The 57,460-nt window shown below is 70.8% G+C and carries 48 protein-coding genes, 1 tRNA gene and 2 pseudogenes (1 of these 51 running past the window's edge); 22 read left to right on the forward strand and 29 right to left on the reverse strand.

Going from position 1 to position 57,460, the window contains the following annotated elements; all coding sequences use genetic code 11:
* Window positions 1-1,399: SUKH-4 family immunity protein (locus tag ABTX78_RS13440; RefSeq protein ID WP_502993867.1), on the reverse strand; the 1,399-nt coding region annotated here is incomplete at its 3' end.
* Between the two features lie 7 nt (window positions 1,400-1,406).
* Entirely contained in the window at window positions 1,407-2,420 is a 1,014-nt protein-coding gene (locus tag ABTX78_RS13445; RefSeq protein ID WP_352206934.1) for an SMI1/KNR4 family protein, read from the reverse strand.
* A gap of 218 nt (window positions 2,421-2,638) precedes the next feature.
* Here ABTX78_RS13445 and ABTX78_RS13450 point away from each other — a divergent pair, with 218 nt between their 5' ends.
* Window positions 2,639-3,163, forward strand: a complete 525-nt coding sequence (locus ABTX78_RS13450; protein WP_352206935.1) for a YwqJ-related putative deaminase — start codon at window positions 2,639-2,641, stop codon at window positions 3,161-3,163.
* Between the two features lie 10 nt (window positions 3,164-3,173).
* Window positions 3,174-3,665 (forward strand): SUKH-3 domain-containing protein, encoded by a 492-nt coding sequence (locus ABTX78_RS13455; protein ID WP_352206936.1) that lies wholly within the window; start codon window positions 3,174-3,176, stop codon window positions 3,663-3,665.
* Window positions 3,666-3,769: 104 nt separating this feature from the next.
* Here ABTX78_RS13455 and ABTX78_RS13460 read toward each other — a convergent pair whose 3' ends face one another.
* On the reverse strand, window positions 3,770-5,125 hold the full coding sequence (locus ABTX78_RS13460) for a sensor histidine kinase (RefSeq protein ID WP_352206937.1): 1,356 nt from the start codon (window positions 5,123-5,125) through the stop codon (window positions 3,770-3,772).
* 154 nt (window positions 5,126-5,279) lie between these two features.
* On the opposite strand from ABTX78_RS13460, the pseudogene ABTX78_RS13465 reads away from it, so the two are divergent.
* The 7 genes and pseudogenes from ABTX78_RS13465 (at window position 5,280) to ABTX78_RS13495 (ending at window position 10,959) form a co-directional block, all read left to right on the forward strand.
* Window positions 5,280-6,153: pseudogene (locus tag ABTX78_RS13465) on the forward strand (hypothetical protein).
* Window positions 6,154-6,164: 11 nt separating this feature from the next.
* Window positions 6,165-6,235 (forward strand) — tRNA-Gln (locus ABTX78_RS13470).
* A gap of 108 nt (window positions 6,236-6,343) precedes the next feature.
* Complete coding sequence (gene glmU / locus ABTX78_RS13475; RefSeq protein ID WP_352206938.1) at window positions 6,344-7,789, forward strand: bifunctional UDP-N-acetylglucosamine diphosphorylase/glucosamine-1-phosphate N-acetyltransferase GlmU; 1,446 nt, start codon at window positions 6,344-6,346, stop codon at window positions 7,787-7,789.
* A gap of 109 nt (window positions 7,790-7,898) precedes the next feature.
* On the forward strand, window positions 7,899-8,876 hold the full coding sequence (locus tag ABTX78_RS13480; RefSeq protein WP_352206939.1) for a ribose-phosphate diphosphokinase: 978 nt from the start codon (window positions 7,899-7,901) through the stop codon (window positions 8,874-8,876).
* A gap of 239 nt (window positions 8,877-9,115) precedes the next feature.
* On the forward strand, window positions 9,116-9,712 hold the full coding sequence (locus tag ABTX78_RS13485) for a 50S ribosomal protein L25/general stress protein Ctc (protein ID WP_352206940.1): 597 nt from the start codon (window positions 9,116-9,118) through the stop codon (window positions 9,710-9,712).
* A 136-nt stretch (window positions 9,713-9,848) separates the two neighbouring features.
* Window positions 9,849-10,442 carry an aminoacyl-tRNA hydrolase gene (pth, locus tag ABTX78_RS13490; protein ID WP_352206941.1) on the forward strand — a complete coding sequence of 198 codons (594 nt, stop codon included), beginning with the start codon at window positions 9,849-9,851 and terminating at the stop codon, window positions 10,440-10,442.
* A 55-nt stretch (window positions 10,443-10,497) separates the two neighbouring features.
* Window positions 10,498-10,959, forward strand: coding sequence for a hypothetical protein (locus ABTX78_RS13495; protein WP_352206942.1), 462 nt, complete (start codon window positions 10,498-10,500; stop codon window positions 10,957-10,959).
* A gap of 54 nt (window positions 10,960-11,013) precedes the next feature.
* On the opposite strand, the gene ppc is transcribed toward ABTX78_RS13495, so the two are convergent.
* On the reverse strand, window positions 11,014-13,743 hold the full coding sequence (gene ppc, locus ABTX78_RS13500; RefSeq protein ID WP_352206943.1) for a phosphoenolpyruvate carboxylase: 2,730 nt from the start codon (window positions 13,741-13,743) through the stop codon (window positions 11,014-11,016).
* 216 nt (window positions 13,744-13,959) lie between these two features.
* Between ppc and ABTX78_RS13505 the strand changes: the two genes are divergently transcribed.
* Both ABTX78_RS13505 and ABTX78_RS13510 read left to right on the forward strand, forming a co-directional pair.
* Complete coding sequence (locus ABTX78_RS13505) at window positions 13,960-14,940, forward strand: acyl-CoA desaturase (protein WP_352206944.1); 981 nt, start codon at window positions 13,960-13,962, stop codon at window positions 14,938-14,940.
* Complete coding sequence (locus tag ABTX78_RS13510) at window positions 14,937-15,620, forward strand: TetR family transcriptional regulator (RefSeq protein WP_352206945.1); 684 nt, start codon at window positions 14,937-14,939, stop codon at window positions 15,618-15,620. The genes ABTX78_RS13505 and ABTX78_RS13510 overlap by 4 nt, the downstream gene beginning before the upstream one ends.
* Before the next feature lie 163 nt (window positions 15,621-15,783).
* On the opposite strand, the gene ABTX78_RS13515 is transcribed toward ABTX78_RS13510, so the two are convergent.
* Window positions 15,784-16,248, reverse strand: coding sequence for a VOC family protein (locus tag ABTX78_RS13515; protein WP_502993864.1), 465 nt, complete (start codon window positions 16,246-16,248; stop codon window positions 15,784-15,786).
* Window positions 16,145-16,969, reverse strand: a complete 825-nt coding sequence (locus tag ABTX78_RS13520; RefSeq protein WP_352206946.1) for a trans-aconitate 2-methyltransferase — start codon at window positions 16,967-16,969, stop codon at window positions 16,145-16,147. Before ABTX78_RS13520 ends, ABTX78_RS13515 begins: the two co-directional genes overlap by 104 nt.
* 131 nt (window positions 16,970-17,100) lie before the next feature.
* Here ABTX78_RS13520 and tamR point away from each other — a divergent pair, with 131 nt between their 5' ends.
* Entirely contained in the window at window positions 17,101-17,598 is a 498-nt protein-coding gene (gene tamR / locus ABTX78_RS13525; RefSeq protein WP_313945848.1) for a MarR family transcriptional regulator TamR, read from the forward strand.
* Here tamR and ABTX78_RS13530 read toward each other — a convergent pair.
* From ABTX78_RS13530 to galT, 4 genes are all read right to left on the reverse strand, one after another.
* A complete protein-coding gene (locus tag ABTX78_RS13530) occupies window positions 17,557-18,345 on the reverse strand; it encodes a LuxR C-terminal-related transcriptional regulator (RefSeq protein ID WP_352207066.1) in 789 nt (262 codons plus the stop codon). The genes tamR and ABTX78_RS13530 overlap by 42 nt on opposite strands.
* A gap of 852 nt (window positions 18,346-19,197) precedes the next feature.
* Entirely contained in the window at window positions 19,198-20,304 is a 1,107-nt protein-coding gene (gene galK / locus ABTX78_RS13535) for a galactokinase (RefSeq protein WP_352206947.1), read from the reverse strand.
* Complete coding sequence (gene galE, locus ABTX78_RS13540; RefSeq protein ID WP_352206948.1) at window positions 20,301-21,266, reverse strand: UDP-glucose 4-epimerase GalE; 966 nt, start codon at window positions 21,264-21,266, stop codon at window positions 20,301-20,303. The genes galK and galE overlap by 4 nt, the downstream gene beginning before the upstream one ends.
* Window positions 21,263-22,306 (reverse strand): galactose-1-phosphate uridylyltransferase, encoded by a 1,044-nt coding sequence (galT, locus tag ABTX78_RS13545; RefSeq protein WP_352206949.1) that lies wholly within the window; start codon window positions 22,304-22,306, stop codon window positions 21,263-21,265. The genes galE and galT overlap by 4 nt, the downstream gene beginning before the upstream one ends.
* 211 nt (window positions 22,307-22,517) lie before the next feature.
* Between galT and ABTX78_RS13550 the strand changes: the two genes are divergently transcribed.
* Together ABTX78_RS13550 and ABTX78_RS13555 are read left to right on the forward strand one after the other, a co-directional pair.
* Window positions 22,518-24,188, forward strand: coding sequence for a sodium:solute symporter family protein (locus tag ABTX78_RS13550; RefSeq protein ID WP_352206950.1), 1,671 nt, complete (start codon window positions 22,518-22,520; stop codon window positions 24,186-24,188).
* Window positions 24,189-24,209: 21 nt separating this feature from the next.
* On the forward strand, window positions 24,210-24,485 hold the full coding sequence (locus tag ABTX78_RS13555; protein WP_352206951.1) for a hypothetical protein: 276 nt from the start codon (window positions 24,210-24,212) through the stop codon (window positions 24,483-24,485).
* Window positions 24,486-24,555: 70 nt separating this feature from the next.
* Here ABTX78_RS13555 and ABTX78_RS13560 read toward each other — a convergent pair whose 3' ends face one another.
* The 11 genes from ABTX78_RS13560 to rsmI form a co-directional block, all read right to left on the reverse strand.
* Window positions 24,556-25,302 (reverse strand): helix-turn-helix transcriptional regulator, encoded by a 747-nt coding sequence (locus ABTX78_RS13560; protein WP_352206952.1) that lies wholly within the window; start codon window positions 25,300-25,302, stop codon window positions 24,556-24,558.
* A gap of 226 nt (window positions 25,303-25,528) precedes the next feature.
* The gene (locus ABTX78_RS13565) at window positions 25,529-27,328 is read right to left on the reverse strand and encodes an outer membrane protein assembly factor BamB family protein (RefSeq protein WP_352206953.1); all 1,800 of its coding nucleotides are present in this window, start codon (window positions 27,326-27,328) and stop codon (window positions 25,529-25,531) included.
* Between the two features lie 58 nt (window positions 27,329-27,386).
* Complete coding sequence (locus ABTX78_RS13570) at window positions 27,387-29,156, reverse strand: outer membrane protein assembly factor BamB family protein (protein WP_352206954.1); 1,770 nt, start codon at window positions 29,154-29,156, stop codon at window positions 27,387-27,389.
* A 563-nt stretch (window positions 29,157-29,719) separates the two neighbouring features.
* On the reverse strand, window positions 29,720-31,519 hold the full coding sequence (locus ABTX78_RS13575) for an ABC-F family ATP-binding cassette domain-containing protein (protein ID WP_352206955.1): 1,800 nt from the start codon (window positions 31,517-31,519) through the stop codon (window positions 29,720-29,722).
* A gap of 47 nt (window positions 31,520-31,566) precedes the next feature.
* Window positions 31,567-32,901, reverse strand: coding sequence for an acyltransferase family protein (locus tag ABTX78_RS13580; protein ID WP_352206956.1), 1,335 nt, complete (start codon window positions 32,899-32,901; stop codon window positions 31,567-31,569).
* A gap of 155 nt (window positions 32,902-33,056) precedes the next feature.
* Window positions 33,057-33,968 (reverse strand): 4-(cytidine 5'-diphospho)-2-C-methyl-D-erythritol kinase, encoded by a 912-nt coding sequence (locus ABTX78_RS13585; RefSeq protein WP_352206957.1) that lies wholly within the window; start codon window positions 33,966-33,968, stop codon window positions 33,057-33,059.
* Window positions 33,965-34,822, reverse strand: coding sequence for a 16S rRNA (adenine(1518)-N(6)/adenine(1519)-N(6))-dimethyltransferase RsmA (rsmA, locus tag ABTX78_RS13590; protein WP_352206958.1), 858 nt, complete (start codon window positions 34,820-34,822; stop codon window positions 33,965-33,967). Before rsmA ends, ABTX78_RS13585 begins: the two co-directional genes overlap by 4 nt.
* Window positions 34,819-36,387, reverse strand: a complete 1,569-nt coding sequence (locus ABTX78_RS13595; protein ID WP_502993865.1) for a resuscitation-promoting factor — start codon at window positions 36,385-36,387, stop codon at window positions 34,819-34,821. The genes rsmA and ABTX78_RS13595 overlap by 4 nt, the downstream gene beginning before the upstream one ends.
* A 150-nt stretch (window positions 36,388-36,537) precedes the next feature.
* Entirely contained in the window at window positions 36,538-37,407 is an 870-nt protein-coding gene (locus ABTX78_RS13600; RefSeq protein WP_352206959.1) for a TatD family hydrolase, read from the reverse strand.
* Window positions 37,408-37,440: 33 nt separating this feature from the next.
* Window positions 37,441-37,869 (reverse strand): hypothetical protein, encoded by a 429-nt coding sequence (locus ABTX78_RS13605; RefSeq protein WP_352206960.1) that lies wholly within the window; start codon window positions 37,867-37,869, stop codon window positions 37,441-37,443.
* A gap of 128 nt (window positions 37,870-37,997) precedes the next feature.
* A complete protein-coding gene (gene rsmI, locus ABTX78_RS13610) occupies window positions 37,998-38,885 on the reverse strand; it encodes a 16S rRNA (cytidine(1402)-2'-O)-methyltransferase (protein WP_352206961.1) in 888 nt (295 codons plus the stop codon).
* Window positions 38,886-38,938: 53 nt separating this feature from the next.
* Here rsmI and ABTX78_RS13615 point away from each other — a divergent pair, with 53 nt between their 5' ends.
* The 6 genes from ABTX78_RS13615 (at window position 38,939) to ABTX78_RS13640 (ending at window position 45,880) form a co-directional block, all read left to right on the forward strand.
* A complete protein-coding gene (locus tag ABTX78_RS13615) occupies window positions 38,939-40,660 on the forward strand; it encodes a dolichyl-phosphate-mannose--protein mannosyltransferase (protein ID WP_352206962.1) in 1,722 nt (573 codons plus the stop codon).
* Window positions 40,661-41,069: 409 nt separating this feature from the next.
* Window positions 41,070-42,086, forward strand: a complete 1,017-nt coding sequence (locus ABTX78_RS13620; protein WP_352206963.1) for a helix-turn-helix domain-containing protein — start codon at window positions 41,070-41,072, stop codon at window positions 42,084-42,086.
* A 135-nt stretch (window positions 42,087-42,221) separates the two neighbouring features.
* The gene (locus ABTX78_RS13625) at window positions 42,222-43,865 is read left to right on the forward strand and encodes a penicillin-binding transpeptidase domain-containing protein (RefSeq protein ID WP_352206964.1); all 1,644 of its coding nucleotides are present in this window, start codon (window positions 42,222-42,224) and stop codon (window positions 43,863-43,865) included.
* A gap of 115 nt (window positions 43,866-43,980) precedes the next feature.
* Window positions 43,981-44,469: a YbaK/EbsC family protein gene (locus ABTX78_RS13630; protein ID WP_352206965.1), complete on the forward strand. Its 489-nt coding sequence runs from the start codon at window positions 43,981-43,983 to the stop codon at window positions 44,467-44,469.
* Window positions 44,466-45,317 carry an EamA family transporter gene (locus ABTX78_RS13635; RefSeq protein ID WP_352206966.1) on the forward strand — a complete coding sequence of 284 codons (852 nt, stop codon included), beginning with the start codon at window positions 44,466-44,468 and terminating at the stop codon, window positions 45,315-45,317. Before ABTX78_RS13630 ends, ABTX78_RS13635 begins: the two co-directional genes overlap by 4 nt.
* A 122-nt stretch (window positions 45,318-45,439) precedes the next feature.
* Entirely contained in the window at window positions 45,440-45,880 is a 441-nt protein-coding gene (locus ABTX78_RS13640) for a VOC family protein (RefSeq protein ID WP_352206967.1), read from the forward strand.
* A 64-nt stretch (window positions 45,881-45,944) separates the two neighbouring features.
* On the opposite strand, the pseudogene ABTX78_RS13645 reads toward ABTX78_RS13640, so the two are convergent.
* The 6 genes and pseudogenes from ABTX78_RS13645 to ABTX78_RS13670 all read right to left on the reverse strand — a co-directional run.
* Window positions 45,945-46,181: pseudogene (locus tag ABTX78_RS13645) on the reverse strand (GNAT family N-acetyltransferase); the annotation flags it as partial.
* A gap of 283 nt (window positions 46,182-46,464) precedes the next feature.
* A complete protein-coding gene (locus ABTX78_RS13650) occupies window positions 46,465-47,283 on the reverse strand; it encodes an SDR family NAD(P)-dependent oxidoreductase (protein ID WP_352206968.1) in 819 nt (272 codons plus the stop codon).
* Window positions 47,280-48,443, reverse strand: a complete 1,164-nt coding sequence (locus ABTX78_RS13655) for a serine hydrolase domain-containing protein (RefSeq protein ID WP_352207068.1) — start codon at window positions 48,441-48,443, stop codon at window positions 47,280-47,282. Before ABTX78_RS13655 ends, ABTX78_RS13650 begins: the two co-directional genes overlap by 4 nt.
* Window positions 48,444-48,601: 158 nt before the next feature.
* On the reverse strand, window positions 48,602-49,417 hold the full coding sequence (locus ABTX78_RS13660) for an energy-coupling factor ABC transporter ATP-binding protein (protein WP_352206969.1): 816 nt from the start codon (window positions 49,415-49,417) through the stop codon (window positions 48,602-48,604).
* Entirely contained in the window at window positions 49,414-50,175 is a 762-nt protein-coding gene (gene cbiQ / locus ABTX78_RS13665) for a cobalt ECF transporter T component CbiQ (protein ID WP_352206970.1), read from the reverse strand. The genes ABTX78_RS13660 and cbiQ overlap by 4 nt, the downstream gene beginning before the upstream one ends.
* A gap of 1 nt (window position 50,176) precedes the next feature.
* Window positions 50,177-51,256 (reverse strand): energy-coupling factor ABC transporter permease, encoded by a 1,080-nt coding sequence (locus ABTX78_RS13670; RefSeq protein ID WP_352206971.1) that lies wholly within the window; start codon window positions 51,254-51,256, stop codon window positions 50,177-50,179.
* A 158-nt stretch (window positions 51,257-51,414) separates the two neighbouring features.
* On the opposite strand from ABTX78_RS13670, the gene ABTX78_RS13675 reads away from it, so the two are divergent.
* Window positions 51,415-51,762 carry an SsgA family sporulation/cell division regulator gene (locus tag ABTX78_RS13675; RefSeq protein ID WP_352206972.1) on the forward strand — a complete coding sequence of 116 codons (348 nt, stop codon included), beginning with the start codon at window positions 51,415-51,417 and terminating at the stop codon, window positions 51,760-51,762.
* 108 nt (window positions 51,763-51,870) lie between these two features.
* Here ABTX78_RS13675 and ABTX78_RS13680 read toward each other — a convergent pair whose 3' ends face one another.
* Together ABTX78_RS13680 and ABTX78_RS13685 are read right to left on the reverse strand one after the other, a co-directional pair.
* A complete protein-coding gene (locus tag ABTX78_RS13680) occupies window positions 51,871-54,051 on the reverse strand; it encodes an MMPL family transporter (RefSeq protein WP_352206973.1) in 2,181 nt (726 codons plus the stop codon).
* 143 nt (window positions 54,052-54,194) lie between these two features.
* Window positions 54,195-54,770 carry a TetR/AcrR family transcriptional regulator gene (locus tag ABTX78_RS13685; RefSeq protein WP_352206974.1) on the reverse strand — a complete coding sequence of 192 codons (576 nt, stop codon included), beginning with the start codon at window positions 54,768-54,770 and terminating at the stop codon, window positions 54,195-54,197.
* 184 nt (window positions 54,771-54,954) lie between these two features.
* Here ABTX78_RS13685 and ABTX78_RS13690 point away from each other — a divergent pair, with 184 nt between their 5' ends.
* Window positions 54,955-57,460, forward strand: the 5' portion of a protein-coding gene (locus ABTX78_RS13690) for a S41 family peptidase (protein ID WP_352206975.1). It continues 761 nt past the right edge of the window; 2,506 of the gene's 3,267 nt are visible here — the first part of the coding sequence; the start codon lies at window positions 54,955-54,957; its stop codon lies beyond the right edge, outside the window.

Genomic DNA, 57,460 nt, shown 5'->3' on the forward strand with positions numbered 1-57,460 from the left:
GGTGAACACCGCCACCAGGAGGCGGCGTCGAACCAGGAGGACCAGGCGGACCAGGAGGCAGCGGCACACCAGGAGCACCCGGCACACCAGGAGGCCCCGGAGGCTGCGGAGCCCCAGGACCCGCCTGACCCGGATCCGCGAACATCGTCGCGGCATGGTGAACACCGCCACCAGGAGGCGGCGTCGAACCAGGAGGACCAGGCGGACCAGGAGGCAGCGGCACACCAGGAGCACCCGGCACACCAGGAGGCTGCGGACCCTCCGGGCCCGTCTGCGGGACGAGCTGCGTCGGCAGATATCCACCCGCCGGCGCGCCCGGAGCACCCGGCCCCGACGGCGGCGGCGTCGCACCCGGCCGCGCGCCCGGAGTACCGGGCGCACCGGGCGGCGGCGGAGTCGTCGACCCGCCCCCGCGCGGAGCACGCACCCCCCGCGGCGGAGCCTGCGCCTTGCTCGTCGCAGCGTCCGCTATGTCGGCGGCACCCGGCTGCGGCTCACCCACCGCCGGCGCCACCGCCGTCCGCGGCAGCTGACTGCCCCCGGACATCAACGCGGTCGGCGCATCCGCACCCACGACCGGTGGCGGAGTGTCGTCGTCGTCCCGTCCGGAGATCGGCGGCGCGAACACCGTCGCCGGCAGCGGCACGGACGCCTCGTCACCGCCCGCGGCACTCGTGTCCGTCCACGGCGTACCACCCGTCCGCGACGACGGCGCACCGTCCGCAGCGGCCGAATCGTCGCTGTCCGAACCGGCACTCGGCCACACCGACCCGCCCCGTGAGGCATCCGCCCCCGAGGACCCGGCCTCCGGCCACGACGAACCACCCACCGACGAACTCCCGCCCGCCTGCGACGCGTTGGCCGCACCCGGACCGGAAGAGGAGCCCGCCGCAGACCAGTCGGACCCGGCCGACGGCGTACCGGCAGCCGCCGGAGCCGAAGGAGCGGCCGGTGCCGCCGGAGCCGCCGGGACCGCGTCCGAAGCCGCGGGCGCCGCAGGCTCGTCCGCCGACGGCCGCCGCTCCGGAATCCCCAGCTTGTCCGCCGCGTCCTGCAACCACTCCGGCGGGCTCAGCAGGAACGACGTCTGATGCAGATCGATCCGCTGCGGCTGTTCCGGCACCACCGCCGGCGCGTCCTGGATCCCGTACTCCTCCTCGTACCGGCGGATCACCTCACCCACCGGCAGCCCGGGCCACAGCGTCGCCTCACCGCTGTCCCGCGCGATCACCAGCCGCTGCCGGCCGCCGTCCGAACGCGCACCGCCCTCGCGGTCCTCCGCCCACACCACGAACCCGAGCTCGAACTCCCGCACCCGCACCTCACGGTGCTGGTAGCCGGGCACATCGCCGTTGACCCACTGTTCCGCGCGCTCCTGCGCCTGCGCAAAGGTCACCATCGGAGCGTCACCTCTCGTCCGCGACGGGGACGGCACGCGCGAAGCCGCCGTCCACCATCAGATTGGCCACGGTCTCCAGCTCCGGCGGATTGCCCGCCAGCCGCTGCAGGAAGGCGTCGAAATCCTCACCGCACGGCAACAGCAGCCGGTCCACGCGCTCCTGGACATTCCACCCGTCCCGGTCACGCGCGTCGTCATAGGCACAGAACCACACCGAACCGACACCCGAGCCCCTGACCTTCACGGCCAGAATCCCGCCCTGGACGAACGCCACACCCAGGAAGTCCTTCGTCAGATGGTCCCGCAGGCACTTGTTGACGTAGACCAGATCATTGACCGCCGCCTCGTCGCGCACCGTGAAGAACGGCTGGTCCACCAGCAGCCCCAGCTCCGCGTCGAGCGCCGCACCCACCGGCGCACAACCGCCCGCCGCCTTCAGAAAGGAGCGGTACGCGCCCGGCAACCGATAGCCCAGATCCTCTTCCACGCCGAGCAACTGCTGCTCGGACACCGACACCGAACCCTTCGGCAGCCCGAAGTGCGCCGGCCGGGTCTCCTGCAACGGGCGCGTGCCCCGCTTGTCCCCGTCGACCGCCGTCGTCGCCAGCCCGCCGTGATGCCGCAACAGCGCCTTCACCTCGACCGGCACCAGCTCCAGCCGACGCGTCCCCGCCACGTGGTGCCACGTCCAGCCGTGCGGAGTCGCCACCGCGGGAACCGTGTCCCACAGCTCATGGCCGTCCGCGTGCAGCGCCGCGTTCGCCGACACATAGTCGGTCAGCCGCAGCTCATCGACACCGAAGCCCTCCGGCGGCTCCGCGATCTCCGCTGCGGCACGCGCATACGGCGAGAACACCGGAAACCCGTTCTCGTCCACCCGCACACCCCGCGGATGGCGCGAAGCCCGAACCGGGTCCGGGAAGTTCACGACCTGACCGGCGTAGGCCGCATTCGGTGGCGCGACGTGTCCCCCGGCCCGGGGGCCGGGAGGCGCCCCCAGCCCTTGCCGACCTGTCGTCATGGCGATCTGCCCCCTGCTGCTTCTGACTCGTTCAGGACAGCCTATGCGGTGCCGCAACAGGCAGTACCGGCCCTCCGGTTCCGTCACCAACTGTCACAACCGAGTGACCGAACGACGACGGACCGACACGTTTCAGTGCCCCCGCTTCCCCACCCAAGCGCCCATTTGGCAGGCTGTCCCGCAACTCGGGGGAGTGCACGGGAGGGGACTGCAGCACCATGCACACAGCGCAACCACGTACGTCAGGCACGACAGGTGATCCTCGTCTCAGCTGGAGCAGCACGGAAACAGCCCGCCCGCCCGCACTGAACCACCGGCGCGACGGCATCCTGCCCGCCGTCGCGGCAGCACTCTGGGTACGCGGCGAAACCCTCACCAGCACCGCCGGAAAGGGTGACCAGCCACCCGTACTCCACCCCCTCGTACAGGACTTCCTCGACACCCTCACGAGTGGCCAGCGCGAACGCTTCACCGGCCGCTGCCCCGAAGCCATCCTGCTCTCCCGGCACCTCACCGCCGCCGAGAACCAGCGCTCCAAGCGGGCCCAGCGCAGACCCCTCACCCACAGCGAGGCCAAACGTTCCCTGAAACAGGCGAAGTTGACGGCGCGTAGGATCCGCGAGGACGGCGACCCGCTGCACGGCAGCTACGCGCCGCCCTGCCGTTCCTGTACGGCGATGCTCGACCACTTCGGTGTCCGGGCAGTGGACCCCACCGCCCCCGGCGCCTCCGAGAACGGCTGAACCAGCACCAATGCCCGACCACCTCAGCACCACCCGGTTCCCGGTCGCCGTCGACGCCGCCCTGCGCGACGCCGGCTGGCAGCCCGGCCGCTGGGACATCAAGCTCGCCGAACACTGGGCCGACACCCTGCGCTCCCACGCCTCACCCGCAGGACACCGGCACACCGTCTTCCCCGCGGCCGTCGAAGCCTGGGCGGAATTCGGCGGACTGCACATCACCGCACCCGGCCCCGGCCGGCAGACCGCACCGACGGCCCTGCACATCGACCCGCTCGCCGGTCTCCACCTCGCCCGCACCTTCGCCGACCTGGGACGCGCCCTCGACACCGAAGTCTCACCGCTCGGCATGGAAGGGGACCACCAGGCCGTCCTCGCCATCGACAGCGAAGGCCGTGTCTACAGCCTCGACCACACCGGCGACTGGTACCTCGGACCCGACGTCGACCAGGCACTCGCCACACTCGTCAACGGCGTCCAGCCCACACGGCTCACCCTCGGCTGACACGCACCCCGCCCGCATGTCGCTCAGCCGCGCCGGACACGTCGCCGCGTGCCGGCCGGGCGCCGGGCGCCGGGCGTCGGGCGTCGGGCGTCGGGCGTCGGGCGTCAGAGACTCACGGACGCCGGAAGCTCCTGCTCGGCCGAAGGATCCCGGTCGGGCAACACCGCCGACACCCGGAAACCCCCCGAGTCCGTCGGCCCCGACACGAACACCCCGCCCAACGCCAGCACCCGCTCCCGCATCCCCACCAGACCGTTCCCCCCGCTCGGCAGCCGCGCGACCCCCGCCTCACCCGCCGCGTCCGGCGCACCGTTCTCCACCTGCATGGCCACCTCGGCGTCACGGTGCGCCAGCCGCACCATCACCTTCGACCCCGCCGCGTGCTTGTGCACATTCGTCAGCGCCTCCTGGACCACGCGATAGGCGGTCTGCTCGACCTCCGGCGCATACACCCGCACCTCGCCCTGCACCGCGAGCTCCACCACCATCCCCGCCTGCCGCGACTGACCCACCAGATCCTCGACATCGGCGATGCACGGCCCGTCCTCCGCAGCCGCCTCGGCCGCCGCCGCGGCAGCCGCGGCCACCGCCGCCAACGGCACCGGAGCCACCCGCCGCTGCTCGTCGCCCCCCGCCCGCAGCACACCCAGCATCTCGCGCAGCTCCGTCAGCGCCTGCCGGCCCATGTCCCCCACCAGCGCCGCGTTCTTCACCGCCTTCTGCGGATCCTTCAACGCCACCGCCTGCAAGGCCGCGGAATGCACCACCATCAGACTCACCCGGTGCGCCACCACATCGTGCATCTCCCGCGCGATCCGGGTCCGCTCCTCCGTCCGCGCCCACTGCGCCCGCTGCTCCGCCCGGTCCGCCAGCAGCGACAGCTCCTGCTCCAGACTGTCGGCGCGCTCCCGCAGGCTCTCCATCAGCCGGCGCCGCGCACCTATGTAGAGGCCGAAGAGCACCGGCGGGGCGGTCAGACCCAGCGACATGAAGCCCGCCATCGTCGGCACGTACCACGCCCCCGGCTCCGGATCGAAGCCCGCTGACCGCACGTCCTGATGGACCCGCACGAACGTCACGATGAGCGTCGCCGTCAGCGACATGCCCGCCAGCAGCGCGGTGATACGACGCGGAACCTCGGACGCGGCGAGCGTGTACAGGCCGACGACGGCCATGAGATAGCCCATCTCGGCCGGCGTGATCGCGATCGAGACCAGCACGACGGCGATCGGCCAGCGCCGCCGCAGCACCAGCACGGATCCGACGACCAGCCCGAACAGCACCCCGATCGGCACGGGGATGGCGGCCTGCTCCGCGAACCCCACGCCCTCCAGAGCGCATTCCAAGGCGGAGAACAGCCCGAGCCCCACGTCCAGCGCGACACTGCGCCGCCGTCCCCACCACAGCCGGCTACGGGAGGTCGTGCCCGTGCCGTCCTGGTGTGCCCCCGTTGTGGTCATGTCTTCCAGCCTACGGGCGGGTGTACGTCATTTTCTCGGGAGTATCGGAGCGCGGGCGAGTCGCCCCTGGCACGGAATGCACCAGAACCGCTCGAACTGGTGAATCGGCCAGAGTTTCGACCCGGACGTCCGTATTCCGGACGACGCTCGCCGCATGACGGAATCACCCGGCAGGTACGCCGACTTCGAAACCCTCCGCGAACAGGCCCTCTCCCTGCGCCGGGAGGGCCTCAGCCTCCGCCAGATCCGCGACCGCCTGAAGGTCCACAACAACGACATCCTCAACCGCCTGGTCAAGGGCGAACCCCCACCGGAGTGGACGAAGCGCCCGAACACGAAGGACGACCTGAGGGCACGGGCGAGAGAGCTGCGCGCGGCAGGCATGACGTACGACCAGATCCAGGTGGAGCTGGGCTGCTCAAAGAGCTCGATCTCGCTGTGGGTACGGGATCTGCCGAAGCCTGAGCGCAAGCGCACACGCGAGGAGGCTTCGGCCATTGCCAGGCGCGGCTGGGAGACAACACTCCAGCGACGCGACACGGAGCGCCGAGAGACCGAACAGGCCGCGGCGAACGAGATCGGCATCATGACCGATCACGAGCTCTTCCTCGTGGGCGTCGGGGCTCTATTGGTCGGAGGGCACCAAGAGGAAACCCCACCGCCCGCAGGAGCGGGTCACTTTCATCAACAGCGATCCGCGGATGATCGAGGTCTATCTGGCCTGGCTCCGACTCCTCGGCGTCTCGGAAGACCGCCTGCGCTTTCACGTCCACATCCACGAATCCGCCGATGTCGGCGCGGCCGAGCACTTCTGGGCAGAACTCGTCGGAGGCGACATGGGCCGGTTCGGCAAGGCCACACTCAAGCGGCACAACCCGACCACCAACCGTAAGAACGCCCACGAGGCCTACCGCGGGTGCCTGATGGTGCGCGTGCTGCAAAGCGCGGATCTCTACCGTCGCGTCGAGGGCTGGTGGTGCGGCATAGTAGGGGCTGCTCTCGTCCGCGATCGAGAAAAACGGACATAGGGCGCGATCCATCCCGGGTCGTCTAATGGCAGGACAAATGGTTTTGGTCCATTGAATGAGGGTTCGATTCCTTCCCCGGGAGCCGTGAGGGCGGGTCCTGACGTTCAGCGTCGGGACCCGCCCTTATTTCACCCCCGAAACCCCCCGGTATCCTTCGGATGTCCACCACCCGAAGCCGAAGGGCATTCCCGTGAGCGCCAACCGCCCGGCAGCCGTCGTCGTCCTCGCAGCGGGTGAGGGCACCCGCATGAAGTCGAAGACCCCCAAGGTCCTGCACGAAATCTGCGGGCGTTCGCTCGTCGGTCACGTCGTCTCCGCCGCCCGCGAGCTGGACCCCGAGCACCTCGTCGTGGTGGTCGGCCATGCGAGTGAGCAGGTCAAGGGCCATCTCACCGAGACGTACGCCGGCACCCGCACCGCCTTCCAGGCCGAGCAGAACGGCACCGGGCACGCCGTCCGGATGGCGCTCGAGGAGCTCGGGCAGGGCGTCGACGGGACCGTGGTCGTCGTCTGCGGCGACACTCCCCTTCTCTCCGGCGAGACGCTGACCGCCCTCGCCTCCACGCACGCCGCCGACGGCAACGCCGTGACCGTGCTGACCGCCGAGGTCCCGGACTCGACCGGCTACGGCCGGATCGTCCGCGACGACACCGGCGCCGTGACCGGGATCGTCGAGCACAAGGACGCCACCGACGAGCAGCGCGCGATCCGGGAGATCAATTCCGGTGTGTTCGCCTTCGACGGGCAGCTGCTCGCGGATGCTCTGGGCAAGGTGCGTACGGACAACAGCCAGGGCGAGGAGTACCTCACCGATGTGCTCGGCATCCTGCGCGAGGCGGGTCACCGGGTGGGGGCGTCGGTCGCCGGTGATCATCGCGAGATCCTCGGGATCAACAACCGGGTGCAGCTGGCCGAGGCGCGCCGGCTGCTGAACGAGCGCCTGCTGGAGCGGGCGATGATGGCGGGTGTGACGGTCGTCGATCCGGGGTCGGTGCTGATCGATGTGACCGCCACGTTCGAGCCGGACGCGGTGGTTCATCCCGGTACGCAGCTGCTGGGGGCCACGCATCTGGCGGAGGGCGCGGAGGTGGGCCCGAATTCGCGTCTGCGGGACACGGTCGTCGGCAGGGGGGCGCGTGTGGACAACACGGTCGCGGACTCGGCGGAGATCGGCGAGAGCGCTTCGGTGGGTCCGTACGCGTATCTGCGTCCCGGTACCCGGCTCGGTACGAAGGCCAAGGCGGGTACGTACGTGGAGATGAAGAACGCGACGATCGGTGAGGGGACGAAGGTTCCGCATCTGTCGTATGTGGGCGACGCGACGATCGGTGAGTTCACGAACATCGGTGCGGCGAGCGTGTTCGTGAACTACGACGGCGAGGCGAAGCACCACACGACGATCGGTTCGCACTGCAAGACGGGTTCGGACAACATGTTTGTGGCTCCCGTCACGGTCGGGGACGGCGCGTACACCGCCGCGGGGTCGGTCATCACGAAGGACGTGCCGGCGGGTTCGCTGGCCGTCGCTCGCGGCCAGCAGCGGAATATCGAGGGCTGGGTGGCTCGAAAGCGTCCCGGGAGTGCTGCCGCGCAGGCGGCCGCGACGGCAACGGAGCAGGTCGCCGACGGGAACTGACCGGAAACAGGTGCGTCGGACTCGGCGTACGGTGATACGTGCACACAAATTCGGCTGGCTCGCGCTTCGTGTCTTCGCGGCCAGACAACACGTCTGAGGAGACAGTGCTGTGACCGGGATCAAGACGACCGGCGAGAAGAAGCTGATGCTCTTCTCCGGCCGCGCCCACCCCGAGCTGGCCGAGGAGGTTGCGCACCAGTTGGGTGTGGGCCTCGTGCCGACGAAGGCTTTCGACTTCGCGAACGGCGAGATCTATGTCCGTTTCCAGGAGTCGGCCCGTGGAGCGGACTGCTTCCTGATGCAGAGCCACACGGCTCCCATCAACAAGTGGATCATGGAACAGCTGATCATGATCGATGCGCTGAAGCGGGCTTCGGCCCGGAGCATCACCGTGATCATTCCGTCGTACGGCTATGCCCGTCAGGACAAGAAGCACCGCGGGCGTGAGCCGATCTCGGCCCGTCTGGTCGCGGACCTTCTGAAGACCGCGGGTGCGCACCGCATCCTCACGGTGGACCTGCACACCGACCAGATCCAGGGCTTCTTCGACGGCCCGGTGGATCATCTGTCGGCGCTGCCGGTGCTGGCGGACTACGTGGGTGCGAAGGTCGACCGGAACAAGCTGACGGTCGTCTCTCCGGACGCGGGCCGTGTGCGGGTGGCCGACCGCTGGTGCGACCGTCTGGACGCGCCGCTGGCGATCGTGCACAAGCGTCGCGACAAGGACGTGGCGAACCAGGTGACGGTGCACGAGGTCGTCGGTGAGGTCGAGGGCCGGGTCTGTGTGCTGGTGGACGACATGATCGACACGGGTGGCACGATCTGCGCGGCGGCGGACGCGCTGTTCGCGCACGGTGCGGAGGATGTCATCGTCACGGCGACGCACGGCATCCTGTCCGGTCCTGCGGCCGACCGGCTGAAGAACTCGAAGGTGAGTGAGTTCGTTCTGACGAACACGCTGCCGACTCCGGGTGAGTTGGAGCTCGACAAGATCAAGGTGCTGTCGATCGCGCCGACGATCGCGCGTGCGGTACGTGAGGTGTTCGAGGACGGTTCGGTGACGAGCCTCTTCGAGGAGCAGGGCTGAGGGTCTTTTGGTAGTCGCTTAAAGGGCCGCATCCCGTGGGGGTGCGGCCCTTTCGCGTGCCCGCGTACCGGTCGCCGGTGATCGATTGGGTGGGAGGGGCGGTGTTGCGTAGACTGTCGAAGTTGCTCGGCGAGGGAGGCCGCACTTCTGGTGCGGCTGTCCGTTATCGACGCGCTCTTCGTAGCAGGCCTGTCGTGGCCGGGTGACCACCACAATGTCTGCCTTGACGAGGAGTGCACATGTCCGAGGTGAAGCTCGCCGCCGCGACCCGTACGGAGTTCGGCAAGGGTGCCGCCCGCCGCGTCCGCCGTGACAGCCGGGTTCCGGGTGTCCTGTACGGCCACGGCACCGACCCGGTCCACATCACGCTTCCGGGCCACGAGCTGCTGCTGGCCCTGCGTACGCCGAACGTCCTGATCGCCCTGGACATCGAGGGCAAGAACGAGCTCGCGATCCCGAAGGCCGTCCAGCGTGACCCGCTGAAGGGCTTCATCGAGCACGTCGACCTGCTGCTCGTGAAGCGCGGCGAGAAGGTCACCGTCGAGATCCCCGTGCACACCGAGGGCGAGCTGGCTCCGGGCAACTTCCTCCTCGAGCACGTGCTGAACGCGCTGCCCGTCGAGGCCGAGGCCACGCACATCCCCGAGTCGGTCACGGTGTCCATCGAGGGCCTGGAGGCCGGTGCCTCCATCCTCGCGAAGGACATCCCGCTGCCGAAGGGCACGACGCTGGCTGTCGAGGACGACACCGTCGTGCTGCAGATCCTGTCCGCGCAGGCCGAGGAGCCGTCGGGCGAGGAAGAGACCGCCGTGGGCGACGAGTCGGCCGAGGTCTGAGCCGTAGGCTCTGTGTGACGGGGCGGCGGGCCTGGCCCGCCGCCCCGTTTCCCTGTCGGTAGGTCGTGCCGGCGGCGGCGTGTGCCGCGGTTGCATGTGGTGCGAGCTGTTGGTCATGCGAGGAGACGCAGCGCAGATGTCGGACGCGAACGCCCCGTGGCTCGTGGTGGGCCTCGGCAACCCGGGCCCCGGGTATGCCGCCAATCGTCACAATGTCGGTTTCATGGTGGCCGATCTGCTCGCGGAGCGTGTCGGCGGGAGTTTCAAGCGGGCGCAGAAGGCGCAGGCGCAGGTCCTGGAGGGCCGGGTGGGCCCGCCGGGTCCGATGGGCCGGCGGGTGGTGCTGGCGAAGCCGTTGTCGTACATGAATCTGTCGGGTGGTCCGGTGACGGCGCTGCGGGATTTCTACAAGGTGCCGACGGCGAACATCGTGGCGATCCATGACGAGCTGGACATCGACTACGGGCTGCTGCGGCTGAAGCTGGGTGGCGGGGACAACGGCCACAACGGTCTGAAGTCGATGACGAAGGCGATGGGTCCGGACTATCACCGGGTGCGTTTCGGGATCGGCCGTCCGCCGGGTCGTATGCAGGTGGCGGATTTCGTGCTGAAGGACTTCTCGTCGGTGGAGCGCAAGGAGCTGGGCTACTTCGTGGACCGGGCGGCGGACTCGGTGGAGTGTCTGGTGACGGAGGGCCTGGAGCGGGCCCAAAGTACGTACAACTCCTGACAAGTTCAGGCCTCAGGTTGACCGAGCGCGGTCGTATGGCCAAGGATCGCGCCCTATGAAGCGGACTGACCTGCTCCTCTACGCCCGCCGTGCCGCGATGGGATGTGTCGCTGTCCTGCTGCTGGTGGCCGGATTCTGGTCGTCATGGGGCACGGCGCAGCACGTTCTGCTGGCCAAGGGCCGCGAACACGGCACGTTCAGGGTCGACCGCTGTGGCGAGGAGACCTGTACCGGACGCTATGAGCCCGAGGGTTCACTGCCTGCCCGCGGTGGGATGACGATCGAGAAGTCGGTCGCGGTGGAGAAGGGCGCCCGGCTGCCCGTGGTGGTGAAGCCGGGTTCCTCCGAACTGGTCCGTACCGGCGCGGGCGGGGTGCTGCACGCGTGGCTGCCGCTCGGCGGGGCGCTGGTTCTGGCGGCGCCGGTCATCGGGGGCGGTCTGCGGATGACGCGTCTGGCCTGGTCGGCGGCGGCGCTGGGCGGCGCGCTGCTGGTGGGGGCCTTCGTCACGTTGTAGTGGAGGTTGGTGCCGGGCCCCGCGCGTCGTCGCGCGGGGCCCGGTCCCGTGTGGTCAGCCGGTGTTGCGCAGACCTGCCGCCACGCCGTTCACCGTGAGCAGCAGCGCCCTCGCCAGCAGCGGGTCGGGCTCCTCGCCCTTCTCGGCGGCCTGGCGCTGGCGTGCCAGCAGCGAGACCTGAAGGTAGGAGATCGGGTCGAGGTAGGCGTCGCGGATGCCGAACGTCTGCCGCAGCACCGGGTTGGAGCCGAGCAGTTCGGTCCCGCCGGTGACCTTGAGGACCTCGCTGACCGTCAGGGCGTGCTCGGCCTCGATGGTGTCGAAGACGTGCTTGAGGTCATCGGGGACGAGGGTGTCGACGTAGTGCCGGGCGATCCGCAGGTCGGTCTTCGCGAGGGTCATCTCGACGTTCGCGATGAAGTTGCGGAAGAAGTGCCACTGTTCGTGCATCTCGTCGAGGACCGTGTCGAGCCCTGCTTCGCGCAGGGCCTTGAGGCCGGAGCCGACGCCGAACCAGCCGGGCACGATCTGCCGGGACTGGGTCCAGCCGAAGACCCACGGGATGGCGCGCAGTCCGTCGAGGCCGGCGCCGCTGTCGGGGCGGCGGGAGGGCCGGGAGCCGAGGTGGAGGTCGGCGAGCTGGTCGACGGGGGTGGCCGCGAAGAAGTACGCGGGCAGGTCCGGGTCCTCGACGAGCCGCCGGTAGGCGTCGTGCGCGGCGTCCGAGACGGTGTCCATCGCCGCGTCCCAGCGCGACAGTGCTTCGTCGGACTGCCGCGGGGCGGTGTGCAGGGCGGACGCCTGGAGGGTGGCGGCGACGGTGAGTTCCAGGTTCTCCCTGGCAAGTGACGGGATCAGATACTTGTCGGAGATGACCTCGCCCTGTTCGGTCACCTTGATCTCGCCCTCGAGCGTGCCCCAGGGCTGGGCCAGGATGGCGTCGTGCGAGGGGCCTCCGCCGCGGCCGACGGTGCCGCCGCGGCCGTGGAAGAGCCGCAGCCGGACGCCGTAGCGGTGGGCGACGTCGCGCAGCCGGCGCTGGGCGCGGTGGATCTCCCACTGGGAGGTGGTGATGCCGCCGAACTTGGAGGAGTCGGAGTAGCCGAGCATGACCTCCTGGACGTCGCCGCGCAGGGAGACGAGGCGCCGGTAGGAGGGGTCGGCGAGCATGCCGTCGAGGATGACGTCGGCGGCCTTCAGTTCGTCGGTGGTCTCCAGCAGCGGCACGATGCCGATCTTGGCCCAGCCTGCGTGGAGGTCGATGAGGCCGGCCTCGCGGGCCAGGACGGCCGCGGCGAAGACGTCGTCGGCGCCCTGGCACATCGAGATGATGTACGACTCGATGACCTCGGGGCCGAAGCGCTCGAAGGCTTCCTTGACGGTGTCGAATACGCCGAGGGTCTTCTGCCCGGCCGCGTCCAGCGGGGCGGGCGTGGGAGCGAGCGGCCTGCGGGAGCGCAGCTCCTTGGCGAGCAGCTTCTGCCGGTAGTCGCGGGGCATGTCGGCGTAGCGCCAGGACTCCTCGCCGAGCCGGTCGAAGAGCTGACCGAGGGCGTGGTGGTGGGCGTCGGCGTGCTCGCGTACGTCCATGGTGGCGAGCTGGAGGCCGAAGGCCGCGAGGGTGCGGATGGTGCGGTCCAGGCGCCCGTCGGCGAAGAGGCCGCCGCGGTGTTCGCGCAGTGACGTCTGGATCAGGGTGAGGTCGGCGATGAGTTCGGTGGTGCCGAGGTAGTCGCGGCCGCTCTGGTGACGGGTGCCCTTGGCGAGGCGCTCGCGGGTGTTGACGAGCTTCTGCCGGATGCAGGTGGCCTTGAGCCGGTAGGGCTCCTCGGCGTTGAGGCGCTTGTAGCGGGGGCTGATCTCCGGCAGCAGTTCGAGGTCGGTCTGCAGGGAGGTGAGGAGTTCCTCGGTGGCGCCGGCGTAGCGGATGGAGTTGGAGAGCAGTCCGCGCAGTTGGTCGATGACCTCGATGGCGTCGGTGATGCCGTGCTCGTGCTGGAGGATCAGGACGTCCCAGGTCACGGACGGGGTGACGTTGGGGTTGCCGTCGCGGTCGCCGCCGATCCAGGTGCCGAAGGTCAGCGGGCGGGTGCCGGCTGGCAGCTCGACGCCGACGCGTTCGAGCTCGGCGGCGAGGTCCTCCAGGACGTCGCCGACGGCGCCGGCGTGCAGTTCGTCGAGGTAGTAGATGGCGTTGCGGGCCTCGTCGGCGGGTTCGGGCCGTACGACGCGCAGCTCGTCGGTCTGCCAGATGAGGTCGATGTTCTCGGCGAGCCGCAGGTCGTGCCGGCGCCGGTCGGATGCGGCCACGGGGCTTTCGAGCAGTTCGGCGATGCGCCGCAGCTTGTTCAGGACGGAGCGCCGGGCAGCCTCGGTGGGGTGCGCGGTGAACACGGGGCGGACGTTGAGGTTCTTGACCGTCTCGCGCAGGTGCTGGGGGTCGGCGTCCTTGAGCCGGTCCGCGGTGCGGGCCAGCAGGCCGCCCTCGGCGGCGCGGCGCTCGCGCATCTCGTGGCCGCGGTGCACCTGCTCGGTGACGTTGGCCAGGTGGAAGTAGGTGGAGAAGGCGCGGACGAGCTTGGCCGCGGTCTCCAGGTCGGTGTCGCCCAGCAGCTCTGCTGCGGCCTCACCGTCGCTGCGCGTGAGCGCGCGGACCTTCTCCACGAGCTCGAGCAGGTCAGGGCCTTCCTGGCGGACGATGGTCTCGCCCAGGAGGTCGCCCAGTCGGCGGATGTCGGCTCGCAGTTCGGCGTTGGCCGTGGGGTTCTGGTCGGCACTGCTCACAGGTGCGGCTCCTTGCAGTGTTTGAGCACGTCTGGAGGGGTACTGGAGGCTGCGGACCGCGCTGTCCGACGAGACCCAGGATAGGTGTCCATTTCCCTGGCGTTGTCCCCAGGTCTCTTGCCGCGAGGCTCCTCACTGTCATACTTACGATGCCGTAGGTTACGCATCCGTAGCCCGGCCCTCACCGTGCATCTCTGACCCCCCAGGGGACCCACCATGACGACAAGCCCCGACCTGCTCGACGACACCCCGAAGCCGCCCGCCGCCGACGCTCCCTCCGCGACACTCGGCGGCGACAGCAAGAGGTCCATCGAACAGATCACCCTGCTGCTCTTCATCACGGTTCCCTTCATCGCCCTGCTGGCCGCGGTACCGCTGGCCTGGGGCTGGGGCGTGAGCTGGCTGGATCTGGGTCTGCTGGTGGCGATGTACTACATCGGCTGCCACGGCATCACGATCGGCTTCCACCGCTACTTCACACACGGCGCCTTCAAGGCCAAGCGTCCCCTGCGGATCGCGCTGGCGATCATGGGCTCGCTGGCGGTTGAGGGGCCGCTGGTGCGCTGGGTGGCCGACCACCGCAAGCACCACAAGTTCTCGGACGCCGAGGGCGACCCGCACTCGCCGTGGCGGTTCGGCGAGACGCTGCCGGCGCTGATGAAGGGCCTGTGGTGGGCCCACATCGCGTGGATGTTCGACGAGGAGCGCACGCCGCAGGCCAAGTACGCCCCGGACCTGATCAAGGACAAGGCCCTGGTGCGGATCTCCCGCGACTTCATCTTCTGGACCATGCTCTCGCTGGCCATCCCGCCGATCGTGGGCGGTCTGGTGACGATGTCGTGGTGGGGCGCGTTCACCGCCTTCTTCTGGGGCTCCCTGGTCCGCGTGGCGCTGCTGCACCACGTGACCTGGTCGATCAACTCGATCTGCCACGCGGTCGGCAAGCGCCCCTTCAAGTCGCGTGACCGCTCGGGCAACGTGTGGTGGCTCGCGGTGCTGTCGTGCGGCGAGTCCTGGCACAACCTGCACCACGCGGACCCGACCTGTGCACGTCACGGCGTGCTGCGCGGCCAGCTCGACTCCAGCGCGCGCCTGATCCGCTGGTTCGAGAAGCTCGGCTGGGCCTACGACGTCCGGTGGCCCAGTGCGTCCCGTATCGACGCCCGGCGCAAGGGCGAGCCCGTAGACGCGGCATGATTGACGACGTGGCGATCGACGGCGGCAGCAGCGGTACGGAGAAGAACCGGTCCTCCCGGCGGGCGCGCCGGGTGCGGATGACCGGCGCGCAGCGTCGCGAGCAGCTGCTCGACATCGGTCGCACCCTGTTCGCCGAGAAGGGCTTCGAGGGCACGTCGGTCGAGGAGATCGCGGCGAAGGCCGGCGTCTCCAAGCCGGTGGTCTACGAGCACTTCGGCGGCAAAGAGGGGCTGTACGCGGTGGTGGTCGACCGCGAGATGCGTCAGCTGCTCGACATGGTGACCGGCGCGCTGACCGCCGGTCACCCCCGTGAGCTGCTGGAACAGGCGGCGTTCGCCCTTCTCGACTACATCGAGTCCTACACGGACGGGTTCCGCATCCTGGTACGGGACTCCCCCGTGGCCCAGTCGACGGGCACGTTCGCCTCGCTCATCAGCGACATCGCCACCCAGGTCGAGGACATCCTGGGGATGGAGTTCAAGAACCGGGGGTTCGACCCGAAGCTGGCTCCGCTCTACGCCCAGGCGCTGGTGGGCATGGTGGCGCTCACGGGTCAGTGGTGGCTGGACGCGCGCCGCCCCAAGAAGGCCGAGGTCGCCGCGCATCTGGTGAATCTTGCTTGGCATGGACTTGACGGCCTGGAGCCGAAGCCGCGGCTGATAGGGCACCGGAAGAGCTGACCGGTTCGCCTGATCCGCACGCCCCGCCGCCCCGTCACCGGACAGGGCGACGGGGCGTGCGTTTTGATCGGATGACCGGTTTCTCGGATGACCGGTTTCTCGGGTGAGGGGTTCCTCGGGTGATGGGTTTCTCAGGTGATGGGTTTCTCAGGTGATGGGTTTCTCAGGTGATCGGTTGAAGGAATTCCAGCCGGTTGCCGACAGGGTCCTCGGAGTAGAAGCGCCGATGGCCGGGGAGCGCGTCGTCCCAGACCACCGCCGCGCCGTGCTCCGCGAGGCGCGCGGCGTACGCCTCGATGTCCGACACCCGCAGACCGGGATGGGCCTTGCGGGCGGGGCGGAAGTCCGCCTCGATGCCCAGGTGCAGCTGGACGGCGCCCGTGCGAACCAGCAGCCGCCGCGGGCGGCGAGCACCGGCGGCTTGGGAATCTCCGTCATGCCGAGGACGTCCCCGTAATAGCTGCGCAGCGCGTCCTCGGAGCCGGGCGGCGCGGCCAGTTGGACATGGTCGACGGCGGTGAGCATCAGAGCGCCTTGCGGGCGATGGCGAAGATGCGGCGGAAGGGGAACACCGTGCCGTGCGGGCCCGGCGGGTAGGCCTTGCGGAGCAGGTCGCGGTACTGGGCAAGGAATTCGTGAGTGGCGTTCGCGTCATCGGCGAGCTCGGTGAGGACCGGCCGCAGGGCGGTGCCCTTGACCCAGTCCAGGACCGGGTCCTCCCCGGCGAGGAGCTGGAAGTAGGTCGTCTCCCAGGTGTCGGTCTCACAGCCGAGGTCGGTCAGTCGCGCGAGATAGTCGGCCGGCTCCAGGATGTGGACGAAGCGCCGTCCGTGGTCGCCGAGCCGGCTTCGCCACTGCGGGGTGTCGCAGAGTTCGCCGAGGAGGGCGTGGCTGGGTGAGGTGAAGTTGCCGGGGACCTGGAAGGCGAGGGTGCCGCCGGGGTTCAGGCCGTCGATCCAGCGCGGAAACGACTCGGGATGGTTGGGCACCCATTGCAGTGCGGCATTGGAGACGATCAGGTCGTACGGTTCCTCCGGGATCCAGTGCGCCGCGTCCGCGGGCCGGAAGTCCAGCCAGCCGCCGCCGGAGGTGGTGCCGGCGTGGTCCTTCTCCGCCAGGGCGAGCATCTCGGGCGACAGGTCGAAGCCGGTGATGTGGGCGTCGGGCCATCGGTCGGCGAGCAGGGTGGTGACATTGCCGGGTCCGCATCCGACGTCCGCGATGCGGGCGGGCCTGCCGTCGCCACGGGGCAGGTCGGGTATACGGGCGAGGAGATCCAGGAACGGGCGGGTACGGTGCCCGGAGTGGCGAAGGTACTGCTGCGGATCCCACGTTGGTGCGGAATGCATGATCGAGCCCCCTTGCTGGAACGGTGTGCCGAACCGGAACTGAAGTCCGGCCCGACCATGCCCAATCGTCCAGCAGATTATATCTTGACGTCAAGAGACTTCACATCGACAGACCATCTACACTGATCGACATGGAGGACGAGGTCGATCGACTGGTCGCAGCATGGCGCCGTGAGCGCCCGGACCTCGACGTGGAACCGCTCGAGGTCCTCAGTCGCGTCTCCAGACTCGCCCGTCATCTCGACCGCGCCCGCCGGCTCGCCTTCTCCGAGCACCAGTTGGAACCCTGGGAGTTCGACGTCCTCACCTCGCTGCGGCGCGCGGGCGCCCCGTACCAGCTCTCGCCCGGTCAGCTGCTGACCCAGACGCTGGTCACCTCGGGGACGATGACCAACCGCATCGACAGGCTGGCCAAGAAAGACCTGGTGGAACGGCTTCCGGACCCCAGCGACCGGCGTGGGGTGCTGGTCCGGCTGACCCCCGAGGGACGGGACCGGGCGGACCAGGCGCTCGCCGGACTGCTCGCCCAGGAACGGGCGATCCTCGCCGAACTCTCCCGCGCCCAGCGCGGGGAACTGGCCGCTCTGCTACGCCAGTTGACCGCCCCGTTCGACAACATCCCCGGCTAGCTCGGCCGGGCCGACCCCGGCCCGGCGGGCGAGGGCGACCGCGGCGAGCGTCGAGTGCACCCCGAGCTTCCCGAGGACGTTTTGCATATGCGTCCGGACGGTGTGCGGGGACAGAAACAGGCGCTCGGCGACGGCTTTGCGCCCCAGGCCCGCGACCATGCACCGCAGCACTTCCCGCTCGCGCGGGGTGAGGGACTCCACGAGCCGCTCGCTCTCGGTGCGGTGCTTGCGCGCCGCGGTCAGCTCGCGCAGCACGCCGGTGAGCAGCGCGGGCGGCAGATGCGTCTCGTCCCGCAGGACGCCCCGGATCACCGCGAGCAGCCGCTGGAGCGAACAGTCCTTGGCCACCCAGCCCGAGGCGCCGGCCTGCAGCGCGAGTGCGGCCCGGCGCGGGTCGTCCTTCTCGGCGAGTACGACACTGCGGACGGACGACTGCCCCGAACGGACACCCGCGACCAGGGAGATGCCGTCGACGAGGCCGTCCTCGGCGTCGTCCGGCACGGCACGCGGCGCGACGACGGCGTGGGTGCCGGGGCTGTTCGGGACCGCGGACGTGCCGAGGTCGGCGTCGACGAGCATGACGTCGAACCGGCGGCCCTCGGATGCCGCGCGCTCCAGACATCGCAGCGCCGCGGGGCCGCTGCCGGCCGCGGAGACGTCGACGTCGGGCTCGGCCGCGAGTGCGGCAGCGAGCGACTCGGCGAAGATGCGGTGGTCGTCCACCACTAGGACCCGGATACGAACCACAGACACCCCCAGGTTCGAAAGGACGGACCGGCGCGGGTACGGCGCCCGGAAAGGAGGGGTGCTACAGCGGTTGCTCGGCCGCCGCCGTGCTGTGGCTGTTACCCCGCCCCGGACGTCGTACCCGACTGTCTCGCCCCCTGATCAACACCGGCCCCCACCGGTGCTGAGCATCAGCGTACGGGCGGGGGGCCGGAGGGGAAGGTTATTTGCAGAACTGATGGCTCACCCTGTGCAGCGTGAGCCGGATGTTTCGTCGTGAGACAGAAGTCGACGCAGTTCGGCGCGGACTGCCCGGTTCACGGCCCCGGACGGCAGAGATCCTGCTGGCGCGGGACTTGGGGGGCGTGCGGAGGCACTCGCCGGAATGGCGACGGAGCATGCGCGCGGATGCGCGCCGTGGCGCGGGCGCTGACGCGGGGCCTTCCGGACGCAAAGGGCGGACGCATGGTCGTGTGGCACATGCGCGACCCGGCCACCGACACCCGCCCGACCCGGACCCCCCGCCCCGCGACCCCGGCCCGCCGGCACCCGCCCGGCCCCGTCCACCGACGCCTGCGCGACCCGGACCGCCGGCACCTGCCCGACTTCATGCACCGGCACCCGCCCGCGTGGACCCCCGGCACCCCGCGACCCCGGCCCACCCGCACCCGCCCGGCCCCGTCCACCGACGCCTGCGCGACCCGGACCGCCCGCACCCGCCCGACTTCATGCACCGGCACCCGCCCGACCCGGACCCGCGGGACCCGCGACCCCGGCCCACCCGCACCCGCCCGGCGCCGTCCGCCGACGCCTGCGCGGCCCGGACCGCCCGCACCCGCCCGGCCCCGTCCGCGCGATGTCTCCGGGCAGGTGTCAGGACAGTCGCCGCGCGCCGCCCGACGGTGTCGTCGAGAAGATCCGCGGCTGCTCGAACGACGCCGAAGTGAACGCCTCTTGGAGCGACTTCGTCAGCGCCGGCGTCAGCGCGACCTCCGTGAGGACGATCGCCGAGCCGCCGAAGCCGCCGCCCGTCATCCTCGCGCCGAGCGCGCCCGCCGCCAGCGCCGTGTCGACCACCAGGTCCAGTTCAGGGCAGGAGATGCGGAAGTCGTCGCGCAGGGAGGCGTGGCCCTCGGTCAGGACGGGGCCCGTGGCGCGGATGTCGCCGGCCTCCAGGTGGGCGATCACCCGTTCCACCCGGTGGTTCTCCGTGACGATGTGCCTGGCCAGAGCCCGGATCTCGGGGTCGGGCAGCCGGTCGAGTGCCTCCGGGAGCGCGTCGTGGGCGATGTCGCGGAGCGCGGGTACGCCCAGGGTCGCCGCCGCCGACTCGCAGCCCGCCCGGCGCTTGCCGTACTCCCCGTCGCTGTGCGCGTGCTTGACGCGCGTGTCGACCACCAGGAGTTCGAGGCCCTGTCCTGCCAGGTCGAGCGGTATCTGGCGCTGGGACAGGTCGCGGGTGTCCAGGTGCAGCGCGTGCCCCTCGGTGCAGCACGCCGAGGCCGTCTGGTCCATGATCCCGGTCGGCGCCCCGACGTAGATGTTCTCGGCGCGCTGGCACAGGCGCGCCATCCGGCCGCGTTCCAGGCCCAGTTCGTACAGGTCGTTCAGGGCGAGCGCGGTGACGACCTCCAGTGCGGCGGAGGACGACAGGCCCGCCCCCGTCGGCACGGTCGACTCGTAGTGGATGTCGGCACCGCCCACCGCGTACCCCGCTTCGCGCAGGGCCCACACGACGCCGGCGGGGTAGTCGGTCCAGCCCCCCGGCCCGTGTCCGGGCGCGAGTTCGGTGACGCGCAGTTCGGCGGCGGCGCCCGGGGCGCCGGCCGAGCGCAGCCGCAGAACGCCGTCGTCGCGCCGGGACACCGTCGCGACCGTGGTGTGCGGGAGCGCGAAGGGCATCACGAAACCGTCGTTGTAGTCGGTGTGTTCACCGATCAGGTTGACCCGCCCGGGCGCCGCCCACACACCGTCGCTCATGAATGGTTCTCCCTCTGGCGGGCAAAGGCCCACGCGTCCGAGACGATGCCCGCGAGGTCCGCGCGGGACGGCTGCCAGCCGAGGCGCTCTTGTGCGGTGCGCGCCGATGCGACCAGCACCGCCGGGTCGCCGCCGCGCCGCGGGGCCACGACCTCCGGCACCGGGTGTCCGGTGACGCGGCGCACGGTCTCGACGACCTCGCGCACCGAGAAGCCGTTGCCGTTGCCGAGGTTGCAGATCAGGTGTTCGCCGGGTGCCGCGGCGTCCAGCGCCAGCAGATGGGCGTCGGCGAGGTCCGCGACATGGATGTAGTCGCGTACGCAGGTGCCGTCGGGGGTCGGGTAGTCGTCGCCGAACACGGAGATCGACTCCCGCTTGCCGAGCGCCACCTGGAGGACCAGCGGGATGAGGTGCGACTCGGGGTCGTGGCGCTCGCCGCAGGAGCCGTACGCCCCTGCCACGTTGAAGTAGCGCAGCGAGACCGCGGCGAGTCCGTGGGCCGCCGCCTCGCCGGTGATCATGTGGTCGACGGCGAGCTTGGAGGCGCCGTACGGACTGGTCGGCGCGGTCGGGTCGGTCTCCGTGATCGGCGTGGAGACCGGCTCGCCGTAGGTGGCCGCGGTGGAGGAGAAGACGAGCGTGCGCACCCCGGCCGACCGCATCGCCGCGAGCAGTGCCATCGTGCCGCCGACGTTGTTGTCCCAGTACTTCTCGGGCTTCAGCACCGACTCGCCGACCTGCGAGGACGCCGCGAAGTGCAGGACCGCGTCGAAGGAGTCGTCCAGCCACTTGGCGGCGTCGCGGATGTCGCCCTCGACGAAGGCGGCGCCCGCCGGGACGCCCTCCCGGAAGCCGGTCGACAGGTTGTCGAGGACGGTGACCTCGTGCCCCGCCTCCAGCAGGTGCTGCGCCACCACGCTGCCGACGTATCCGGCCCCACCCGTCACCAGGTACTTGCTCACTCGCTCGCTACCTCTCGCAGTCGCTCGGCCGCGGTTTCCGGCGGCACATCGTTGATGAACACGCTCATACCGGACTCGGAACCGGCGAGGAACTTCAGCTTGCCGGAAGTGCGTCGAATGGTGAAAAGCTCGAGATGGAGCCCGAAGTCCTCCCGTCCGGGCTCGCTGAACGGCGCCTGGTGCCAGGCCGCGATGTACGGCGTCGGCGGCTCGCCCTCCCCGAAGATCCGGTCGAAGCGCCTCAACAGTTCCAGATACATCTGTGGGAACTCTGTGCGCGCCGCGTCGTCCAGGGCCCGCAGGTCCGGTACGCGCCGGCGGGGGTAGAGGTGCACCTCGTACGGCCAGTGCGCGGCGTACGGCACGAGGGCGACCCAGTGCTCACCGGTGAGGACCACTCGCGAGCCGTCGGCCAGTTCATCCTTCACGATGTCGTCGAAGAGGTTGCGGCCCGTCGTCTCCCGGTGCTCGGCGGCCGAGCGCAGCATGAGCTCCGTGCGCGGGGTGACGAAGGGGTAGCCGTAGATCTGGCCGTGCGGATGCCCGAGGGTGACGCCGATCTCGGCGCCCCGGTTCTCGAAGCAGAAGACCTGTTCCACCTGCGGGAGTTCGGCGAGTTCGGCGGTGCGGTCGGTCCATGCCTCCAGCACGAGCGCGACCTGGTCCTCGTCGAGGTCGGCGAAGGACGCGTCGTGGTCGGAGGTGAAGCAGACGACCTCGCAGCGGCCGGAACCGCCGGCGAGCGAGGGGAAGCGGTTCTCGAAGACGACGACGTCGTAGTCGGACGCCGGGATCTCGCTGAGGCGGCCGTCGCGTGAGGGGCACAGCGGGCACTCGTCGGCGGGCGGGTGGTAGGTGCGGCCCTGGCGGTGCGAGGCGACTGCGACCGAGTCGCCGAGCAAGGGGTCCCGGCGGATCTCGGAGCTGGTGGCGACGGGGTCGAGCGGGCGTCGGTCGACGGCGTCGCGGACGGTGTCGTCCCGGGAGTCGAAGTAGAGCAGTTCACGACCGTCGGCGAGCCGGGTCGACGTCTTCTTCACCTTGGCACTCCCTCACCCTCCCAAACAGAACCGCACATAACAAATCACAAGCCAACAGGCGCCGTCAATGGGCGTGCGGCATGCACCCACCTCGGACATTTCCACCACCTCGATCACGATCAAACAAAGAACCCCAACAGAACTGTTCAGTTATTGAACATCGACGCGTAGGTTCCGCAGAGATCAGTTCGCGCGACGAAGCGAGTACTTCATGCAATACCTGGCCGAAGGGCTTCGGCTCCCCACCAACGGGCTCGACTACGCAATCCTGGCGATCTACTTCGCCGTCGTCCTGGGCATCGGCTTCGCCGCGCGGGCGAGCGTCAGGACCAGTCTCGACTTCTTCCTCTCCGGGCGCTCGCTGCCCGCCTGGGTCACCGGGCTGGCCTTCGTCGCCGCCAACCTGGGCGCCACCGAGATCCTCGGCATGGCCGCCACCGGCGCGCAGTACGGCGTCGCCGTCGTGCACTGGTACTGGATCGGCGCCATCCCGGCCATGGTCTTCCTGGGCCTGGTGATGATGCCGTTCTACTACGGCTCCAAGGTCCGGTCGGTCCCCGAGTTCCTGCTCCAGCGGTTCGACAAATCCGCACACCTGCTGAGCTCGGTCCTCTTCGCCTTCGCCGCCGTCCTCATCGCCGGCGTCAACCTCTACGCCCTGTCGATCGTGGTCGAGGCCCTGCTGGGCTGGCCGCAGTGGGTCTCGATCGTCGTCGCCGGGTTCTTCGTCCTCGCGTACATCACCATCGGCGGGCTCTCCTCGGCGATCTACAACGAGGTCCTCCAGTTCTTCGTCATCCTCGCCGCGCTCATACCCCTGACCTTCCTCGGTCTGAAGCGCGTCGGCGGCTGGGACGGCCTGAGCGACTCGCTCACCGCGAGCCACGGCGACACCTTCCTCACCGCCTGGGGCGGCACCGGCATCGGCGACCCCAATCCGCTCGGCGCCAACTGGCTGACCATCGTCCTCGGCCTCGGCTTCGTGCTCTCCTTCGGCTACTGGACCACCAACTTCGCCGAGGTGCAGCGGGCCCTGTCCGCGAAGAACCTGTCCGCCGCCAAGCGCACCCCGCTGATCGCCGCCTTCCCGAAGATCTTCATCGTCTTCCTGGTGATGATCCCGGGCCTGGTCGCCGCCGTCCTCGTGCCGAAGATCGGCACGGCGGGCTCCGACCTCACCTACAACGACGCCATCCCGCTGCTGATGCAGGAGTTGCTGCCCAACGGCGTGCTCGGCATCGCGGTGACCGGACTGCTCGCCGCCTTCATGGCCGGCATGGCGGCGAACGTCTCGTCGTTCAACACCGTGTTCACGTACGACATCTGGGCGAAGTATGTGAAGCAGGGCCGCGAGGACCGCTACTACCTGCGGTTCGGCCGGCTGATCACGGCGATCGGCGTGCTGTGCTCCATCGGCACCGCCTTCCTCGCCTCCAGCTTCAGCAACATCATGGGCTACCTCCAGACGCTGTTCTCGTTCTTCAACGTCCCGATGTTCGTGGTCTTCATCATCGGCATGTTCTGGAAGCGGGCCTCGATGAAGTCCGGCGCCTGGGGGCTCTTCGCGGGCACGTCGGCCGCGATGGTCAACTACTTCTGGATCTACAAGCAGGGTGTCATCGACATCCCCAGCGACCAGGGCGCCAACTTCGTCTCCGCGATCGTCGCCTTCGTCGCCGGCGCGCTCGTGATGGTGGTCGTCACGCTGTTCACCGCTCCGAAGCCCGAGGCCGAACTGGCAGGTCTGGTCTACGGAACCACCTCACCGGGCATGGAGGAAGCGCCGGAGGAGGGCGACAGCGCCTGGTACCGCAGGCCCGCCCTGCTGGGCTGGGGCGCGATCGTCCTCGCCGCCGCCTGCTACATCCCTTTCTCCTTCTGACCCGATCGGAGGCACCCCGACATGTCCGAACTGCAGCGTGAAGTCTCCGAACTGGAGCGCAGGTCCGCCACCGCCGCCCGGCTCTTCGACATCCGGCTCATCATCGGCGGCCTGTTCACCCTCTACGGGATCATCGTCACGATCGCCGGGATCCTCGCGTCCGACGCGGATCTGAAGAAGGCCGAGGGCGTCAACATCAATCTCTGGACCGGCCTCGGCATGCTGGCCCTGGGGCTGTTCTTCCTCATCTGGCTGAAGCTGCGCCCCACCGCGCCGCCGCCGGCCGAGGACGCCTGAGCCGGGCGCCGAGCCCGCGCGGCGCCGAGCCGAGGCCGAGCCCGCGCGGCGCCGGGGCGAGGACCCCGGGCTACTGCTCCGGCGTCGGGGGAGGCGGCGGGTCGGACAGGCCGGCCGACCCCGGGAAACCGGGCAGCGGGCCGGGTGGCGAGGCGATCGCCGCCCGGTCCAGCAGTCCGGTACGGGCCGCGAGCGCGGCCGCCTCCAGCCGGGAGCCCACCCCCAGCTTCATCAGTACCCGCTGCACATGGGTGCGGGCGGTGCTCGGCGCGATGCCCATACCGGCCGCGATCAGCCGGGTGTCCTCGCCCTCCGCGACCCTGACCAGCACCTCGACCTCGCGCGGGGTGAGCAGTTGCAGCAGCCGCTGCCCCTCGTCGTCCGGCTGGACCGCGGGGTTGAGCAGGTCGGCGAACGCGCCCTGGAGCAGTTGTGGCGCGACCACCGCCTCGCCCGCCCGCGCCTTGACCATGGCGCGCTCCACGCCTTCGATGCGCTCGTCGTGCCGCACGTAGCCCGAGGCGCCGGCCGCGAAGGCCGCGGCGATTCCGCGCGGGCTCGGCACCGGGCCGAGCACCACCACCGCCACCTGGGGCCGCTCCCTTTTGATCTTCACGATCGGGTCGAACGCGCCGGGCTCGGCCGGTGTCGCGGTGCCCAGCAGACAGACCTCGGGCGCTCTGCTGACGACGAGGTCGGCGGCGCCCGCCGCGGGAGCCGCGGCGGCGAGCACCCGGTGTCCCCGCAGCTTCAGGGCCGAGGCGAGCGCCTCCGCGAGCAGTCGGTGATCGTCCAGCACCATGAGCCGCACGCCCATCGAGCAACCCCCATCCCCCGCCGCGGATGACCCCCCGGCCTTCTGACCCGGCAAGCTACACGCTTGTTCGACTTTGCGCGCCCCTAACTCGGCAGAAGCCCCCCAAGGTGCCGAATTCTTCGCCAAACGGGGCTACTTGTGACCAAGGCCCGGCACATCGGTTCTCCGATGTGCCGGGCCCTTGATCATGTGCGGTCGCCGGACGGCCGGCGACGCAGTGGCGCGATCAGTCCGCCGTGCTGAAGGCGACCGCGAGGTACTTCTTGCCGAACGACGACGAGCTGGACGTCGGCTTGCTCATCAGGGTGGCGCCGATGTAGAACCGCCCGTTCGCGTACCGGTAGTCGGCGCTGTCGGCGACGAAGCTCGTCTCCGCCTCGCGCACCGACTTGTCGGACGGGTTCTCCATCAGCACGGTCTGCTTGAAGGTGGCACCGTCGATGCTGACGACCTGGCCGCCCTTGTCGTACGGAGGCCACTTGTACGCGATCAGGTTTCCGCCGTCCATGCGCAGCGGGAACATCGTGTACCGGTCGCCCGCGTCCGCACGGTCACTGGTCGGCTTTCCGGTGGTGAGGTCGAAGGAGACGATCTCGTTGGTGTCGCCGTACTCCCCCGTGCCCTCGTGGTCGGCGGTCGGCAGGTAGATCCGCCCGTTGCCCACCGTGACCTTCGTGCAGGACTCGACCTCCGTGGAGCGGCAGCGCGCCTGGAACTTGTCGCCGGTCGCCGAGATCTTGGTCTTGAGGACGCCCTTCTCGTCGACCGAGAAGAAGTCCGAGATGCCGAACGAGCCGGTGTCGCCGACGTCGGCCGCGACCACCAGCGGCTTGGAGTTGACGATGCTCGCCCACTCCACACCGGCGGGCAGCTTGTACGAGAACAGCGGGGTGCCGTTGTCCGGGTTGACGCCCTGGATGACGACCTGACGCTTGTCGTACGAGCCGCACTTGCGGACCGCGACGATCGCCGCGCCGCCGCCGTAGCCCATGTCGTAGCAGCCGTCGGCGCCGATGTCGGGCGACCAGCGCAGCGCGCCGGTGTTGAGGTCGAAGGCCGCGCCGCCGTCGGTGCCGCCCACGGCGACCGTGGTCCCGCTCTGGGTGACCTCGGTGAACTTGGCCTTGTCGTCACCGCTCTGAGTGCCGGTGACGGACTTGCTCCACTTCAGCGTGCCGGTGTTGAGGTCGACGACGCCGACCTCGGTGCACGGCTCGTAGTTCTTCGGCGGCTTGCGCTTGGCGGCCTCGAAGACGATGCCGACCTTGTTGTCCGCGGACTGGTGGCGGGAGGTGGCACAGACCTGGCCGGCCAGCGGCAGGGTCCACAGCGGGGTGCCCTTGGCCGCGTCGTAGCCGACGATCGAGTTCACACCGGGCTTGACGAACGCCTTGTCGGTGACCCAGGCGCCCTTGACGTTGGTGAGGTCGGTGCGGGCCGGCTCCGGCAGCTGGAAGGCGACCTTGGAGTTGACGTTCGCCGGCGCCTTCTCCTTGCCGGGTCCGTCGGCCGCCTTGCCGCCGGTGGCCCCGGTTGCGCCCTCCGACGAGCCGCCGGAACTGTTCTTCGCCTCGTCCTTCTTGCTCTCGCCGTCGTCCTTGGTGGAGGCGAACCAGACACCCCCGCCGACGATCAGCAGCACCGCGACGGCCGCCGCGATGATGATCTGCATCTGCGTGCTCAGCTTCTTGCCGCCACCACCACCCGGCGGCGGCATGTACTGCGGCTGCACGGGCTGCGTCGGATAGCCGTAGCCGGGCTGGGTGGGCGGCTGCTGTCCCGGCGGGGTCTGCGGATAGCCGTAGCCCGGCGCCTGGCCGGGAGCCTGCGGATAGCCGTAGCCGGGCTGCCCCGGCGGCGGCGCCTGCGGCGGGCCACCGGCCGGCGGGCTCTGCGGATAGCCGTACGAGGGGTCCTGCGGCGGCGGGGTCGGAGCCCCGAAGCCTCCGGCCGGAGGCTCCTGGGGCGCGCCGAACCCTCCCCCCTGCGGGGGCTGGTTCGGCGGCGGCGGTGGCGGCTGCGTCATGGCGTGCGTACCTCGGATGAAGTGGGATGCGGGGCGGCGGTCGGGTGCTCGGACGCGGTCACTTGCCGAAGGCCATCATGGTCTTCGTCTCCTTCTCCTCGGCGTCGTTGCTCGCGCTGACCCGGCCCGCGGCGAGGAAGAACCTGCCGTCGGCGTAGACCATGTGCGGGGAGTAGAAGGTGTTCTCGATCTCCGCGGTCGACTCCGGGTGCTGGAGCAGCACCTTCGGGGCGCCGCCGGTCGGAGCGATCGAGGCAACGGCACCGCCGGCGTCGTAGGACGCCTCGCGGTAGACGATGACGTTGCCGCCCTCCATCTTCAGCGGCGTCATCTGGCTGTCACCGCCCGAGGGCGAGCGCCACTTGGCCTTGCCGGTGTCCAGGTTGAACGCGACGACCTCGTTGGCCTTGCCGGCCTGTGCGGGCTCGGTGGCCATGTAGAAGGTGTTGGCGTCGGCGGCGACACCGGTGCAGCCCTCGAGGTTCTGGCCGAAGATCACGAACGAACCGCCGCAGCGGGGCTGGAACTTGTCCTTGCCGCCGTCGATCTGCGAGCGCGGCGTGCCGTTGTCCTTGAGCGCGACGATGGACCACTTCTTCGGCTCGCGCTGGGTGAGCGAGATGACGAGCGGGCTGGTGGAGTAGACCTTGTCGATCTCCCAGCCGACCGGCGCGTTGTACGTCCACTTCGGCTTGCCGGTGGCCGGGTCGACCTCCGACAGCTGGTGCTTGGGCTTGTTGTAGTCCGAGGTGGGGCAGCTGGCCGCGGCGATCAGCTTGGGTCCGCCGGCGAAGGCGAACGGCTTGCAGCCGCTGCTCGGGCCCTGGAAGATCTGCTTCCCGTCGGCCATGGAGAAGCCGTAGGAGTTGCCGGAGCCGCCCGCGGCGAGGGTGTTGCCGCTGATCGACAGGGTGAAGTCGGACAGGCCACCGAAACCGCTGACCTTCGGGATCGGCTTCTTCCAGCCCGCCTTGCCGGTCTTGAGGTCGATCATCTGCAGGTTGAGGCACTTGGCCTTCTCGGTGAGGCCGTCCTTGACGCCGATGACGATCCGGCCGTCGGTGGTGGTCTGCGCGGGCGCCGAGCACACCTCGGCCGGCAGCTGCAGGGTCCACTTCTTCTTGCCGTCGGCCACCGAGTAGCCGACGACCTCCTTGTACATGGCCTTGACGACGGTGTCGCCTGCCACCCACGGGCCGAACGTCTCCGAGCCGTTGCGCGGCAGGTCGACGTCGTTCTTCGTGAGGAACAGGACCTTCGCCTCGCCCGGCTTGCGCCCGGCGTTGAGGTCGTCGTTGCCTTCCTCGCCGGTGCCGTTGCCGTCGCCCTGGTCGACGGACTCGGAGGTGGACGGCTTCGGGTCGTCGCTCTTGCTGACGTTCTTCTGCTTGTCGTCCTTGTCGCCGCCGCTGAGGGCGAACCAGGTACCGCCGCCGATCACCAGGAGCCCGGCGACCGCCGCGCCGATGATGACACCCGGCTTGCCCTTGAAGAAGCCGCCGCCGCCGTTGCCGGGCGGGGTGGGCATGCCCGGGTACTGCGGCTGGGTCGGGTAGCCGCCGTAGGGACCGGGCTGCTGGTTGTAGGGCCCCGGCTGCTGGTTGTACGGACCCGGCTGCCCCGGAGGCTGCTGCGGGTAGCCGTAACCGGGCTGGGCCGGCGGCTGCTGGGGATAGCCGTATCCGGGCGCACCGGCGGGCGGGCCACCGGCGGGCGGGCCCTGCGGCGGCTGCGCCGGGGGCTGCGGGGCACCGTACGGAGGCTGGTTCGGCGGCTGGTTCGGCGGCTGGTTCGGCGGCTGGTTGGGCGGCTTTGGCGGCTGGGTCATGGGTTACCTCTGGAGTGGGGAGATGGGAGAAGGAGTAGGGATGTCCGAAGGATCCGAATGACTCAGAACGCGGTCACTTGCCAAAGGCCATCATCGTTTTCGTCTCCCTCTCTTCCGCGCCGTCGAGGCTGAGCGGAAGCCGGCGCATACCGGGCCGAACGTGCGCACCGGCGTGCTGCGGCGGCGGCGCGGGAGGCCCGCCGTACGGAGCGGGCGGCCGGGCCGGCTGAGGAGGAACCGCTTGCTGCGTGCCCCGAAAAACGACGGAGCCCCCGTGCGGCTGTTGCTGCCCGGGCGGCTGAGTCATCTGCACTTCCCCCTTGTGCGGTCCTGCTGCCCGAGCCGCTCGCCTCGGTGAGCCGACGAGCGTCCACCTCCGCGAGGAAGCGTTTCGGACATGAAATCCGCTGTCCTGTACCAGTCGAGCGGTGCTTCTTTCTATCACTCGGGGGGCGTCGAACAAGGGGCCGGTCCGCCCCTGTTCCCAAGGGAGGACCGGCCCGTGATGCCGTTGTTACGAGACCTGCACGCGCTCTCTACGCGAGGTGGGAAAGGCGTTCGGACTACGCGTCGTCGGCCAGCTCCAGCCAGCGCATCTCCAACTCCTCGCGCTCACCGACCAGTTCTCTGAGCTCCGCGTCCAGTTTGGCCACCTTCTCGAAGTCCGTGGCGTTGTCGGCGATTTGGGAGTGCAGCCGCGTCTCCTTGTCGGAGAGCTTGTCGAGCTGACGCTCGATCTTCTGGAGCTCCTTCTTCGCGACGCGGGCGTCCCCCGACGTCTTCTCCCTGGCCGCCGGGGCGGGTGCGGGCGCCGGTGCCGCGGTCTCGATCATCCTGCGGCGGCGCTCCAGGTACTCCTCGATACCGCGCGGCAGCATCCGCAGCGTGGAGTCGCCGAGCAGCGCGAACGTGCGGTCGGTCGTCCGCTCGATGAAGAACCGGTCGTGGGAGATCACGACCATGGTGCCCGGCCAGCCGTCGAGCAGGTCCTCGAGCTGGGTGAGGGTCTCGATGTCGAGGTCGTTGGTGGGCTCGTCGAGGAAGAGGACGTTCGGCTCGGCCATCAGCAGCCGCAGCAGCTGGAGCCGGCGGCGCTCACCGCCGGACAGGTCCCCGACGGGGGTCCACTGCTTCTCCTTGCCGAAACCGAACTGCTCGCACAGCTGGCCCGCGGTCATCTCCCGGCCCTTGCCGAGGTCGACCCGGTCGCGGATCTGCTGGACGGCCTCAAGCACCCGCAGCGCCGGCGGGAGCTCGGTGACATCCTGCGACAGATACGCCAGCCGGACCGTCTTGCCGACGACGACCCGCCCGGCCGCGGGCTGCTGCTCGCCGTCGCTCACGGCGGCGTCGGCCAGCGCGCGCAGCAGCGAGGTCTTGCCCGCGCCGTTGACCCCGACCAGACCGATGCGGTCGCCCGGGCCGAGCTGCCAGGTCAGGTGCTTGAGCAGCACCTTCGCGCCGGCCTGGACGGTCACGTCCTCCAGGTCGAAGACCGTCTTGCCGAGCCGGGCACTGGCGAACTTCATCAGCTCACTGGTGTCCCGCGGCGGCGGCACGTCGGCGATCAGTTCGTTCGCCGCCTCGATGCGGTACCGCGGCTTGGACGTACGCGCGGGGGCGCCGCGCCGCAGCCAGGCCAGCTCCTTGCGCATCAGGTTCTGCCGCTTGGACTCCTCGGTCGCGGCGATGCGCTCGCGCTCCGCGCGGGCGAAGACGTAGTCGCTGTAGCCGCCCTCGTACTCGAAGACCGAGCCGCGCTGGACGTCCCACATCCGGGTGCAGACCTGGTCGAGGAACCAGCGGTCGTGGGTGACGCAGACGAGGGCCGAGCGCCGGGCCTGGAGGTGCTTCGCCAGCCAGGCGATGCCCTCCACGTCGAGATGGTTGGTCGGCTCGTCGAGGACGATCAGGTCCTGCTCGGCGATGAGCAGCTTGGCCAGCGCGACCCGGCGGCGCTCACCGCCGGACAGCGGGGCGATGACGGTGTCCAGGCCCTGCGGGAAGCCGGGCATGTCCAGCCCGCCGAACAGCCCGGTGAGCACGTCACGGATCTTGGCGTTCCCCGCCCACTCGTGGTCGGCGAGGTCCCCGATCACCTCGTGCCGCACGGTGGCCTCGGGGTCGAGCGAGTCGTGCTGCGTGAGCACGCCGAGGCGCAGGCCGCTGTTCTGGGTGACCCGCCCGGTGTCGGGCTCCTCCAGCTTGGCGAGCATGCGGATCAGCGTCGTCTTGCCGTCGCCGTTGCGGCCGACGACACCGATGCGATCGCCCTCGGAGACGCCGAGGGAGACTCCGTCGAGCAGGGCACGGGTTCCGTACACCTTGCTGACTGCCTCGACATTGACCAGATTGACGGCCATTTTTCTCCTGTACGGGGGGACGGATCGACGTCCCAGCGTAGTCGCCGTCAGCGGCTCGGGTTCCGGCGTCCCGCCCGCTCGACCAGGAACCAGCCGGCGAGCGCCGTCGCGACGGCGGCCGGCGCCGTGACGCGTACGGCGATCAGCACCGCCGACCTGCCCTCCAGCATGCCGCCGAAGCCGACCATGGACAGCCCGAGGACCCCGAAGAGGCACAGCGTGATCCCGAGGGCGGCGACCGGGCCGGACCCGCCACCCGTGGCCGTGGCGGGTGCGGTCACGGGGGCGCTCGCGGCGGGGCGCTCGAAGGCGCGGAAGGCGGCCACGAGGACCGCGGTCAGGGCTGCGGCCGCCGCCAGGCGGAAGGGGACCTGCGCCCACCAGGCGCCGGAGGCCGGTTCCGGCAGGGGCACGTCGAGCGCGAGGAAGGCGCCGTAGACGCCGAGCATGGCGGTCAGGTGCCACAGGAACGCCGTCATCGCGATGCCGTTCGCGGCGACGACTCCCCGCCACACACGGGCACGCTGGGCGAAGCGGGTGCCCGGGCCGCGCAGCAGCTCGACGGCGCCGACGAGCCAGACCCCGTGACACAGGAGCGCCAGCGTGGGCGGGGCCATGTTGGACACCTTCTCGCCGGGCATCCCGACCATGGAGAGCGGGTACGGCCCGTACACGACCAGGGCGACGGCGGCGGCGAGCCCGCCGGCCGCGAGGGCGGCGGGGACGCGGATACGGCCGTCGGCGCGCAGGAAGCCGAGCTGGTGGACGGCGAGCCAGACGAAGGCGAAGTTGAGGAACTCGACGAAGGGCACACCGAACGCGAACCGTGCCACGTCGACGGCCACGGCTCCCGCCACGAGCGCCGCGAAGGCGGCCCACCCGAAGCGCTCGTGCAGCTTCAACAGGGGCGGGGTGAACGCCACCATGGCGAGGTAGATGCCGATGAACCAGAGCGGCTGCGCGACCAGGCGCAGGGCGACACCGGTCAGCCCGTCGTCCCCGCCGAGGAGCTGCACCACGAGCGCGGCCGCGCCCCAGACGAGGATGAACACCATCGTGGGCCGCAGCAGTCGCTGGAGCCGAGCCCGCAGGAAGGCGGAGTAGACGGAGCCTTCGGGGTGGCGGCGCCGCAGGGAGCGGTAGGAGAGCGCGTGCGAGAAGCCGCCGACGAAGAAGAAGACGGGCATGATCTGCAGGGCCCAGGTGAGCAGTTGGAGCTCGGGCACGACGGCGAGGAGGTTGCCCACTCCGTCGTCGGTGACGACGGCCATCAGCCAGTGCCCGAGCACGACCGTGCCGAGAGAGGCGACCCGCAGCAGGTCTGTGTACCGGTCCCGGCCTCCGGGTGTGGCGGCGGCGAGCTCACGAACGCTTGATCCCATGGCCCCACGGTCCCGTGGAGGCGGCCCGCCGGGTGAGGGCGCGGATACTCAACTCGGCCCTGAGTACGTGACCCCAGCCGCCCGGTCCAGCGGGACGCGGCCGGGCAGCGACCCTCCGCGGCCCGCGGCGGCGCAGGGTCCCACCGCACCGGCCCCTACAGGACCACCGCACCGCCCGCAGGCGACACCGCCACCCGCGCCGCACGGCAGGTCGCGGACGACCGCAGCGCCCGCGCCACGGCCTCCGCCGTGTCCTCGTCCTTCACCAGGAACGCCGTCGTCGGCCCCGAGCCCGAGACCAGCGCCGCGAGCGCGCCGGCCGCGAGCCCCGTGTCCAGCGTCGTGCGCAGCGACGGACGCAGGGAAAGTGCCGCGGGCTGGAGGTCGTTGGAGAGCGCGGCCGCCAGCGCGGACGCGTCTCCCGTTCGCAGGGCTTCGAGCAGCGCCCCGGACGCCTCGGGCGCGGGGACCGGCACTCCCTCGTGGAGTCGGTCGAACTCCCCGTACACCGCGGGCGTCGACAGCCCGCCGTCCGCGACCGCGAACACCCAGTGGAAGGCGCCGCCCACCGTCAGCTCCGTGAGCTGCTCGCCGCGGCCGGTGCCGAGCGCCGCCTCGCCGACGAGGCTGAACGGCACATCACTGCCCAACTCCGCGCAGATGGACAGCAGTTCGGCGCGGGACGAGCCCAGACCCCACAGCGCGTCGCAGGCGAGCAGCGCACCGGCGCCGTCCGCGCTGCCGCCCGCCATGCCACCGGCGACCGGGATGTCCTTCGCGATGTGGATGTGGACGTCGGGGGACAGTCCGTGACGCGCCGCGAGCAGTTCGGCGGCCCGGGCCGCCAGATTCGTCCGGTCCAGCGGGACCTGGCCGGCGTCCGGGCCCTCGCAGGTGACCGTCAGCTCGGCCGCGGGGCGGACCGTGACCTCGTCGTACAGCGAGACCGCGAGGAAGACGTTGGCCAGGTCGTGGAACCCGTCGGCCCGCGCGCCGCCCACCGCCAGCTGGACGTTGACCTTCGCGGGGACGCGTACGGTCACCGGCCCGGAGTTCTCGGCGCTCACGCCTTGGCCTCCGCGATCCGTGCGAACTCCTCCACCGTCAGAGCCTCGCCGCGCGCCTGCGGCGAGATGCCCGCGGCGACCAGGGCCGTCTCCGCCGCGGCCGGTGATCCCGCCCATCCGGCGAGCGCGGCCCGCAGGGTCTTGCGGCGCTGCGCGAACGCCGCGTCGACGACGGCGAAGACCTGCGCCTTCGTCGCGGTGGTCTTCGGGGGGTCCCTGCGCACGAGGGACACCAGACCGGAATCCACATTGGGCGCCGGCCAGAAGACGTTGCGCCCGATGGACCCGGCCCGCTTCACCTCGGCGTACCAGTTCGCCTTCACCGAGGGGACGCCGTACACCTTGTTGCCGGGGCCGGCCGCGAGCCGGTCGGCGACCTCCGCCTGCACCATCACCAGCGTCCGCTCGATGGTGGGGAAGCGGTCCAGCATGTGCAGGAGGACCGGTACGGCGACGTTGTACGGAAGGTTCGCGACCAGCGCGGTCGGCTCCACGCCGGGCAGTTCGTCGACGAGCATGGCGTCGGAGTGCACCAGCGAGAAGTTCGCGACCCGCTCGGGCAGCCGGGCCACGATCGTGGAGGGCAGCGCCGCCGCGAGGACGTCGTCGATCTCCACCGCCACGACCCGGTCGGCCGCCTCCAGCAGCGCCAGGGTCAGCGACCCGAGCCCGGGCCCGATCTCGACGACCACGTCGTCCTCGCGGACGCCTGCCGTGCGGACGATCCGGCGGACGGTGTTCGCGTCGATGACGAAGTTCTGGCCGCGCTGCTTGGTGGGGCGTACGCCCAGCGCGGCGGCCAGTTCACGGATGTCGGCGGGGCCGAGGAGGGCGTCGGGCTCAGTGGTGCTCACCGATACAGCCTACGGCCGCAGTGGGGCCACGGACTCGCCCCCCTTCGCACGTAGAGCTTCTTGGCCCGGAAGGTCTGTTCCGAGGAGGAGGCGTCCTGCGGCCGTCCGCTGCCGCCGAGGGACTGCCAGGTCCCGGTGTCGAACTGGTACAGCCCGCCGTACGTCCCCGACGCGTCCACCGCACCGGGCCGTCCGCCGGACTCGCAGCGCGCGAGGGCGCCCCAGTCCAGCCCGTCCGCTCCCTGCACGGAGTCCGGCAGCTGCCGGGTGCCGACCCTCACCCGCTGGGTGACCGGCTGCCGCACCATCTCCTCGGCGATTCTGCGGGGCTTCTGCTGCACACCGTTGACGGTCCGCAGGGCGTAGGTGACACGGCGCACACCGGGTCTGCCCTGCTGGTCGACGACCTCCGTGCCGGCGAAGAGGGCGGAGTCCCGGGTCCTGACGACGTCGTAGCCGACGGCCTCCTCGCGCACCTGCTGGGTTCCGGTGATGCGCATGACGGTCACGGTCTGCCCGTCGCGGGGGAAGCTGCCGAGCGGTACGGAGGTGGTGTCCTGGCCGCCGAGCGCGATACCCGCGTCGTACAGCGCCTCCTGGACGGTGGCGGCGTTCGTCCGGACGGTCCGCTCGCGCCCGTCGGCCATGAAGGTCACGGTCCGCTCGGTCCGTACGTCCAGGGCGAGACCGCTGCGGGAGATGACCGAGGAGCGGGAGACGGACATGTAGGCGCCCTCGGCCCGCACCCCGAGCTGGCGCAGCGCTTCGTCGACGGTGCGGGCGGTGGTCCACACCTGGCGGCGCTGACCGTCGAGGGTGAGGGTGACGGGCCGGCCGTAGCGGACGACGATGTCGTCCCCGCCGGCGAGATCGGTGCCGGGGGGCGGGGCGACGATGTCGTGCCGGCCGACGTCCAGCCCCTCGTCGTCGAGCAGCTCCTGCACGTCGTCGGCGAAGGTGTGCATGGTGCGGGGCACCCCGTCGACGGTGAGGCGTACGTCCTTGTCGCTGGCGACGAACGCCGACGTGCCGCCCGCGAGGAAGGCGACGACGAGAGCCTGGGGCACGAGCTTGCGGAAGGCGTCGGGCCGGTCGGAGGTCTTCCGCCGCCGCGCGGCCCTGCGGGCCTCGGCCCGGCCGGAGGGCGCCGTCTCCTCCTGGGTCGGCCCGGGAGGTTCGGGCAGGCCCGCGGCGCGGACGGCGGAGTTCTGGCGCGGCAGGGAGAGAGCGGGCACGGTCGGCGCGTAGGCGGTGGCGTACGCGTCGGGCGATCCGGCGCCGGGCTCCCCGGGCGGGGGGATCTCGTAGGGGTCGGACTGACGGGGACCGGTGACCGCCCCGTCGTACGGCCCCGGGCTCCCGGCCCGCGTCACCGCCATGTCGTACGGGCCCGGCGCTCCCCCCGCTGCCGGACCGGCGTACGTGGGCGTCCAGCCCGGCGCCGTGCGCGGGTCCAGCGGGAGCGACGGCTCCGTGGGGCCGGGTGGTTCGTACGGTTCAGCGGCTCTGGTCGCGGCGCGGCGAACGCCTCGTGCGGCACGGTGACTGCCCTGCGAATGGCTCACGACGCTCCGTAAGGTCCGGTTCCGGTCCGCCCGATGGCGTTGCGGCCCGGGACATTATCGGAGCTGCCATCACTCTCCAAAGCGACTCGGCTACGCAGTGTCGCGTCGACCTCCAGTGCGAGCCCTCGGCAGGGCTCGTCCCGTTGTCCGTCAGTAACCGAATGCTTCGGCGGTGTTGGCGGAGACAGCCGCCGCCAGGGTGTCCTCGTCGAGCCCCTTGACCGCGGCCATGGCGCGCAGCGTGACCGGAATGAGATACGGCGCGTTAGGCCGTCCGCGGTAGGGCGCCGGCGTGAGAAACGGCGCGTCCGTTTCGACGAGTACGAGTTCCCGGGGCGCGGCGGCGAGCGCGTCCCGCAGCGGCTGCGCGTTTTTGAAGGTCACATTGCCGGCGAAGGACATGTAGTAGCCCGCGGCCGCGCAGATCTCCGCCATTTCCGCGTCACCGGAATAGCAGTGGAACACGGTCCGGGCGGGTGCGCCTTCCTCGTCGAGAATGCGCAGCACATCGGCGTGCGCCTCGCGGTCGTGGATCACGAGGGCCTTGTCGTGCCTTTTCGCGATCTCGATATGCGCGCGGAAGGAGCGTTCCTGGGCCGCGATTCCGTCGGGGCCCGTGCGGTAGTAGTCGAGTCCGGTCTCGCCGACGGCGCGCACCTGCGGCAGCGCGGCGAGCGCGTCGATCTCGCCGAGCGCGTCGTCGAGCGCACGCTCGCCGCCGCCCTCGCGGGCTCCCTGCCGCGACCAGCCGTCAGGGTCCCCGAACACGATCCGCGGCGCCTCGTTGGGATGGAGCGCGACGGCGGCGTGCACGGCGTCGTGGTCGGCGGCCGTCTGCGCGGCCCAGCGCGAGCCCTTGATGTCGCAGCCAACCTGCACGACCGCCGTCACTCCCACCGCGGCCGCCCTGGCCAGCGCCTCCTCGACCGTGCCCTCCTGCATGTCCAGGTGGGTGTGGGAATCGGCGACCGGGACCCGCAGGGGGTCGGGCAGCGGCGGCGGGTCGGACTTCGCACTCATGGGCGCGATCCTACGAGGCCCGCGCCGGCGAGTTCACCTGCGGTGGAAGGGATGGAGCAGATCGGAGAGATGCCAATGGTGCGCCGGCTTCTCCGGGCTCTCCGCCTGCCGCACGACCGTGCTGTCCGGCTGCGGCACCGCGTCCCCCTCCGCCGGTGTCTCCCCGGCGGGACGCGCCGACTTCGCGGTGCGTCGCGGGGCGGGACGCGCCATCAGGTCGAGTACCGAGGAGACCTGCCCGGACCGCATGATCCTGACGACATGCCCCCCGCAGTTGGTGCAGGTCGGGCTGGAGAGCGGCGACGGCACCCGCACCCCGTCCGCCCGGTAGACGATGTATTCCCGGCCGGCGCCGTCCACGTGGTGCTCTATGTCGTAGGACTGCTCCCAGCCGTGCCCACAGCGCATGCAGCAGAAGGCGTATGCCTCATGGACCTTGGCGGTGCCTGTGACCTCACTCATGCCAGCTCCTCTCCACCGGTCCAGTGGACGCCTCTGAGGGCGGGAGCGCATCAGCGCCTGTCGATTAATGGATTGGTCTTGGGGCTTCCCATGCACAAAGGGTCAGGACACGGTCTGCGCTTTGCCTTTCACGATAGTCCTTTGCCGTTCCCGGGGGCCGGACGATCCGCGTTCTTTGCCGCCACGACGGCATCGAACACCTCGCGTTTGGGCAGGCCTGCTTCGACGGCGACCGCCGCAATGGCCTCCTTGCGCCGCTCCCCCGCCTCCTCGCGCACCCGCACCCTGCGCACCAGCTCCTCGGCATCGACATCTCCGGGTCCGGCGGCCGGCGCGCCCTCCACCACGACCGTGATCTCGCCGCGTACGCCCTCGGCCGCCCAGAGCGCCAGTTCCCCCAGGCCGCCGCGCTTGACCTCTTCGTAGGTCTTGGTCAGCTCGCGGCAGACGGCGGCCCGGCGCTCCGCGCCGAAGACCTCCGCCATCGCGGCGAGGGTGTCGTCCAGGCGATGGGGTGCTTCGAAGTAGACGAGCGTGCGCCGCTCGGACTCGACCTCGCGCAGCCGGCCGAGCCTTTCGCCGGCCTTGCGCGGCAGGAAGCCCTCGAAGCAGAAGCGGTCGACCGGCAGTCCCGACAGGGCGAGCGCGGTGAGGACGGCGGACGGGCCGGGGACCGCGGTGACCTTGATGTCCTTCTCGACGGCCGCGGCGACCAGCCGGTAGCCGGGGTCGGAGACCGAGGGCATTCCGGCGTCGGTGACCAGCAGCACCCGGGAACCGCCGACGAGCGCCTCGACGAGTTCCGGCGTACGGGCGCTCTCGTTGCCCTCGAAGTAGGACACGACCCGCCCCGTGGTGTGTACACCGAGGGCCTGGGTGAGGCGGCGGAGCCGCCGGGTGTCCTCGGCGGCGACGATGTCGGCGCCCTCCAGCTCGGCGGCGAGCCGCGGCGGCGCGTCCGCCACGTCGCCGATGGGCGTCCCTGCGAGTACCAGCGTTCCTGTCACACGGGCCATCCTCCCAGGGCCGTGCGCACGACTCGCACAGTGGCGTTCCCTACGATGGCGCGGTGACCAGTACCGCGCCGAAGACCCTTCAGGGCAAGGACGCCGATCAGCAGCCCGCCGGCAGGCAGCAACGGCTGCGCAGATTCGGCTACGCGCCCCGGCCCGTGATCGGGCTGCGCGAACGCCTGGTGCCGCCCTACACCCGCCCCTCCGAACGGCTGTGGCCGGTGTTCGGCATCCCCCCGGCGGTGGTGAACCCCCTGCTGCGCACGGCAGCCTGGGGCGGACCGCTGCTGGTCGCGCTGGTCGCGGGCGTGCTCCGGTTCTGGAACCTGGGCTCGCCGAAGGCGGTGATATTCGACGAGACGTACTACGCCAAGGACGCCTGGGCCCTGATCAACCAGGGGTACGAGGGCAGCTGGCCGAAGGACATCGACAAGTCGATCCTGCGGGACCCCTCGTCCGTCCCGATCCCCACCGACCCCGGCTATGTGGTCCATCCGCCGGTCGGCAAGTGGGTCATCGGCATCGGTGAGCAGCTGTTCGGCTTCACGCCCTTCGGCTGGCGGTTCATGGTGGCGGTGCTCGGCACGCTGTCGGTACTGATGCTCTGCCGCATCGGACGCCGGCTGTTCCGCTCCACGTTCCTCGGCTGTCTGGCGGGAGCGCTGCTCGCCGTCGACGGTCTGCACTTCGTGATGAGCCGTACGGCGCTGCTCGACCTGGTGCTGATGTTCTTCGTGCTCGCGGCCTTCGGGGCGCTGGTCGTCGACCGGGACTGGGCGCGCCGCAGACTCGCGGCCGCGCTGCCCGTGGACGAGGACGGCGTGCTGCGGCCGGACGCCACGATCGCGGAGACCCTGCGGTTCGGCTGGCGGCCGTGGCGGCTGACGGCCGGCCTGATGCTCGGACTGGCCGCCGCCACCAAGTGGAACGGCCTCTACGTGATGGCCGCGTTCGGTCTGCTGACGGTGCTGTGGGACGTGGGCGCCCGCCGCACGGCCGGCGCCGTGCGGCCGTACAAGGCGGTGCTGAAGAAGGACCTGGTGCCCGCGTTCGTCTCGACGGTGCCGGTGGCGATCGTCACGTACATCGCGTCGTGGACCGGCTGGATCGTCACCGACAAGGGCTATTTCCGCGACTGGGCGGGGACGGCGGGCAAGGGCGGCAGCTTCACCTGGCTGCCGGACTGGCTGCGCAGCCTGTGGCACTACGAGACCGAGGTCTACCAGTTCCACGTCAACCTGACGTCGGGGCACACGTACCAGTCCAACCCTTGGAGCTGGATCGTGCTGGGCCGCCCGGTCTCGTACTACTACGAGTCGCCGTCCGCGGGCATCGGCGGCTGCCCGTCGGACGCGGCCGACAAGTGCGCGTCCGAGGTCCTGGCCCTCGGCACCCCGCTGCTGTGGTGGGCTGCCTGCTTCGCGATCGCCTATATCCTGTGGCGCTGGCTGTTCCGCCGGGACTGGCGCGCGGGCGCGATCGCGTGCGGCATCGCGGCCGGGTGGGTGCCGTGGTTCTTCTACCAGGAGCGCACGATCTTCCTGTTCTACGCGGTGGTGTTCGTGCCGTTCCTGTGTCTGGCGGTCGCCATGATGATCGGCGCGATCCTGGGGCCCCCGGGCTCGGACGAACGCCGCCGCGCGATCGGCGCGATCGGCGCGGGCGTGCTGGTGCTGTTGATCATCTGGAACTTCATCTACTTCCACCCGCTGTACACGGGGACGCCGATCCCGGTGGAGGACTGGCGGAACAGGATGTGGCTGGACACCTGGGTGTAGGTGGTTCGCATCCTTCCCCGGCGCGACGGCGTGGGCGCCGCCACGCGGTCGGCGCACCCGGCCGAGAGTGCGTCCTCGCACGTCGCACCGGAGCACCGCCGTCCGCGTTCCGGTCGTCCGGTCGTCCAGGTTCGGGTCGTCCGCGTTCCGGTCATCCGCGTTCCGGTCGTCCGCGCGGTCTTTCCCAAGGACGGAACCAGGAAAAGAACCCCACCGAGCCCTACCCCTCCCGCCCGTCGGCCGCACTCACCCCCAGGGGTGAACCTCACCAACTGGACTGGTCGGGAGCCGGGTTACGTGTTCTAGGCTCACCGCGACACACCGCCGGAGACCGCAGAAATGCGACGGCCCCCGGCCGGGACTCGCAATCCCGATCGAGGGCCTGACCACCGAGGAAGGCCACTTCCTGATGGATACACAGCACCTTAGCGTGCCCTCGCACGCCCCGCCCGGAGTTGCCGACGCACCACCCGGCGTCGTCCGCGCGCGGGCCCGTATCGAGCCACGCGAGCGGCAGCCGTACGGCGTCACGCACGCCAACACCCGCCACACCAGCCGCTTCACGGTCATCGGCAACCACCTCGCGCAGCACTCCGAGCTGTCGCTGCTGGCCATCGGCCTGTCCGTGCACATCCAGTCCCTGCCGACCGGCGCCCGCGTGGACATCAAGACGCTCGCCGCCCGGTTTCCCGAAGGCGCGGACCGCATCTCGGGTGCTCTGCGCGAGCTGGAGGCCCACGGCTATCTGCGGCGCGAACGCGAACGCGTCCCCGGCGGCCGGATCGTCACCCGCACCGTCTCCTGCAACCAGCCGGGGGGCGAGCGGAACCGTCGTCCCGGCAGAGCCGCCGACCGGTGCACGACCGAGCGCTCCGTGCCCGACCGGCCCCTGCCCGACCGGTCCTGTGCGCCGGCGTCGTCCCCCGGCCCCGTCGCGGAGAAGCCGGTGACCCGCCCGGCCCGGCCGGTCGCGAGCGAGCCGCGCCGGTCGCCGCACCGCGCACCAACGGCCCCGCGCGTTCCGCAGCCCGCGTTCCCCGCCGAAACCCTCCTGCGGGCCGCCACCGGCCTTCTGGCGGGGCTGCACCGCGAGGACCCGCGCCTGTTGCTCTCCGCACGGGACGCGGAAGCCCTGGCGCCGGGAGTGGCCGCGTGGCTGGAGCGGGACGTCGGCCCCGCCGCCGTACGGCATGCCCTGACCACCGACCTGCCGCCCGACGGTGTGCGCCGGCCCGCCGGCTTCCTCGCCCACCGGCTCACCGCGCAGCTCCCGCCGCCGCCACCGTTCCGCTCACCCGCCACTCAGGCCCCGCTCCCGCTCCAGAACTGCGACTCCTGCGACCGGGCTTTCCGTGGTGCGGGACCGGGAGACTGCCGTGCCTGCCACACCGCGAAGCCCGGTGCCGGCGGGGCAAATCCGCCGTAACTCCCGCGGTTCCGGGACGATCGTCGCGGTCTCGTAACAGCATCGAAGACGATCACCACCGTCCCGTAGAGTGCACGGGATACATGCCCTTGAACGCGTTCAAGGAAGTGTGCTCCTGGGGAGGGACTGCAAGTCATGCGCAGTGGGGCGAAAGTCGCCGTGATCGGCTGTGTGTTCGCCGTGGTCGCCGGTGGTGTCGGCTATGGCGGCTACAACCTGTACAGCGGGCTGACCGACGACGGTGACGGCGTCGGAACCAGGTCCGCTTCCGGGGAGCGGAAGGCCGGGCCGCCGAGTGCCGAGGAGATCGACGAGACCGCGAAGGACTTCCTCGCGGCGTGGGCCGGCGGTGAGGCGACGAAGGCCGCGCAGCTGACGAACAACGCCGTCGAGGCCGAGCCGCTGCTCGCGGGATACCGGCAGCAGGCCCATGTCTCCAAGGCCGTGATCACCCCCGGCAAGGCGGTCGGCGCGAAGGTGCCGTTCACGGTGAACGCGACGGTGTCGTACGAAGGGCAGAGCAAGCCCTGGACGTACAGCTCCGCGCTCACCGTGGTCCGCGGGCTGAGCACCGGCAAGGCGCTCGTCGACTGGGCGCCGGCCGTCGTGCACCCGCAGCTGACGAAGAACACCTCACTCAGGACCGACCAGGCGTCCGCCCCGCCGATCAAGGCCGTGGACCACAAGGGCCGGGAGCTGACGAAGGAGAAGTACCCCTCGCTGGGCGCCGTGCTGGACGCGTTGCGCAAGAAGTACGGCGAGGCCGCGGGCGGTACCGCAGGCATCGAACTCGTTGTCACCTCCACCGACGAGGCTGTCGCCGACCGGACCCTGCTGACACTGAGCGAGGGCAAGGAGGGCAGGCTGATGACGACGCTGGACGCGGAGGTCCAGGCCGCCGCCGAGCGGGCGGTGAAGAAGTACGGCCAGGCATCGGCCGTCGCCGTCAAGCCCAGTACCGGTGAGATCCGGGCCGTCGCCAACAGCCCGGCCGACGGGTACAACACGGCCATGATGGGCGCCCAGGCCCCCGGTTCCACGATGAAGATCGTGACCGCGGCGATGATGATGGACCAGGGCATCGTCAAGAGTCCGTCCGCGAAGGTGGAGTGCCCGGCGAACGTGCAGTGGATGGGCAGGACGTTCACCAACCTGGACGGGTTCTCCATCCCGAGCGGCACGTTCGAGGAAAGCTTCCGCCGCTCCTGCAACACCGCCTTCATCAAGGCCGTCAAGCCGCTCGACGACCGTGACGTGTCCGGGACGGCACTCGGTGCCACGGCGAGCAAGTACTTCGGCATCGGCCTCGACTGGCAGACCGGCGCCGTCAGCGTCGACGGGAGTGTGCCCGAGTCGACGGGCGCGGAGACCGCCGCCTCGTACATCGGCCAGGGCAGAATCACGATGAACGCCCTCAACATGGCCTCCGTCGCCGCGACCGTGAAGAACGGCGGTTTCCTCCAGCCGATCATCGTGCCGAAAGGCCTCGACGACCGCCCACTGGCCTCCGCGCAGCGGCTGCCCGGCTCCATCGCCGGGGCGCTGCGCCGGATGATGGGCGCGACGGCGCGATACGGCACCGGCCAGGCCGCGATGTCCGTGGTGCAGGGCGACAAGGGCGCCAAGACGGGGTCGGCGGAGGTCGACGGGCAGGGCACGTCGAACAGCTGGTTCACCGGGTACGCCGGGGATCTGGCCGCCGCGGCCGTCGTCCAGTCCGGCGGTCACGGCGGCGACGCGGCGGGCCCGGTGGTCGCACAGGTGCTCAACGCCCGCTAGCGCTACGGGCCGAGAGCGACGGGTCCCGGAAGGTTCGTCGCACGCACGGCCGTCGGCGCTTCCACCATCCGGAATCTGTTCGCGTGCCCCGTACAACCACCGCTAGCGTGCGGCCATGAGCACTCACGAAACGGAAGCCCATCCCCGGTTCGCTGCGGCCCTGCGCGAGCTGGGGCTCGACGTGCCGGTCCGCCGGTTCCCGGACGCCACGCGGACGGCAGCCGAGGCCGCTGCGGCCATCGGCTGCGACGTCAGCGAGATCGTCAAGTCACTGATCTTCCAGGCGGACGGCGAACCGGTGCTGGTGCTGATGGACGGCTCCTCGCGGGTCGACGTCGAGCGGGTGCGCGAGGAGCTCGGCGCCGCGAAGGTCGGTCGGGCCGACGCCGACCTGGTCCGCGAGACCACCGGCTACGCGATCGGGGGCGTACCGCCCTTCGGGCATGTCACCAGGACCCGGGTGCTGGCCGACCGCGGGCTGCTCGCCCACGAGGTGGTGTGGGCGGCGGCCGGGACCCCGCACACCGTCTTTCCGCTCGACCCCAAGTCCCTGATCGCGCACGCGGGCGGCACCCTGGTGGACGTCCGCGAGCGGACGGCGTGACGGTACTGGTCGCCGCGGCGGTCCTCATCGCGGCGGTCACGCACGCCAGTTGGAACGCGATCGCGCACACCGTCCACGATCAGCTCGTCGGCTTCACGCTCATCGGCGGCGGGGCCGCGGTCATCGGGGCGGTCCTGGCCTGTTTCAGCCCGGTGCCGGCCGCCGGGGCGTGGCCGTATCTGGTCGTCTCCGCGCTGCTGCACATCGGCTACCAGGCCCTGCTCATGCGGTCGTTCTCGCTGGGCGACTTCGGCCAGATGTATCCGATCGCGCGGGGCACCGCCCCGCTGGTCGTGACCGTCCTGGCCGCGGTGTTCGTCGGCGAGCGGCTCAGCGGCTGGCAGCTGGCCGGTGTGGTGCTGGCCTCCGCGGGTCTGGTCGGGGTGGCGCTGTGGGGCTTCCGCGGGAAGGGCAGCCAGCCGCACTGGCCCGCCCTGCTGGCCGCGCTGGCGACCGGCCTGTCGATCGCCGCGTACACGGTCGTGGACGGGGTCGGCGTGCGCGCCTCGGGGTCGGCGGTCGGCTACATCGCCTGGCTGATGATCCTGGAAGGGCTGCTCATCCCGGCGTACGCCGTGCATGTGTACCGGGGCGAGCTGGTGGCCCGGATGAAGCCGTACGCGGTGCGCGGCCTGCTCGGCGCGGCGTTGTCGATGACGGCGTACGGGCTGGTGCTGTGGGCGCAGACGCGGGCGCCGCTGGCGCCGGTCGCGGCGCTGCGGGAGTCGTCGATCATCGTCGGCGCGGCGATAGGCGCGGTCTTCTTCAAGGAGCGGTTCGGCGCCCCGCGCATCGCGGCGGCGGGGCTGATGGTCGTCGGCATCGGTCTGATGCTGCGGGCGGGCTGAACAGCCGTCGTCGTGGGAGGCCGCTGTCGCCGCCGGACGTGGTCGAGGCGGGCGTTGCCGTCGGCGGAGGCGGGCGTTGCGGTCGGCGGACGTTGTCAGAGGCGGGCGTTACGGTCGGCCTCATGACAGCCAGAATCGATCTCACCCTCGACTGCACGGACGCGCAACGGCTGGCGGAGTTCTGGAAGTCGGCGCTCGGATACATCGATGAGCCTCCGCCTCCGCCGTTCGCCACCCGGGAGGAGTGGCTCGCGCAGTTCGACCTCCCGGAGGACGACGAGGACGACGGTGCGTGGCTCTGCGATCCGCAGGGTGCGGGCCCCCGGCTGTCGATTCTCGAGGTGCCCGAGCCGAAGACCGCGAAGAACCGGCTGCACATCGACATCCGGGTACCGGGGCACGGCAGCGACGAGGAGCGGTGGGGCAGGATCCGGGCGGAGGCGGACCGGCTGGTCGCGGCGGGTGCCTCCGTCCAGCACGAGGTCGGCGGCCACCACATCGTCATGGCCGACCCGGAAGGCAATGAGTTCTGCGTCGCCGCCGGCCCGGCGGACCCGGCCTGACGGCCGCGCGCCGGCAGGTCCGGCCTGACGCGCCCGGCATGGGAGGTGTGCCCGACGGGCCCGCGGGCCCTGCCTTCTGGCGCACCAGCGTCGGCGAGTCCAGCATCCCGACCGCGAGGATTCGTCCGTCCCGGCTCCACGTCCGGACCACCGCGGCCGTCTCGGTCGTTCCCACCCGGTAATTCCAGCCGATGTCCCCCGAATGCAACTGCATCGGCGCTCCGTCGTCCTGCCATTCCCGCAGCGCGGCCATGGCCTCGCGCACCCCGTCGACCGCCGGCGTTCCCAGCACCATCGTCATAGCCCGGATCAGACACCCCATCCTGAAGGCCCGCAATCGATTAACCGGCCCAGTAGTGCTCCCGCGGCTGCCCGACCGCGGCCTTCGCTCCGCGCAGTAGTCCTGCCGGCGAGACACCGCCGTGGATCCGACGTCCGGCTCAGCTCGTCGGGCGGCGTTCCGGTCCGGCATCACGGGATCGGTCAGCTGATCCCGACAGCAGACAGCCACTCGCGACCCGTACGAGTGCCGCGAAACCTTGCCCCGCCGGCACCCTGACCGGCAACGTCAAGACGGCCACACCTCAGTCCCGTTGCGCCCATGTCACCCGGTGCGGGGCGATCACCTCTTCGAACCCCGTGTTCACCGCGAGCAGGCCGCCGTCCACCCGCAGGACGGTCCCCGTGATCCAGGCCGCGTCCCGCGAGGCCAGGAAGGCGACGGCCGCCGCGATGTCCTCCGGCTCACCGACCCGGCCGAGGGGGTAGACCCGGCCGAGTGCCGCGAGGCTCTCCTCGCGGCCCGCCCAGGACGGCGTACGGACGGTCCCCGGGTTGACCTGGTTCACGCGGACGCCGCGGGGGGCCGCGTCGCCCGCCAGCGTACGGGTGAGGGAGGCGAGGCCTGCCTTGGCCGCGCTGTAGGCGTGGTTGCCGAAGTCCTGTTCGGCGTTGACGGAGCCGATGTTGACGATCGCGCCGGCACCGGAGGCCTCCAGGTGCGGCAGGGCGGCGCGGGCGCAGCGGAAGGCTCCGGTGAGCGAGATGTCGAGGTCCCGTTCCCAGGTGTCGTCGGGCTGGTCCTCCAGCCTCGGGGTGTCGGGGGTGCAGGAGTAGGCGTTGTTGACCAGGACGTGCAGGGCGCCGAACCGTTCGACGGCGTACGCCACGGCCGCCTCGACCCGGGCGCGGTCGGCGACGTCACAGCCGAGGGAGTCGGCTCCGGGGATGTCTTCGGCGGTCCGTGCCGCCGCCTCCGCGTCCAGGTCGGTGACCAGGACGCGGGCGCCTTCGGAGGCCAGCCGTCGTGCGATCGCCTCCCCGATCCCGCGCGCCGCGCCGGTGATCAGTGCGCCCTGTCCCTCGAACCGCCTCGGTCCGCCGCTGCCGCTTCCGCTGCTCATAGCGCCGAACGTACCGCCCGGACCAGCGCCTGGGCACGGGGGTCCGCGGTGACGCCCTTGCGCGTCCCGTTGGTCACATAGCCGAGCGCGATGCCCGACTCGGGGTCGGCGAAGCCGAGGGAGCCGCCGCGGCCGGGGTGGCCGAACGAGCCGGGGCCGAGCATCGGAGCGGCCGGGCCGTGCAGCATGAAGCCGAGGCCGTAGCGGGTGTTGACGATCAGGACGCGGTCGGGGCCGGCCGACTCCTCGGTGCGGGCGAGGGTGAGAGTGGCCGGGGCGAACAGGCGCGGGCCGCCGTCGACCGTGCCGATGGTGGAGGCGTAGAAGCGGGCGAGGGCACGGGCGGTGGAGATGCCGCCGGAGGCGGGGAGTTCGGCGGCGCGGTAGGCGCGGTCGTTCTCGTCGGGCAGTGGGTCGATGGCTCCGAACGCGCGGCGGGTGAGGGAGTCGGGGTTGCGGTAGGCCTCCACGACGGCCGGCTTGGGCCGCAGTTTGAGTCCGCCGCCGTCGGCCGTCTCCGGCTCGGGCACCGGCCCGATGCGGCCCACGCGGTGGGCTTCGTCCTGGGGCAGTCCGATCCAGAAGTCGAGGCCGAGCGGGCGGGCGATCTCCTCGGCAACCCAGCGGCCGATGGTCCGGCCGGTGACCCGGCGGACGAGTTCGCCGATCAGCCAGCTGTAGGTCTGCGCGTGGTAGCCGTGGGCGGTTCCCGGGTCCCAGGCGGGGTGCTGCGCGGCCAGAGCGGCCGGCCCGCTGACACCGTCGCAGGCCTCCGCCGGGGTCAGCGGACGGTCGAGCACGGGCACGCCGGCACGGTGGGAGAGCAACTGCCGTACGACGACGCGGTCCTTGCCTGCCGCCTTGAACTCGGGCCAGTACGTGCCGACGGGGGCGTCCAGGTCGATCTGGCCGCGCTGGTGGAGCAGGAGGACGACGGCCGCCGCGACCCCCTTGGTGGCGGAGCGGACGATCTGCGCGGTGTCCACGGCCCACGGTTCGGGGCCGTCCACATCGCGTGTGCCGGCCCAGAGGTCGACGACCTTCTTGCCGTCCCGGTAGACGGCGACGGCCGCGCCCCGGTCACCGCGCTGTTCGAAGTTGCGTTGGAAGGCGTCCTGGACCGGCTCGAAGCCTGCCGACACCGTGCCCCGGACGTCCACTGCTGCTGATCTCCCGCTCCCGCTCATCCCTCCATGGTGCATCGGACGCGATCGCTCGTGACTCGCGGGTCAGCTCAGGAGGGTCGGGACGTCGATGGTGTCGTGGGTGGCGTCGCAGTACGGGCACGCCGGGCACGAGCGCGTCGGGGTTTCCTCGGTCACGCGCCCGTGGTCACGGACTTCGGGTCGAAGCCGAAGGGCAGTTCGAGGCGGTGCTTGCGCATCAGGGCGTCGTCGCCCAGGAGATCCTGCGTACGCCCGTCGGCGGCGATGACGCCCTCGCTGAGGATCACCGCCCGGGGGCAGAGCTCCAGGGCGTACGGCAGATCGTGCGTGACCATCAGCACGGTGACGTCCAACGACCGCAGGATGTCGGCGAGTTCTCGCCGCGAGGCCGGGTCGAGGTTGGACGACGGTTCGTCCAGCACCAGGATCTCCGGCTCCATCGCGAGCACGGTGGCGACCGCGACCCGGCGGCGCTGGCCGAAGGAGAGATGGTGCGGGGGCCGGTCGGCGAACTCCGCCATGCCCACCTGGGTCAGCGCCGCCACGACGCGCGTTTCGAGCTCCGGGCCGCGCAGGCCCGAGGCGGCGGGCCCGAACGCCACGTCCTCGCGGACGGTGGGCATGAACAGCTGGTCGTCCGGGTCCTGGAAGACGATGCCGACGCGGCGGCGGATCTCCGCGAGATGCCGCTTGGCGACCGGGAGTCCGGCGACGGCCACGGTCCCCACGCCGCCGGCCAGGATGCCGTTGAGACGGAGGACCAGGGTGGTCTTGCCCGCGCCGTTGGGGCCGAGGAGCGCGACCCGCTCACCGCGCCCGACGGTCAGATCGACGCCGAAGAGCGCCTGGTGCCCGTCCGGATAGGCGTAGGCGAGGCCCTTCACTTCGAGGGACGGCGGCGTCGGGTCGGCCGGAGCGTTCGTCACCGGGTCGGTCGGGTCGGGCACGTCGGTCGGCTCGGTCGTCATAGCGTCCATCCCAGCAGACACACCGCGAGCGCGGTGACCGGGAGGGCAGCCGCGTACGACCACTGGGCCCGGGACGCGGTGACCTCGTCGATCACGGGCATCGTCCCGGTGTATCCCCGGCTCACCATCGCCAGGTGCACCCGCTCGCCGCGCTCGTAGGAGCGGATGAACAGCGCGCCCGCGGATGCGGCGAGCACGCCCCAGTGCCGCACCCCCTTCGCCTCGAAGCCGCGCGAACGGCGGGCGATCGACATCCGGCGCATCTCGTCCGCGATGACATCGCCGTAGCGGATCATGAAGGAGGCGATCTGGACCAGCAGGGGCGGCAGCCTGAGTCGCTGGAGTCCCAGCAGCAGCGAGCGCAGCTCGGTCGTCGAGGCGAGGATCACGGACGCGGCGACGCCGAGCGTGCCCTTGACGAGGATGTTCCATGCGCCCCACAGCCCCGGGACGCTCACCGAGAGGCCGAGGACGGAGACCTGCTCGCCGGGCACGACGAAGGGCATCAGCAGGGCGAAGGCGACGAACGGGATCTCGACGAGCAGCCGGCGCAGCAGATACCCGGCGGGCACCCGGGCCACGGCCGCGACCGCGGCCAGCAGCACCGCGTACAGCCCGAAGGCCCACACCGCCTCGCGCGGTGTGGAGACCACGACCAGCACGAAGCAGAAGACGGCGACGAGCTTGCAGTGCGCCGGGAGCTCGTGCACGGGCGAGTGCCCGTGCCGGTAGAGCTTGTGGCTGTGGCCGGCGCCCATGTCAGACGGAGCCGGGGACGCGGGTGGCCTCGGACTCGGCGGCCCGGCGGCGGCGCACGACGAGGTAGAAGATGCCGCTGCCCACCACGACGGTCGAGCCGACGCCGATGACGCCCGCGAGACCGCCGGAGATCCGGGCGTTGGAGACGTCCGCGACCGCGTAGTCGGCGAGCGGGGAGTCGGCGGCGGTGTGCTCCTCGACCTTCTGGTCGATGCCCTTGTCGGCGGCGACCTTCTCCAGGCCGTCGGGGCTGGCGGAGGCGTAGAAGGACCCGAAGCCGGCGAGGACGACGGCGGTGGCGAGACCGGCCAGCCAGACCCTGCGCGGCGACCGCGCGGCGACCGGCTCGGGGGCGGCGGGCTCGGCGTCGACCAGTTCGCCGCCGACGCGGAGCTTGAGCGGGGTGCTCAGGCCGCGGGCGCCGTGGACCAGGTCGGGGCGGACGGCGATGACGGCGCCGACGGTGAGCATGGTGATCACGGCCTCGCCGATGCCGATGAGGACATGGACGCCGACCATCGCGGTGAGGACCTTGCCGATGGGTACGTCGGTGGTGCCGCCGATCGCATAGATCAGGGTGAAGGCCGCGGCGGCGGCCGGCACGGAGATCAGCGCGGCGACGAAGGAGGCGGCGGTGACCGAGCGGCGCGTGCGCGGCAGGACCGCCAGCAGTCCGCGGAACAGCCCGTAGGCGACGAGGACCGTGACCACGCCCATGACGGTGATGTTCACGCCGAGCGCGGTGAGGCCGCCGTCCGCGAAGAGCACGCCCTGCATCAGCAGAACGACGGCTACGCAGAGGACACCGGTCCAGGGACCGACGAGTATCGCGGCGAGCGCGCCCCCCAGCAGATGTCCGCTGGTGCCGGCCGCGACGGGAAAGTTGAGCATCTGTACGGCAAATATGAAGGCGGCGACGAGGCCCGCCAGCGGTGCGGTGCGCTCGGCGCCGCTCATTGCGAGGGAGGATCCGCCCAGCTCACGGCGGGCGCCGCGGAGGCTGACGGCGACCGCGCCTGCGGCGGCGACACCGGCGGCCACCGACACCGGGGCGTTGATGAATCCGTCGGGGACATGCATAGCGGGCTCCGCTCCGGACAGGTGAATAACTGTTCAATGATAGTGCCCTGTTGCGAACGACTTGCAAGAGCGGACGGGTCACAACTGGTGATCGAGTCCCTCGCCCGAGAAATATGGGACATTGGAGGGCATAGCAGACAAAGTGTGAGGAGCGGCACATGTCCACCGTCGTCGAAGAACACGCATGGGCACGCATCGTCACCGACGCTCCTCAGTACAGGCCGGTCCGCGTGGCCCTCTGGTACGAACCGGCCGACGCGCCGCAGTCCGTCCGCTTCACCTTCCCCGACGGACGGGAGTGGACCTTCCCCCGCGAGCTGCTGGAGAAGGGGCTGCGCGTCCCCGTGCGTCGCGGCGATGTCGAGGTCTGGCCGTGCGGCCGGGTCCAGACGGTCGTGGAGTTCCATACCTCGGACGGCGTAGCGGTGGTGCAGTTCGACTCCAAGGCGCTGATGCGCTTCCTGCGGCACACGTACGCGGTGGCCGCACCCGCCCCCCAGGGGTGACGAGCACGACCACCGTGTCCCCGGCGACGGCCCCCGTCCCCACGGGTCCGTCGCGCAACCGGGGGGCCCACGGCCGCTCGCCTGCGGAGCCCCGGGCTCGTGCCGGAGTCAGACGCGCACCAGGTTGCGCTCCTCGTCCGGGTCTTCGGGACTGACGCCGTCGTCCTTCGAGGTCAGCTGCTTGTGAAGCTTCTCGCCCTCGACGTCGACGTTCGGCAGCAGCCGGTCCAGCCAGCGCGGCAGCCACCAGGCCTTGTGCCCGAGCAGGGCGAGGACCGCGGGCACGACGGCCATCCGGACCACGAAGGCGTCGAAGAACACCGCGATCGCGAGACCGAAGCCGATCATCTTGATCATCTGCTCGCTGGAGCCGATGAATCCGGAGAAGACGGCGATCATGATGACCGCGGCGGCGCTGACGACGCGGGCACCGTGCTGGAAGCCGGTGACGATCGCCGCACCGGGCCGCTCCCCGTGCACGTACGCCTCCCGCATGCGGGTGACCAGGAAGACCTCGTAGTCCATCGCCAGGCCGAAGACGACACCGACCATGAAGATCGGCATCATCGACATGATCGGGCCGGTCTGTTCGACGCCGAACAGCGATCCCAGCCAGCCCCACTGGAAGACGGCGACGACCGCGCCCAGTGCCGCGACGACGGAGAGCAGGAAGCCGAGGGCCGCCTTCAGCGGTACGAGCAGCGACCTGAAGACCACCATCAGCAGCAGGAACGCGAGTCCCACGACGAGGGCGAGATAGGGCAGCAGGGCGTCGTTCATCCGCTGCGAGAAGTCGATGTTCATCGCGGTGGCACCGCTGACGAGCACGTCGTCGCCGCTGGAGTCGCGAATGGAGTGGACCAGGTCCTCGGTGGCGACCGAGGACGGCCGGTCCTTCGGGATGACCGTGATCATCGCGGTGTCGCCGGCCTTGTTGAGCGTCGCGGGGGTGACCGCGGCGGCGCCCTCCAGGCCCTTGATCGTCTCGACCGTGCGGTCGGCGGCGTTCTTGTCGCCGTCGACGACCACCAGCAGCGGCCCGTTGAAGCCGGGGCCGAAGCCGTCGGACAGCATGTCGTAGGCCTTGCGCTGCGTGGTGCTGACCGGCTGGGAGCCGTCGTCGGGCAGTCCCATCTCCAGCGACGCCGCCGGGATGGCGATGGCGCCGAGGCCCACCACGCCGGCGAGCAGCACCATGACCGGCCGGCGCAGCACGAAGCGGGACCAGCGGGTGCCCATGTTGGGCTTGTCGGTGGCCGGCTTGCCCTTGCGGGCCTTGCGGCCGAGCACCCGCTTGCCGGCGAAGCCGAGCAGGGCGGGGATGAGGGTGAGCGCGATGAGAACCGCGATCACGACCGTGCCCGCCGCGGCGAAGCCCATCTTGCTGAGCATCGGGATGTTGACGACGGCGAGGCCGACGAGGGCGATGACCACGGTCAGGCCCGCGAAGACGACAGCGGATCCCGCGGTGCCGACGGCCCGGCCGGCCGCGTCCTCCTGCTCACGCCCCTCGGCGAGTTCGGCCCGGTAGCGGGAGACGATGAAGAGGGCGTAGTCGATGCCGACCGCGAGGCCGATCATCATCGCCAGCGTGGAGGTGGTGGAGCCGAGGTCGAGCACATTGGCCAGCGCCGTGATCGTGGAGATGCCGATGCCGACACCGATGATCGCGGTGAGCAGCGGCAGTCCGGCGGCGACCAGCGAGCCGAAGGTGATGACCAGGACGACCGCGGCGACCGCGACACCGATGATCTCGCCCGCGCCGGTCTCCGGGACGGTCTGCAGCGCGTCGCCGCCGATCTCCACGGTCAGTCCGGTGCCCTGCGCCTGGTGGCCGGTCTTCTCCAGTGCCTCGCGGGTCTCGTCGGTCAGCTCCATGCCGTTGACCTTGTAGGTCACCGAGACGTAGGCCGTCGAACCGTCCTTGGAGACCGCGTTCGCGGTGTAGGGGTCGGTGACGGAGGCGATCTGGTCGGAGCCGGCCTTGAGGTCGGCGACCGCCTTGTTCACCTCGGCCTTGTTGTCCGCCTGCGTCATCTTCTCGCCGCTCGGGGCCTTGAAGACGACACGTGCGGTCGCACCGTCGGGGCTGGCCCCGGGGAACCGCTCTTCCAGCAGGTCGAAGGCCTTCTGCGCCTCGGTGCCGGGTATCGAGAAGGACGACGAGGTGGCGGTGGACGCGGAGCCCGCGCCGACTCCGGCGAGCGCGAGGAGAGCGACCCACAGCAGCAGGACGAGTTTGCGGCGCCGGAAGGCGGACCGCCCGAGTTTGTAGAGGAACGTGGCCACGAGGGCGTACTCCCGTGTGTGAGGTGAACAGGGCATGGGGAGCCGGCCCGACGACGAGAGCGGCGCGCGTCAGGTGGTGCGGGTCGTGCTGCGGGGAGAGGTGACGTGGGGAACGTCAGTCGCCGTGGGGCGGCGACGAGGCATCAGACTCCGAGGGCCGGCAGGACCACGGCGTCGATGTAGTGGGTGAGAAAGGCCCGGTCGGGGATCCGGTCCTCGATCATCTGCCGGGCGACGAACGCGCCGACCAGCATGTGCGGCACGTAGTCCAGCGCGGGGTTGTCCGCACTGACCTCCCCGCGCTCCACCGCCCGCCGCAGCAGCGTGTCCAGCCCGGTGATCTCGGGCTCGATCAGCAGCTCCCGCAGGGCCTCATGGAGGTAGGGGTTGCCGTGGATGGCCTGGGCGAGACCCCGCATCAGCGCGGAGTCCCTCTCCATCTGGCAGTCGTCGGTCTGATCCAGCATCGCGTGGAAGTCACCACGCAGGCTGCCGGTGTCGATGTCACCGACATTCACCGGCTTGCTGTGCCGCAGCGCGGTGGCCACCAGTTCGGGCTTGCCGCGCCACTGACGGTAGAGGGTCGCTTTGCTCGATCGGGTCCGGGTGGCCACGGCGTCCATGGTCAGGGCGTCGTATCCGACTTCGCGCAGCAGGTCCAGTACGGCCTCGTACAGCTCTGCCTCGCGCTCGGGGGTGAGCCGAGTACGTGTGGTCATGATCGGCCTCCCATCCATCCGAACGAAACGGTTTCGTACACATCGAAGGTACCCCACCCCTCAGCGAAACGACAACGTTTCGCTTGTGTCGTGGATCACGGACCGGATCCGGCCACAGCGGATCCGGCCGATTCACCCGGCCCCACGAGTTGCCGCGCCCCCTGTACACGGAAAGCATTGGAAGGTGAGCGACGACGTGGCGTACCTCCGTTTCCCGCATCTGCACGACGACTTGCTGTGCTTCGCAGCCGAGGACGATCTGTGGATCGCCCCTCTGGTGCCACAGGGACAGCGGCCGGGACGGGCCTGGCGGCTCACCGTCGACCGGACCCGGGTCGGCCATCCCCGTTTCTCCCCCGACGGCCAACACATCGCCTACACGACCTGGCGCAGCCTCGACCCCGAGATCCATCTCGCGCCCGTCGAGGGCGGGCCGGCCCGCAGACTCAGCTACTGGGGCTCCACCGACACCCGGGTGTGCGGCTGGACCCCGGACGGCCAGATCCTCGCCGTCTCCTCGCACGCCCAGCCGTTCTCGTACTTCTCGTGGGCGTACAACGTCCCGACCGACGGCGCTCCCGGCGCGAAGCTGCCGTGGGGGCCCGTCGCGCACATCGCGGTCACCGACGCGGAGGGAGAGCGGCGCACCCTGCTGCTCACCGGCAAGCCGCCGCACGAGCCGGCCGCGTGGAAGCGCTACCGCGGCGGCGCGACCGGCCGGCTGTGGCTGCACGGGCGGCGGCTCCTCGCCGATCTCGACGGGCATCTGGACTGCCCGATGTTCGTTTCCGGCCGGATCGCGTTCCTCTCCGACCACGAGGGCATCGGCAATCTCTACTCCTGCCTCCCCGACGGGAGCGATCTGCGGCGCCACACCGACCACGACGAGTTCTACGCCCGGCACGCCTCCAGCGACGGCCACCGGGTCGTGTACCAGTGCGCCGGGGACCTGTGGATCGTCGACGACCTCGGCCCGGAGGGGATGCCCCGCAAGCTGGGGGTGCGCCTCGGCGGACCGCGCGCCGGACGCCGTCCCTACCAGGTGCCGGCCGCCAACCACGTCGACTCGATCTCCGTCGACACGACGGGCCGGGCCAGCGCCGTCACCGTCCGCGGCAGTCTGTACTGGCTCACCCACCGCGACGGGCCCGCCCGGACGATCGCCGACACCCCGGGCGTACGCGTGCGGCTGCCCGAGATGCTCGGCACCGGCGGTCAGGTCGCCTATGTCACCGACGCGGAGGGTGACGACGCCGTCGAGATCTCCTATCTGCCGCGGGCGAGCGGTGAGCGGGAACCGCGGCGGCTGGCGTCCGGCCGGCTCGGCCGGGTCCTGGAGATGGTGTCGGACCCGGACGGGGAGCGGCTCGCCGTCGCCGCGCACGACGGCCGGCTGCTGCTGCTCGACGCCGCGGAGGACTCCGACGGCGGGACCACCGAGCTGATCCGGTCCCTCAACGGGCCGGTGCGCGATCTGGCCTTCTCCCCCGACGGGACATGGCTGACCTGGTCGCACCCGGGCATCGGCCGTTCCCTGCGCCAGATCAAGCTGGCCCGGATCGCGGACCGCACGATCGTCGATGTCACCAACGGCCGTTTCGAGGACGAGAATCCGGTCTTCACCAGCGACGGCCGTTATCTCGCGTTCCTGTCCTGGCGCGGCTTCGACCCGGTGTACGACGTGCACACCGGCGACCTGTCCTTCCCGCTGGGCTGTAGGCCCTACCTCGTACCGCTGTCCTCGGCCACGCCCTCGCCCTTCGCGCTGTCCCCGGACGGACGGCCCGCGGCCGGTGGTCTCGACCCCGTCGACGACTCGCTGCTGCCGCCCGAGGAGGGAGCCGGTTCCAGCACGGTCATGGTGGAGATCGAGGGACTGGAGAGCCGGGTGACGCCCTTCCCGGTCTCGGCCTCCAAGTACTCGGCGCTGTATCCCGTCAGCGGCGGCGGACTCGTCTGGCTGCGCTGGCCGATCTCCGGAGCCCTGGGCGAGACCTTCGTCAATCCCGCCGACACCTCCGGGCGCCCCACGCTGGAGCACTTCGACATCGCCAAGGCCCGCAAGACCGAACTCGTCGGCCATCTCGACTGGTTCGCGGTCAGCGGCGACGGAAGCAGGCTGGTCGTCGTCGACGACGGCGACCTGCGGGCCATGCCCGCCACCGAGTCGGGCGACAGCGACACGACGGTCTACCTGGATCTGCGAAGGATCCAGCACGACGTGGACCCGGCGTCCGAATGGCGCCAGGCGTACGCCGAGGCCGGCCGGCTCATCCGCGCGTACTTCTGGGAGCCGCAGATGTGCGGGATCGACTGGGACGCGGTGCTCGACCAGTACCGTCCGCTGGTCGAGCGGGTCGCCTCCCCCGACGAGTTCGCCGATCTGCTGCGCGAGGTGCTCGGCGAGCTGGGCACCTCGCACGCCTACGTCACGCCCGCGCGCCGCAACGAAGGGCCGCCGCACTACCAGCGGGCGATGGGCCTGCTGGGCACGGACCTGGTCTGCCGGGACGGGCAGTGGATGGTCAAGCGGATCCTGCCGGGCGACTCCTCCGACTCCAAGGCCCGTTCCCCGCTCGCCGGTACGGGCATCCGCGAGGGCGAGATCCTCACGCATGTCGACGGCCGGCCGGTGGACCCGGTGACCGGTCCGTTCCCGATGCTGGCCGCCGCGGGCGGGACGACGGTGG

This window comes from Streptomyces sp. NPDC096193 (assembly GCF_040302905.1).
GTDB lineage: Bacteria > Actinomycetota > Actinomycetes > Streptomycetales > Streptomycetaceae > Streptomyces.

Coding starts and splice junctions, on each gene's coding strand:
- ABTX78_RS13650 (WP_352206968.1), bottom strand. CDS start 47,283: ATGAGCAGCGGAAGCGGCAGCGGCGGACCGAGGCGGTTCGAGGGACAG.
- ABTX78_RS13575 (WP_352206955.1), bottom strand. CDS start 31,519: ATGGCCGTCAATCTGGTCAATGTCGAGGCAGTCAGCAAGGTGTACGGA.
- galK (WP_352206947.1), bottom strand. CDS start 20,304: ATGAGCGACGGTGTGTGGGCGGCGCCCGGGCGGGTCAACCTGATCGGT.
- ABTX78_RS13630 (WP_352206965.1), top strand. CDS start 43,981: ATGAGCACTCACGAAACGGAAGCCCATCCCCGGTTCGCTGCGGCCCTG.
- ABTX78_RS13640 (WP_352206967.1), top strand. CDS start 45,440: ATGACAGCCAGAATCGATCTCACCCTCGACTGCACGGACGCGCAACGG.
- ABTX78_RS13495 (WP_352206942.1), top strand. CDS start 10,498: ATGAAGCGGACTGACCTGCTCCTCTACGCCCGCCGTGCCGCGATGGGA.
- ABTX78_RS13660 (WP_352206969.1), bottom strand. CDS start 49,417: ATGACGACCGAGCCGACCGACGTGCCCGACCCGACCGACCCGGTGACG.
- ABTX78_RS13560 (WP_352206952.1), bottom strand. CDS start 25,302: ATGGGCGTGCGGCTCATGGTGCTGGACGATCACCGACTGCTCGCGGAG.
- ABTX78_RS13605 (WP_352206960.1), bottom strand. CDS start 37,869: ATGAGTGAGGTCACAGGCACCGCCAAGGTCCATGAGGCATACGCCTTC.
- ABTX78_RS13510 (WP_352206945.1), top strand. CDS start 14,937: ATGATTGACGACGTGGCGATCGACGGCGGCAGCAGCGGTACGGAGAAG.
- ABTX78_RS13455 (WP_352206936.1), top strand. CDS start 3,174: ATGCCCGACCACCTCAGCACCACCCGGTTCCCGGTCGCCGTCGACGCC.
- ABTX78_RS13460 (WP_352206937.1), bottom strand. CDS start 5,125: ATGACCACAACGGGGGCACACCAGGACGGCACGGGCACGACCTCCCGT.
- ABTX78_RS13670 (WP_352206971.1), bottom strand. CDS start 51,256: ATGCATGTCCCCGACGGATTCATCAACGCCCCGGTGTCGGTGGCCGCC.
- cbiQ (WP_352206970.1), bottom strand. CDS start 50,175: ATGGGCGCCGGCCACAGCCACAAGCTCTACCGGCACGGGCACTCGCCC.
- ABTX78_RS13450 (WP_352206935.1), top strand. CDS start 2,639: ATGCACACAGCGCAACCACGTACGTCAGGCACGACAGGTGATCCTCGT.
- ABTX78_RS13550 (WP_352206950.1), top strand. CDS start 22,518: ATGCAATACCTGGCCGAAGGGCTTCGGCTCCCCACCAACGGGCTCGAC.
- ABTX78_RS13685 (WP_352206974.1), bottom strand. CDS start 54,770: ATGACCACACGTACTCGGCTCACCCCCGAGCGCGAGGCAGAGCTGTAC.
- ABTX78_RS13555 (WP_352206951.1), top strand. CDS start 24,210: ATGTCCGAACTGCAGCGTGAAGTCTCCGAACTGGAGCGCAGGTCCGCC.
- ABTX78_RS13445 (WP_352206934.1), bottom strand. CDS start 2,420: ATGACGACAGGTCGGCAAGGGCTGGGGGCGCCTCCCGGCCCCCGGGCC.
- ABTX78_RS13580 (WP_352206956.1), bottom strand. CDS start 32,901: ATGGGATCAAGCGTTCGTGAGCTCGCCGCCGCCACACCCGGAGGCCGG.
- ABTX78_RS13570 (WP_352206954.1), bottom strand. CDS start 29,156: ATGACCCAGCCGCCAAAGCCGCCCAACCAGCCGCCGAACCAGCCGCCG.
- ABTX78_RS13675 (WP_352206972.1), top strand. CDS start 51,415: ATGTCCACCGTCGTCGAAGAACACGCATGGGCACGCATCGTCACCGAC.
- ABTX78_RS13485 (WP_352206940.1), top strand. CDS start 9,116: ATGTCCGAGGTGAAGCTCGCCGCCGCGACCCGTACGGAGTTCGGCAAG.
- ABTX78_RS13520 (WP_352206946.1), bottom strand. CDS start 16,969: ATGCATTCCGCACCAACGTGGGATCCGCAGCAGTACCTTCGCCACTCC.
- ABTX78_RS13565 (WP_352206953.1), bottom strand. CDS start 27,328: ATGACGCAGCCGCCACCGCCGCCGCCGAACCAGCCCCCGCAGGGGGGA.
- ABTX78_RS13600 (WP_352206959.1), bottom strand. CDS start 37,407: ATGAGTGCGAAGTCCGACCCGCCGCCGCTGCCCGACCCCCTGCGGGTC.
- pth (WP_352206941.1), top strand. CDS start 9,849: ATGTCGGACGCGAACGCCCCGTGGCTCGTGGTGGGCCTCGGCAACCCG.
- rsmI (WP_352206961.1), bottom strand. CDS start 38,885: ATGGCCCGTGTGACAGGAACGCTGGTACTCGCAGGGACGCCCATCGGC.
- tamR (WP_313945848.1), top strand. CDS start 17,101: ATGGAGGACGAGGTCGATCGACTGGTCGCAGCATGGCGCCGTGAGCGC.
- ABTX78_RS13625 (WP_352206964.1), top strand. CDS start 42,222: ATGCGCAGTGGGGCGAAAGTCGCCGTGATCGGCTGTGTGTTCGCCGTG.
- ABTX78_RS13620 (WP_352206963.1), top strand. CDS start 41,070: ATGGATACACAGCACCTTAGCGTGCCCTCGCACGCCCCGCCCGGAGTT.
- ABTX78_RS13505 (WP_352206944.1), top strand. CDS start 13,960: ATGACGACAAGCCCCGACCTGCTCGACGACACCCCGAAGCCGCCCGCC.